The organism is Bradyrhizobium sp. B120 (assembly GCF_049075665.1).
Lineage (GTDB): Bacteria > Pseudomonadota > Alphaproteobacteria > Rhizobiales > Xanthobacteraceae > Bradyrhizobium.
The window spans coordinates 7,317,767-7,372,949 of sequence record NZ_CP185242.1; the positions used below are offsets into that span (position 1 = coordinate 7,317,767).

A 55,183-nucleotide genomic window follows, 5' to 3' on the forward strand; every position below is an offset into this window, starting at 1 on the left:
GCACCGGCTGCCTTCCATTGACCAGCCGGTCGAACGAGCGCGGCACTTCTGGCACCAGGCCCGGGAAGCGCTGCGCGAGCTCGGGCGGCGGCGTGCCGGCGGTGTCCTGCGCGCGCCAGACCACGACGCCGCCGGTCTCGTTGAACTTTGCGACCGACAGCCACGGCGTCCGCTGCGGCGCGGCGTCGAGCAAAAGATGCGGACGGCGCCCGTTCATCGCAATCAGGCTGGCGAGCTCGGGATCGCCGGCCACCGCGCGCAGGCGCTGGTTGGTGCGGCGTTCATAGCTGTCGTCGAAGAAGCGTCCCATCGCGGCTGCCGGCAGCGAGGTCGGCACCTCGGTGGTGCTGGTCCAGGGCAGGAACAGCGCCGCCGCCAGCGCGACCGCGGCGGGCGCAGCGACAGCGAAGGCCCACACCGAGCGCAACAGCCGCTGCCGCCTGAGATGGATCAGATCGCCGGTCGCGACCACGACCGCGAGCCCCGACATCAAGAGCGCCACGCCGGCGCCGCCGAAGGCGCGATCCAGATCGAACAGCCCGGCGACGAAGCTGCTCACGATCGCCGGCGCGAACGCGAAGAAATAAACGAAGTGCTGCGCCAGCGGACTGACCGGCGGGCGGTAGATGATCGGGGAATCCTCACGGTCGCGGGCGAACCAGCGCGAATTGAGGATCGCCAGCAGCACGATCGCACCCGTCGCCACGATCAGCCCGCCGAGCACGACGCCCCAGCGCAGCGCGCGCGTCTTGAGATCGGCAGCCGCGGGCAAGGCCGGCAGCGCCAGGACGTCGGCGCGGACCAGCCAGACCAGGTAGGGCAGCGCCAGCACGATGATGACCAGCAGCGCATAGAGCGGATCGACCGCGCGCAGAGTGCGGCGCCCGCGCTCGGTTGCGAGCGCAAAGCCGACCACGAGCAGGATCATGCCGAGCGCCGCCGGTGTCGTCAGCAGCAAGAGGCCGCAGTCGATCGACCAGGCGAACCAGGCGGCGCGCCGGTCCTGCCCGATCAATTGCCAGGAATGCAGCAGCAACAGCGCCCACAGCGGACGCGCCAGGATCAGCGGCCCGAGCTCGACGCTTGGCGAGGAGAACACCACGACCGTCATCGACAGCAGCACCGCCAGCACGCCCTGCGGACCGCCGACGATGGCGCGCGCCAATTGGTAGAAAGCGATGAAGGTGGCGATCTCGCAGACCTGCGCCAGCAGGTAGACGCCGAACACGTGATTGCCGGCGGCGCGGAAGGCGATGTCGGCGAGCCAGAACGACAGCGGCGGCCCCATGTCGGTGCCGACCTGATACTCACGGCCAAACGCGAGGACGGTGGCGAGATTGCCGGGTGGGCTGCCGTAGAAGATCAGCGGCAGGAACAGCCAGATCGCGGCCTGCACCAGCACCACGACCCATACCACGAGGCGCGGCCGGGCGCGGATCAGTTCGACAACCAGGGAGGTAAACCGCATGAAACGCCTGAAATGCCCCAGCCACCCGTCAGCGGCGCCATCTGATCCCTGAGGAGTTGATAACGGGCGGCGGCGGGAGAGGCAACCGGGGCCGATGAGTCTACCGTGCAAAGCCAAACACAGGTGTCATGCCCCGCCACCGGGTCGCGCGAACGCGCGCCCGATGACAGGCTCCGGCGGGGCATCCAGTACGCCGCGGCTTCTAGATCGAAAACGACTGTCGCTGGAATACTGGATCGCCCGGTCCCGTCTCCGCCGAGGCTTCGACGAGGCTGTGATCGTAGGCGCGCCGAAGCTTTAGCGGAGGCGGCGAGCCGGGCGATGACAGGGTTGGGTGAGTGGAGACGCGGTCGCGCTATGCCGCCGCCGATGCTGCGGCTTCGGTTTCCGCGTCCATCGTGAACAGATCGGGCTCGGCCGCGACCGGGAAATGCTTCAGCCGCGCGGCGACGACCGGCGCGAAGAAGCTGCGATGATGGGTGCTGGGGCCGAGCCGGTCCAGCGCCTCGAGGTGCTCGGGGACGCCATAGCCCTTGTGCTGCTCAAAGCCGTAGCCGGGGCAATCCAGCGCCAGCGCGCACATCAGGCGGTCGCGCGTCACCTTGGCGATGATCGAGGCCGCCGCGATCGAGGCCACGATGCCGTCGCCGCCGATCACCGCGTCGCAGTCGCAGGGCGTGGCGAGCTTGTCGCGGCCGTCGACGAAGACGTGCTTCGGCATTTCCGGCAGCGCATGGACGGCGCGCGCCAGCGCCCACAGCGAGGCGCGCAGAATATTGTCGCGGTCGATTCGCGCAGGCGAAGCCACCGCGACCGAGAACGCTGCGGTTGCGCAGATTTCCTCGAACAGTTCCTCGCGGCGCTCGGCGGTCAGCCGCTTGGAATCATCGAGACCCTTGGGAATGCGATTAGGATCCAGCACCACGGCGGCGGCGACCACGGGCCCGGCCAGCGGACCGCGCCCGGCCTCGTCGCACCCGGCAACCGGCCAGACGCCGCGCTTGATCAGTGCGCGCTCGCGCCGGAAGCTCGGCCGCGTCACGGCGATCACGCGCTTCTCCGGCTTGGCCGATTTGGCCAGCGCCTTCTTCGACGCACTCTTCGACGCGCTTTTGGACTTGTCCCGAATCATGCGGGGATGGTGGTCAAGCAAGGCCCGCGGTGCAACCGGGAACCCGGCGCCCTTCCCCGTTATTCAATTCGGCTCGCTCTAATCCGGGATGGACACCCGCCCGCTCTCAAGAACCTCGAAGCCCGGCGCGCGCACCACTTCCCAGGCGTGGCCGTCAGGATCGCCGAAATAGCCGCAATAACCGCCATAGCTCGTCGGCTGCGCGGCCTTGAGCAGTTTGGCGCCTTTCGACAGCGCGAACGCCATCACACGATCGACCTCGGAATCGTCGTTGCAGTTCCAGGCGATCGACACACCGTGGAATGCGGCCGGCCGCGGCTGATCGGGCAATCCGGCGTCGTCAGCGAGCAGATGCCACGGGAACAGCCCGAGCACGCTGCCGCCGGTGTCGAAGAAGGCAACCTCCTCGCCGGTCGCGCGCATCTTTCTGGCAAAGCCGAGCGATTCGTAGAAGGCGATGCTGGCGCGCATGTCGCTGACGCCGAGCGTGAGGACGGTGAAGCGGGCAGTCGGGGCGTTACTCATGTTTACCTTTCTCGTCATTGCGAGCGAAGCGAAGCAATCCATCGTACCGCATATACCGAAGCGTGGATTGCTTCGTCGCTTCGCCCCTCTCAATGACGGCTGTGGCGTCAGAACAAGCTCAACTGCTGCCCGCTGCGCTTCGGCTTGGCGAAGTGATCGGTGGTCAGCTTGGTGCGGCGCTTGTTGAGGCCGAGCTTTTCGCAGGCGATCTCGAAGCGGCGGCCGATCATCCAGGCCATCGGGCCGGTGCCCTTCATCCGTGTGCCCCATTGCGAATCGTAGTCGCGGCCGCCGCGCATGTCGCGGATCAGCGTGAACACATGACGGTAGCGGTCGGGATAGTTCGCCATCAGCCATTCGCGGAACAGGTCGCGCACCTCGAGCGGCAGCCGCAGCAGCACGTAGCTCGCCTCCCTGGCGCCGGCATGCACGGCGGCATCGAGGATGCGCTCGATCTCGGAATCGTTCAGTGCCGGGATCACGGGCGCGACCATCACCGTGGTCGGGATGCCGGCATCAGCCAGCCGCTTGATCGCCTCGAGCCGCTTCGACGGGGTCGAGGCGCGCGGCTCCATCGTGCGGGCGAGTTTCGGGTCCAGCGTCGTCACCGAGAGCGCGACCTTGGCGAGATTGCGCTTGGCCATCCGCGCCAGGATATCGATGTCGCGGGTCACCAGCGCCGACTTGGTGACGATGCCGACCGGATGGCCGGCGCGCTCCAGCACCTCGAGAATACCGCGCATGATTTTCCGTTCGCGCTCGATCGGCTGATAGGGATCGGTGTTGGTGCCGATCGCGATCATCCGCGCCTCGTAGTCGGGCGCTGCCAGCTCCTTTTCCAGCAGCGCGGGCGCGTCCGGCTTGGCGAACAGTTTCGATTCGAAGTCGAGCCCGGGCGACAGGCCGAGATAGGCGTGGGTCGGCCGCGCGAAGCAATAGACGCAGCCGTGCTCGCAGCCGCGATAGGGATTGATCGAGCGGTCGAAGCCGATATCGGGCGAGTCGTTGCGGGTGATCACCTTGCGCGAGGTGTCGAGCGCCACGCTGGTCGAAAACGGCGGCAGGTCGTCGAGGCTCTGCCAGCCGTCGTCGAAGGCAACCCGCGCCTCGGCCTCGTAGCGGCCGCTGGCATTGGACTGCGCGCCGCGGCCGCGCCGCCGCTCGCGCTCGATCGCGACCGCAAGCTCGGGAAAAGGGGCAGGAACAGGTGAAGGTGCACCCGCCGGGTTATCGGAGGGCGCCGTTACCGGCGGGTGCTTGAGGGCATGAGAGGATGCTCGGCTCATGTTTTGAAGCTAACACAGCCCGAGAACAAATCAAGAACAAGAGCTGAGAAAATCCACAAAGTGATGGCGTAAAAATCTGCAGGCGAAAAGGCTGCTTTGAATATGACAAGGTGATAACACGGCCGGAGTTTCTCCATTGTTTGAGCCAGCGAAGCCTCAAAATCATGCTGAGCGTGATCATCCCCACCGACGGAGTCGAGCGGACCGCCGTCGCAACGCTGGCGGCGCTGGTGCCGGGCGCGGCTGCCGGCGTCATCCGCGAGGTGCTGCTGGTCGACCGCACCAACAGCGACGTGATGGAGCGCGTTGCCGACATCGCCGGCTGTCACTTCCTGCGTTTCGAGGGCACGCGCGCCGCGGCACTCGCGGCAGGCGCCAGGCAGGCGCGTTCGCCCTGGCTGATGTTCCTGCATCCGGGCGCGGTGCTCGATGCCGGCTGGATCGAGGAGACCACCCAGTTCATCCAGATGGTGGCGGCAAGCGGCAAGGACCGCGCCGGCATCTTCCGCTACGCCCGCGCGCCCTATAGCGACCCCGGCCTGCGCGACGGCCTCAAATTCGTCGCCCGGATGATCACCGGCCCCTCGGCCGAACAGGGCCTTCTGATCGCGCGCGAGCATTACGAGCGGATCGGCGGCTACCGGCCGGACGCCCGCCGCTCCGAGGCGCGCCTGCTGCGCCGGCTCGGCCGCTCCTCCCGCACCATGCTGCGCAGCCGGATCATGGTGGCGTAAGGCGTAGTCAAGCGAAGCAGACACCGGTTCGCGCGAAGCAAACGCGTGGGAAAGGGCTTGCGAATTATTTGATTCCGTCAAATAATATGTTTGATGAAATCAAATTCCCATGACACCGCCCTCGAGAGCCAGGTCGCCGCGGTCCGCGGCTTCAGCCGGTTCTATACCCGCAAGCTCGGCATCATCGAGCCGAAGCTGCTGCATTCCCCGTTCACCCTGCAGGAAGCGCGGATCATCTACGAGCTCGCGCATCGCACGGATTGCACCGCGACCGATCTGGTGCGCGATCTCGACCTCGATGCCGGCTTCGTCAGCCGCACGCTGGCAGCACTGCAGCGCCGCCAGATCGTGACCCGCAAGCCGTCAAAGGCCGACAAACGCGTCAACGAGGTGGCCCTCACCGCCAAGGGCCGCACCGCTGCCGCCGATCTCGACCGCCGCTCGCGCAGCGAGGTCGGCGCGCTGCTGAAGCAGATGGACGGCGACCGCCGTGCAGCCGTGGTGCGCGCGATGGGCACGATCGAGCAGTCGCTGGAGCCGCCGGCCGAGAAGCCGACAGCCTTCCTGCTGCGCAGCCACCGCGTCGGCGACATCGGCTGGGTGATCTCGCAGCAGGGGCGCGCGTACGCGGAGGAATACGGCTGGGACATCAGCTACGAGGCATTGGTCGCCGAGATCTGTGCGCAGTTTCTGCGATCGTTCGATCCGGCCTGCGAGCATTGCTGGATCGCGGAGGCCGACGGCGAGCCGGTCGGCTCGGTCTTCCTGGTCAACGGCGGCAACGGGGTCGCCAAGCTGCGGCTGCTGGCGGTGGAGGAGAAGGCGCGCGGGCTCGGCGTCGGCCGCGCCTTGGTCGACCAGTGCGTCCGCTCCGCGCGCGAGATGGGCTACAGGAAGATGACGCTGTGGACCCAGAGCATCCTGCTCGCCGCGCGCGGCATCTATGCGCGTGCCGGCTTTCAGCGGGTCAAGGACGAGAAGCACCACAGTTTTGGCGTCGACCTGGTCGGGGAAACTTGGGAGCTGGAGCTTTAGGCGTCACCCCCTCACCGTCATTCCCCGATGCGCAATTGCGCATCTGAGGGCGCGCGAAACGCGAACCCGGAATCCATTGGGCCGCACGTCATGTGGTCCAATGGATTCCGGGCTCATCGCTGCGCGATGCCCCGGAATGACGAGGGAGGGTGTGACGGCTACGCGCTCGCGCCCTTCGCCTTGGCGCGGCGCAGATGTTCATCCAGCCGCGGCATGATCTCGACGAAATTGCAGGGTCGCGTGCGGTAGTCGAGCTGCGCGGCCAAAATGCCGTCCCAGCCGTCGCGGCAGGCGCCGGGCGAACCGGGCAGGCAGAAGATGAAGGTCGCGCCGGCAACGCCGGCGGTCGCGCGGCTCTGGATCGTCGACGCGCCGATCTTGGCATGGCTCAGCATGTGGAAGGCGATCGAAAAGCCGTCCATCCGCTTCTCGAACAGCGGCTCGACCGCCTCCGGCGTCACGTCGCGCCCGGTGAAGCCGGTGCCGCCAGTGGTGATGACGACATCGACGCCGGGGTCCGCGATCCAGCGCCGGATCACGGCGCGGATCGCCTCGACATCGTCGGTGACGATCTCACGCGCCGCGAGCTTGTGGCCGGCCGCAGTCAGACGGTCGGCCAGCGTGGTGCCCGACTTGTCATCCGCCAGCGTGCGGGTATCGGAAATCGTCAGCACCGCGATATTGAGCGGGATGAAGGTTTTGGATTCGTCGATCGAGGACATTCTATCTACCTCATGTCCTGGACGCGGTGCAGCGCGCTAGCGCTGCTCCGCAGAGCCGGGACCCATCTACCTGCGATCTCGCTCCACGATGGGCCCCGGACCAGCAGCGCATCACTTGTGCTGCGCTGCATCCGGGGCACGAGAGCCGTCGCTACCCGCCCCCGCCGAACGTGTTGCAGGCCTGCACCGTGCCCTGCTGGTAGCCGGTCATGAACCACTGCTTGCGCTGTGCGGCGGAGCCGTGGGTGAATGAATCAGGCACCACCCTGCCCGTCGCCTGCCGTTGCAGCGTGTCGTCGCCGATCGCGTTCGCCGTGGTCAGCGCGGCGTCGATGTCGCCGGCCTCGAGGAAGCCCGGCCGCTTTTTCTCCTCGCGGTTGACCCAGACGCCGGAGAGGCAATCGGCCTGCAACTCGACCTTGACCTGCAACGCGTTGGCCTCGGCCTTGCTGCCGGCCTGCTGCTGCAACCGGTTCACCCGCGGGATGATGCCGAGCAGGTTCTGGATGTGGTGGCCGGCCTCATGCGCGATGATATAGGCCGCGGTGAACTTGCAGGCGTTGCCCGAGCAGCCGCGGAAGCGCGTCTCGACCTCGCGGAAGAAACCGGTGTCGAGGAAGATGGTCTTGTCCGGCGGGCAGTAGAACGGTCCCATCGCCGACTGCGCCATGCCGCAGCGGCCGCCATTGGTGGCGTTGCGGAACAGCACGATCTTCGGACCGGTGTAGGTCTGGCCCGAGGCCTGGAAGATCTCGCTCCAGCGATCGTCAATCTCGCCGAGGATGCCGGCGATCATGCTGCCCATCTCGTCGGTCGGCGCGCCGCGCTTGGCCTGCCCGCCCGACGACTGCCGGTCGGTCTGATAGCTCGGCGCCTGGCCGCCGCCGGTGAGAATCTCGGCGCCGCCGATCAGGATGCGCGGATCGATGCCGAAGGCGTAGCCGAGCAGGCCGAGCACGATGACCGTGCCGATGCCGAGCCCGCCACCGCCGCCCATCGGAATGCCGAAGCCGCCACCACCACCGCCGCCCCCGCTGTCGTCGCGACGGTCTTCGACATCGTCGCTGCGGCGGAAATCATCATAGCGCATGGCGGTTTCCCTTCATTCCAGTCGGCGCCCCATTGCGGGACACACCAACCTAAAATTTCCATTCTGTTAATCAATATCCTGCCCGGCAAAAATTGCCTAGTCGTTAGACGCGCATCCTTCGGGCCGCGAACACTGCAAGCAGCGGCCAATTTACCGGCCGAATCGTGCCGGTTTGATGATCCGCAAAATTTTTCGTCGAACGCGCTGATGTTGCAGCACAACGCAAACGAGACTGCGCCATGTCGCGCAAAAGATGCTGCAATCTTTTGCATGAACATTTCCAATTAAGTCGATTTTTACTTTGCCGGGTCAATGTGACGCCAGTCGGTTGTTTAGTCCCGCGTCGCCGACAGCGTCGCCTGAGTCAGAGTTCTTGAGTCATGGTAGTGTCGCGTCGCGGGGCGTCTGCAAGGGCGCCCCGCACTAAATTTGAGAGTGCCCCGTCGAGCCACATCGTCATTGGCGATTGCGTGGCCGAGTTGTCGAAGCTTCAGGCCGGCTCGGTCGACCTGGTCTTCGCGGATCCTCCCTACAATCTGCAGCTCAAGGGCGATCTCAAACGCCCCGACGAATCGCATGTCGATGCCGTCAACGACGACTGGGACAAGTTCTCGTCGTTCGCTGCCTATGACGACTTCACCCGCGCCTGGCTGCTCGCCTGCCGCCGCGTGATGAAGCCGTCGGCAACGCTGTGGGTGATCGGCTCCTATCACAATATCTTCCGCGTCGGCGCGATCATGCAGGACCTCGGCTTCTGGCTCCTGAACGACATCGTGTGGCGCAAGTCCAATCCGATGCCGAATTTCCGCGGCCGCCGCTTCACCAACGCGCACGAGACCATGATCTGGGCCGCGCGCGACGAGAAAGCCAAGGGCTACACCTTCAATTACGAAGCGCTGAAGGCGTCCAATGAGGACGTGCAGGCGCGCTCCGACTGGCTGATCCCGCTGTGCACCGGCGAGGAACGCCTCAAGGGCGACGACGGCAAGAAGGTCCATCCGACGCAGAAGCCCGAGCAACTGCTCGCCCGCGTGCTGCTGTCGTCGTCGAAGCCCGGCGATCTCGTGATCGATCCGTTCAACGGCACCGGAACGACAGGCGCAGTCGCCAAAAGGCTCGGCCGCAATTATATCGGCTTCGAGCGCGACCGGACCTATGCCGCCGCCGCCGAAGCGCGAATCGCCGCGATCGAGCCGCTGCCGGCCGAGACCTTGGCCCCGTTCATGACCGCACGTGAGGCGCCGCGGGTGGCATTCTCCGAACTGATCGAACGCGGCATGATCGTGCCCGGCGCGAAACTGGTCGATGCTAAGAAGCGCCATGGCGCACTGGTGCGTGCCGACGGCGCCATCATGCTCGGCGACAAGGTCGGCTCGATCCACCGCATCGGCGCGGTCGCGCAGGGCTCCGGCGCCTGCAACGGCTGGACCTTCTGGCACGTCGAGACCAAGACCGGCCTGCGGCTGATCGACGAACTGCGCGCCGAGATCCGTTCCGGGATGGCGGTGGGCTGAGCGCCCACCGCGCGATCCGGCGCCGTCTCTCCCTCTTCGTCATTCCGGGGCGCCGCAAAGCGGCGAGCCCGGAATCCATTGCGCCACCTGCTATGCGGCCCGATGGATTCCGGGTTCTCGCTTCGCGAGCCCCGGAATGACGAGTGGAGAACGATGACGCCGTCTTGAACGCGGGCCGTCTTGTTGCACCGCCGCGGCGGGCCTACATTGACCTCCGTCACTTGCCGTTTCGATTGGTCGCCCGATGCGAAGACAATCCGAGACCTTGCTGCTGGTGCCGCTGTTGCCGGTCTTCCTGCTCGGCATGTTTCCGATGCTGCTGATCGGCCTGCTCGGATTCTTCGGCCTGATCATTTTCGGCATCCTGCTGGTCTGCGTCGGCCTCACGCTCGCCCTCGAGGCGCATGGTGAGTTCAATGAAGAGATCATCGTGCACGGCTATGCCCGCGGCTCCGAGCGCGCGACGCAGCTCTCCAACCTGCACGCCGCGACCCGTTCCGCCGCCGTGCTGGACGTCGCGGGCGCCGCGCTGATCGTCGCGGGTATCCTGGGCTTCTTCTGGGCCGGCTGACCAGCGCGGCACGCGACCCTGATTCACAAACTCGTCGCTTGCGCATTGCGGCGAAGTTTGCGCATGAGGGGCCGGTCTGCGGCCCTCGCCCGCCGCGTCCCGATCTCGCCGGTCACAAGAACCAAGGGAGTCACTTCATGATCAAATTCTATTTCAACGGCGCGCCGAACCCGATGAAGGTCGCGCTGTTTCTGGAAGAGTCCGGCCTGCCGTTCGAGGCGATCCCGGTCGACACCCGCAAGGGCGAGCAGTTCGCGCCCGACTTCCTCAAGGTCAATCCGAACGGCAAGGTGCCGGCGATCGACGACGACGGCATCTTCGTGTTCGACTCCAACGCGATCCTGCTCTACCTCGCCGAGGAGCACGGCAAGTTCCTGCCCGCCAACACCCCGGCCAACCGCGCCGCGACGCTGTCCTGGCTGATGTTCATCGCGACCGGCGTCGGCCCGTATTCCGGCCAGGCGGTGCATTTCAAGCACTTCGCGCCGAAGGATCTCGACTACGCCAACAACCGCTACCAGTACGAGGCGCATCGCCACTACAAGATCCTCAACGATCATCTAGCGAAGAGCCGCTACATGGTCGGCGACAGCTACACGATCGTCGACATGGCGTTCTGGGGCTGGGTGCGGATGGCAACCTTCATCCTCGGCGAGGAAGGCTTTGCCAAATACCCGAATGTGAAGCGGCTGCTCGACGAGATCTCGGCGCGGCCCGCGGCGGCCCGCGCCAACGCGCTGAAGGACAAGCACACCTTCAAGGCCGAAATGGACGACGCGGCCCGCGACATCATGTTCGGCCACCTCAAGTCCAAGGTGGCGTAAGCACTGCGCAGGGTGGGTAAGGGCGCACAGCGCCCTGCCCACCCTGCGTGCTGCGATCGCTTCGCTCTCACGGCGGCCAGTGCGGCCTGCCCTTGTCATACCGGCCGTGGTCGACGACATCGGCGCGGCAGATCCCGATATCCTGCAACTCGCGTTCGCTCGTGGCCGCAAGCTGCCGCCATGCGCGCCGGTTCTCACGCCACTGCCTGATCCAGGCGAGCGCCGCCGCGAGCCCGGCTACCAAGCACCTAACCCGCCGCGCGAACCGCGGCCGCCGGAAACGGACCAAGTGCCTTCTCGGTCAGCACCGAGTCGCAATATTCCCGGATTTCCTTGATCCGGCCGCCGTCGAAGCGAAACACCAGGCAATAATCGTTGTCGTAGCGCTGGCCTTCCTTGGTGAGGTTGTTGCCCTTGGCCTCGACCACGACGATATCGCCGTCGGCGATGAAGCGGTGGGCGATGGTGCGGCCGCGCTCCACCAGCCTGGAGCGGACGTGCCCGTGCAGGTCGTTCATGATCGATTGCTTGCCGGTAAAGGTGTGCGACCAGGAATATTGCCCGGTCACCGTCCAGATCGCGTCGTCGGCGAGATTGGCCACCAGCAGCGATTTCTCGCGCACCGCGGGATCGGGATCGCCCGCGATCGCGAATATTTCCTGCACCAGTTTCTTGTTGTCGGCTGCGCTCATGGCGCGTCTCCTTGTGATGGATTGGCTCTGATTTCAGGCATTTCCTCACGCGAAGCGCTGTTCGCTTCGCGTGAGAACGCCTTGCCCGCGGATCATGCGGCGCCGGCGCACATTCTTCCAATCGATAGGTGGTATGATATATATTCACCTGATGAATTTGAATTCGCTTGACCTCAACCTGCTGGTCGCGCTCGACGCCCTGCTGCGCGATGCCAATGTCAGCCGCGCCGCGATGCGGCTCAATCTGTCGCAGCCCGCGACCAGCCACGCGCTGCAGCGGCTGCGCGACCTGATCGGCGATCCGCTGCTGGTGCGCAACGGCGCCCGGATGGAGCTGACGCCGCGGGCGCAGGCGCTGCGTTCACCGCTGGCGCAGGCGCTCGACCAGGTGCGCACGCTGTTCGTCTCCGATGATTTCGACCCCGCGCGCAGCGAGCGGCATTTCCGCCTGATGATGCCCGACCTCGCGGTCGAGCTGTTGATGCCGCGGCTGATGGAGAAGGTGACGCAGCTGGCGCCGAACGTCACCATCGACGTGGTGCCGTGGCGGAGCTCCCCGATCTTCACGCCCGACTTTGCCCGCACCATCGATCTCGTGATCTCGATCGGCAATTCCTTCAAGGGATTTCACCGCCAACGGCTCTACACCGACATCGATGCGCTGGCGGTGCGGCGCGGCCATCCCGCCGGCGCCAAGCTCAGGAAGCGCGAGGCGTTCCTCGCAGCGCGCCATGTCGCGGTGATCATCCGTGGCCACAACGAGGACCTGATCGACACCTGGCTGCGCGCCAAGGGCATCCAGCGCCGGATCGCGCTGGTGGTGCCGGGCTATATCGAGGCGCTGCACGTCACCGCGCGCACCGACCTCGTCGCCTTCGTGCCGCGCCGGCTGATCTCTGCGCTGGCGAAGCAGTTATCGCTGGTGACGGTGACGCCGCCGCTCGATCCGGGGATCGACGAGCAGCATATGTTCTATCCGACACGGGCCCAGATGGATCCCGGTTCGATCTGGCTGCGCCGGCTGATGCTGGAAACCGGACGGGAGCTGGAGACGCGGAAGGTGTAGCGCGGCGCGCTCTCTCCACGCGTCGTCCCGGCGAAGGCCGGGACCCATAACCACCATTCTGAATCGTGGATGAAGGCTGCGGCCCCAGCGTCGTACCACAGGCGAGATTTGTGGTTATGGGTCCCGGGTCGCGCTGCGCTTGCCCGGGACGACACCGAATTTCTCGCGCCTACGCCCTCTGCTCGGCCAGCACCTTCTGCACCGCCGGCCGCTGCTCCATCGCGGCGCGATGCGCCTTCACCTTGGGCAGGGTCGCGATGTCGACGCCGTCGCCATCGAGCCAGAGGGCCAGCGTGTAGAGATAGGCGTCGCCGACCGTGTAGCTGTCGCCCATCACCCATGGGCCCTTCAGCATGTCGCGCTCGATCAGGTTGAAACAGGCGCCCATGGTCTTCGGCACCATCGACTTCATGTCGGCGAACGACGTCTCGTGGGTCGCCCAGCGCGCGCCGCGCATCTTGTGGGCGTGGCAGACATGCACCGTCGAGCAGAGATAGGAATTGAAGGCCTGCAGCTTCGCGAATGCGAAGGCGTCGTCGAGCGGCGCGAGCTTCGCCTGCGGATAGGTCTGCGCGATGTAGGCCAGCATCGCCGGTGTCTCGGTCAGCACGCCGAGGTCGGTCACCAGCGACGGCACGCGGCCCTTCGGATTGATCTTCAGATACTCCGGGCTGTTCTGCTGGTTGATCTTGAAATCGAGCCGCTCGATCGAATAGGGCGCGCCGGCCTCGGCCAGTGCGATATGGGACGCGAGGGCGCAGGTACCGGGGGCGGTATAGAGCTTGAGCATGTCGTTGTCCTCTGCGGGCCTTGTCGGTTCGTTGCGAACCCGGCCCTGGCTTTTTATGAGATGCGGCGGACGTTAGCGGCAGCCCCCCTTGCCGTCCACCCCGCGCGGCACCGCGGACCTTGCCCGCGGCCGGGCCGCCATGCGATGACGATGGCCGATCGAGAGGGCTTTTCATGACTGTGCTGATTGCAGGTGGCGGAATTGGCGGGCTGACGCTGGCGCTCAGCTTGCACCAGATCGGCGTGCCCTGCCGCGTCTTCGAAAGCGTGCCCGAATTGCGGCAGCTCGGCGTCGGCATCAACGTGCTGCCGCATGCGGTGCGCGAACTGATCGAGCTCGGCCTGCATGATGTGCTCGACGCATCAGCGGTGCGCACCCGCGAGCTCGCCTATTTCTCCAAGCACGGCAAGCCGATCTGGAGCGAACCGCGCGGGCTCGAGGCCGGCTATAAATGGCCGCAGTTCTCGATCCATCGCGGCCGGCTGCAGCAGCTGCTGCTCGACGCCGCGACCGAACGGCTGGGGCCAGAGAACATCCTGACCAGCCATCACCTCACCGGCTGGACCGAGACCGCCGACGGCGTTCGCGCCGACTTCATCGACAAGGCGACCGGCAAGCCCGCCGGCAGCTATGACGGCGCGGTGCTGATCGCCGCCGACGGCATCCATTCCGCGGTGCGCGAAAAACTCTATCCGCAGGAAGGGCCGCCGATCTGGAACGGCCGCATCCTGTGGCGCGGCATCACCCGCGGCAATGCCTTCCTGACCGGTCGCACCATGATCATGGCCGGCCACGAGACCCTGAAATTCGTCTGCTATCCGATCTCGAAGCAGGCCGGCGCCGACGGCAAGTTCGACATCAACTGGGTCGCCGAGCGGCATATGCCGCCGACCTATCAGTGGCGCCGCGAGGACTATAACCGCACCGCAAAGCTCGACGAGTTCCTGCCGTGGTTCGAGAGCTGGAATTTCGACTGGCTCGACGTGCCCGGCCTGATCCGCAACTGCCCGCATGCCTACGAATATCCGCTGGTCGATCGCGATCCGATCCCGCAATGGACCTTCGGCCGGGTCACGCTGATGGGCGACGCCGCGCACCCGATGTACCCGATCGGCTCCAACGGCGCCTCGCAGGCGATTTTGGATGCGCGCACGCTGACGCGTGAGATTTTGGCGCATGGTGCAACGCAGGCGGCGCTATTGGCCTATGAGGCCGAACGGCGCCCGGCGACGACCGACCTCGTGATGCTCAACCGCCGCAACGGCCCGGAGCAGGTGATGCAGCTGGTCGAGGAGCGCGCGCCCAATGGCTTTGGCGTCGTCACCGAGGTGCTGTCCCAGCAGGAGCTGGAAGACATCGCCGCCAACTACAAGCGCGTCGCCGGCTTCCAGGTCGAGGGGCTGAACGCCAAGCCGCCGATCGTGCAGCGGGCGGGTGCATAGGTAGGGCGAAAGCTGAAGCAACCTACTGTCCCCGTCACCCTGAGGAGCCGCAAAGCGGCGTCTCGAAGGGTGCACGGCCCGGCCGGTGGCTGTCGACCCTTCGAGACGGCCGCTACGCGGCCTCCTCAGGGTGACGGACCAAATTGCAGTGTGCGCGGCATCACCGCAGCGCCCGCGCTGCTTCCACCAGGCGGATGCTGCTGCTCGCCGTCGCAAGCAATGTGCCGTCAGCGGCGGTCAGCCGGCCCTCGACGAAGGCGATGGTCTTGCCGAGCTGCGTGACCGTCGCTTCGCCGGTGATCGGTCCGGGTTTCGCGGGTGCGAGGAAATTGACGGTCATCGTGATCGTCGTGGTGAACAGCCTGCCCTCGGTCATGATGAACACCGCCGGCCCCATCGTGTCGTCGAGCATCGCCGAGAGCATGCCGCCCTGGATGAAGCCGGCCGGATTGCAGAAATCCTGATTGCCGTCGAACACGATCCTGATCCAGCCGTCCTGCGGACGTGCGTCAGCCACGTGCCACCCCAGCAGCTTGGCGACTGGCGGCATCGGGATGCGGTCGAGCGCGGTTGCGATCATGGCGGCCTCCGTTTTGGACGTCGTAGCCGAGACCTGCTGCCAGCATGGTGTCAGCAGGTCGTCTCCCCCTAGAGATCCAGCCCGTGCGCGATGGCCTTGCGCATCACATTGGGAAACGCCTCGCCGTCCAGCGTCGCCACCGGCACCCAGCGCATGCCGTCCGGCGCACGCGTGCGCGGCGCAACACTCGCCGTATAGACCACGAGCTCGAGCGGAAAGTGCGTGAACACGTGGGTGACCACGCCGGTCTTGCGCTGCCAGCGCGTGACGCCCTTGAGCTCCGGCGCCTGCGCCAGCGCGGCGGCCTCCGGCTGATCCGCAAGCCATTGCGATCCCGGCACTTCGGTCATGCCGCCGAGCAGGCCTTTTGCCGGGCGCGAACGCACCAGGAGCTCGCTGCCGCGCGTCACCACGAAGGCGGCGCCGCGGCGCAGCGCGCCGCTCTTCTTCGGTGCCTTGCGCGGAAACGTCTCCTGGTCGCCGCGGACGCGGGCTGCGCAATCGTCATTCAGCGGACACAATGCGCAGGCCGGCTTCTTCGGCGTGCAGATGGTGGCGCCGAGGTCCATCAGGGCTTGAGCACTATCGCCGGCACGGGACGGGCCGAGCAACGTCGCCGCCATCTCCTTGATCAGCGGCTTGGCCTGCGGCAGCGCCTCCTCGATGGCGAAGAGCCGGCTGACCACGCGCTCGATATTGCCGTCGACCGGCATGGTGCGGCGGTCGAACGCGATCGCGGCAATCGCCGCCGCGGTATAGGGCCCGATGCCGGGCAGCGCGCGCAGCCCGTCCTCGGTGTCCGGAAAGGCCCCGCCATGCTCGCTCAGCACCGCAACCGCGCAGGCGTGCAGGTTGCGCGCCCGCGAATAATAGCCGAGCCCGGCCCACATCCTGAGGACGTCGTCGAGCGAGGCGCGGCCAAGCGCGGTCACGTCGGGCCAGCGCGACAGGAATTTCTCGAAATAAGGTCCGACCGCCCTGACCGTGGTCTGCTGCAGCATGATCTCGGACAGCCACACACGGTACGGATCGGCCCGCTCCCCCGCCTCCGCACGCCACGGCAGCCGCCGGCGATGCCGGTCATACCAGGCCAGCAGCCGCGCTGGGCGGTCGGCTTGCTGGTCGGTCGATTTGGTCTTGGCGGCCGCGCGAGAGCTCATGACGTCACTTTAGGGCAAATCTCGCCCCGTCATGCCCGGGCTTGACCCGGGCATCCACGTCTTTCTTTGTCCGAGGAAACAAAGGCGTGTATGGCCGGGACATAGGCGAGCGGAAGCGACGCCGTCCTTCGGACGGCTAAGCCCGGCCATGACGGCAGGAACGCTCCTCACGCGAATTGCGGGATGCTATAACCCTCCCATGCCCAGACCCGGCCCGATCAGCGCAAAGCCCCTGTCGATCCTGCTCAGCGACGTCTTCACCGACGCCTATGCCAAGCAGGGCTTTGCCGCGCGCGAGCTGGTGACGCGCTGGACCGAGATCGCCGGGGAGCGGATCGCGGCCTATTGCGAGCCGCTGAAGATCCAGTGGCCTCGGCCGGTGGAGGGGCAGCCGCAGGAGCCGGCCACGCTGGTGCTACGGGTCGAGGGGCCGATGGCGCTGGAGATCCAGCACTCCTCCGACGTCATCCTGGAACGGGTGAACCGCTTCTTCGGCTGGCACGCGGTCGGCCGCCTGACGATCCGGCAGGCGCCGCTTTCGCGCCGCGCCCCCCCGACCCGGCCGCGCCAGCCCGACGCCAAAGCCGTGGCCCGGGAGGCGGCAAATCTTGAAGCCGTCGAGGACGCCGATCTGCGCGCCGCGCTGGCCCGACTGGGTGCCTCGATCAAGCGAAATTGACGCTTTTCGCAGGCTCGGCCGCGAGACCCCGGCATTGCCACAATGGTCGTTTCAAGCTAGCGAAGGCTTCTTTTCGGGACCCCCTTCATTCTGGCGTGAATGCGCCAATCCGGGAGCTGACCTTGATCATCACGCGCCGCGCTTTCACCACCGCTCTCTCGCTGACCGGGCTTGCCGCCCTCGCCGGGCTGTCGCCGCTGCGCCTGATCACGGATGCGTTCGCGCAGACCGCCGCCGAGGTCGCCAAGCCGCAATCGCTGCCGGACATGGGCCTCGGCCCGCAGGACGCCAAGGTGACCATCATCGAATACGCCTCGATGACCTGCCCGCACTGCGCCAATTTCAACGAGACCGTGTTCCCGAAAATCAAGTCGACCTACATCGATAGCGGCAAGGTCCGCTACGTGTTCCGCGAATTCCCGCTCGACATCAAGGCCGCCGCCGGCTCGATGCTGGCGCGCTGCATCGCCAAGGACGACGCGCCGAAATTCTTCGCCGTGATCGACCTGCTGTTCCGCCAGCAGAACGACTGGGTGGTCAAGAACACCACCGAGACGCTGACGCGGATCGGCAAGCAGGCCGGCCTCAGCCAGCAGCAGGTCGAGGACTGCCTGAAGGATCAGACGCTGCTCGACAAGATCGCCGCCGACCAGAAATACGCCAACGACGTGCTGAAGGTGAACTCGACGCCGACCTTCTTCGTCAATGGCGAGATGCTGAAGGGCGAGACCTCGTTCGAGGAGTTCAGCAAGCACATCGATCCGCTGCTGAAGAGCTAATCAGGCGCCCGCGAATCCGACGTCATCGTGCCGCGTTCGAGTCGCGGCACGATAATTGTGGATGATTTGCGATCACGGCATGCGGCCGTCGCATAATTTGGTTGTTGAAAACCTGATTCGCACGATGCGAATCTCGGAGGACATGCAGGGGCCACAAAACCCCTGTAAATCCCCTGCAAATCCCTTGGGAAAAGCTTGGTCAAGCGGTTGCCCTGACGCACTCGCATCGCCATTGTCGCCGCTCATGAGAGCTGCACGCAGCTATTCACCCCAGACACCGACATTGCCATCCATGGTATTGTCACGGCAGGGAGATTCGCGCCCGGCCAAACGAGATTTGTGTACATGAAGCTCACGCGCCTCCGCCTGCACGGTTTCAAGTCGTTCGTTGAACCCACCGATTTCATGATCGAGCCGGGCCTGACCGGCGTCGTCGGACCGAACGGCTGCGGCAAATCCAATCTCGTCGAAGCGTTGCGCTGGGCGATGGGCGAGACCTCGCACAAATCGCTGCGCGCCGCCGACATGGATGCGGTGATCTTCGCCGGTTCCGGCAACCGTCCCGCGCGCAACCACGCCGAAGTCGTGATGACGATCGACAATTCCGATCGCTCGGCGCCGGCCGCGGTAAACGACAGCCAGCTGCTGGAGATCTCCCGCCGCATCGAGCGCGAAGCCGGCTCGGTCTACCGCATCAACGGTCGCGACGTGCGCGCCCGCGACGTGCAGATCCTGTTCGCCGACGCCGCCACCGGCGCGCGTTCGCCGGCATTGGTCCACCAGGGCAAGATCGGCGAAATCATCCAGGCCAAGCCCGAGCAGCGCCGCCGCGTGCTGGAAGACGCCGCCGGCGTTGCCGGCCTGCACGCCCGCCGTCATGAGGCGGAGCTGCGGCTGAAGGCGGCCGAAACCAACCTGACCCGCGTCGAGGACGTGATCGGCCAGCTCAGCGGCCAGATGGAAGGCCTGAAGAAGCAGGCCCGCCAGGCGATTCGCTACCGCGAGGTCGCCGCCAAGGTGCGCAAGTCCGAGGCCATGCTGTTCCATCTGCGCTGGATCGAGGCCAATGCCGACGTCAACGATGCCGCGCACACCCATGATATCTCCGTGCGCGAGATGGCCGAGCGCACCCGCGAGCAGGCCGAATCCGCCCGCATCCAGGCGATCCGCGCGGCCGAATTGCCGGCGCTGCGCGATGCCGAGGCGCGCGCCGCCGCCGGCCTGCAGCGCCTGACCAATGCGCGCGAGATGCTCGACCGCGAGGAGCAGCGCGCCAAGGAGCGGGTCGGCGAACTCGATCGCCGCCTGACCCAGTTCGCCCAGGACATCGCACGCGAGCAGCAGCAGACCTCCGATGCCGACATCGCGCTGCAGCGGCTCGACACCGAAGACGCCGAGCTCAAGGAAGAGATCAAGTCGCGGGTCGAGAAGCGCTCCGGCGTCGACGAGCGCGTCTCCGAGGCCGAGGAGATCCTGGCCGCGACCGAGCGCCAGTTCTCCGAGCTAACCACGCAGCTCGCCGACCTGACCGCCAAGCGCAACCAGCTCGAAGCCGGCGTACGCACGCATCGCGACCGCCTGGCGCGGCTCGATCAGGAGATCGCCAACGTCCAGGCCGAGGAGACCAAACTCGCGCAGGAGACCGGCAATCTCGGCGACATCGACGCGCTCGCCGCCGCCATGGAGATGGCGCAGCAGACGCTCGCCGAATCCGAGGCCGCCGTGCAGTCCAGCGAGGCGCATCACGCCGCCGTGCGGCAGACGCTGGAAGCCTCCCGCAATCCGCTCGCCGAGGCCGAGAAGCGCGTGCAGCGGCTCGAGACCGAAGCCCGCACCATCTCCAAGCTCGTCACCAGCGAGACCAAGAATCTGTGGCCGCCGATCATCGACGGCATCACGGTCGCCAAGGGCTATGAAAAGGCGATCGGCGCGGTACTCGGCGACGACCTCGACGCGCCGGTGGATTCGTCCGCGCCGATGCGCTGGACCAATGTCGGTGAAGCCGCGGGCGATCCCGCGCTGCCGGATGGCGTCGAACGGCTGGCCGATCACGTCCAGGCACCGCCGGAACTGGCGCGCCGTCTGGCCCAGATCGGCGTGGTGGCCAAGGAACGCGGCGCCGCGCTGGTGTCGCAGCTGAAGACCGGCCAGCGGCTGGTGTCGCTCGAAGGCGACGTCTGGCGCTGGGACGGCTTTGTCGCCGACGCCCATGCCCCGACCGGTGCGGCCCGCCGCCTCGCCGAACGCGCCCGCCTGGTCGATATCGAGCATGAGCTTGAACAGGCCCGCATCGATGCCGCCGCCAAGCGTCAGGCGCTGGAGACGGCTGAAGAAGAATTGCGCTCGGCATCTGCCGCCGAGGGTGCCTCGCGCGAAGCCGTGCGTGCCGCCCGCCGCGAGACCGACGCCGCGCGTGAGCGCCATGCCGCGACGGAACGCGAGATCAACCGCCACTCCGCACGCAAATCGGCGCTGACCGAGGCGCACAGCCGCGTCGCCGCCGACCGCGCCGAGGCCGAAGCCGCCCACGAGAACGCAGTTGCCGCGCTGTCCGAATTGCCGCCGGGTGTCGAGACCGAAGCCCAGCTCGCTGCGGTTCGCGCCGAGATCGACAACCAGCGCCGTGCCGCGGCGCAAGTCCGCGCCGAGGCGCAGGCGCTCGCCCGCGAGGCCGAACTCGCCGACCGCCGCGTGCAGGCCATCGTTGCCGAACGCAACGAGTGGCAGAGCCGCAAGACCAGCGCCGCCTCGCAGGTCGGGACCATCGAAGAGCGCATCGCCGAGGTGTCGGCCGAGCGCGAGGAACTCGCCAACGCGCCGGAAGTGTTCGCCGAGAAGCGCAGCGCGCTGATCACGGAGATCGAGCACGCCGAGGGCGATCGAAGGATCGCTGCGGACGCGCTGGCGACGGCGGAAGCCGCGATGGCGGAAACCGATCGCCTCGCCAAGACCTCGCTCGAAGCGCTGTCGTCCTCCCGCGAAGCCACCGCGCGCGCCGAAGAGCGCATGGAAGGCACCCGCCGCCGCCTCGCCGACATCGAGCGCGAGATCCACGACATGCTCGAGGTCGAGCCGAGCGCGGTCGTCGGCATGGCCGAGATCGAGCCCGGCGCGGAGCTGCCGCCGGTCGCGCAGGTCGAGGAAGAACTCGAAAAGCTGCGCCGCGACCGCGAGCGCCTGGGCGCCGTCAATCTGCGCGCCGAGGAAGAGTTGAAGGAAGTCGAGACCCAGCATACCGCGCTGACCACCGAACGCGACGACCTGGTCGAAGCGATCAAGCGGCTGCGGCAGGGCATCCAGAGCCTCAACCGCGAAGCGCGCGAGCGTCTGCTGACCTCGTTCGAGACCGTCAACAACCACTTCAAGCGCCTGTTCACCGAGCTGTTCGGCGGCGGCGAAGCCGCGCTGCATCTGATCGAGAGCGACGATCCGCTCGAGGCCGGCCTCGAAATCATCGCGAAGCCGCCCGGCAAGAAGCCGCAGACCCTGTCGCTGCTGTCAGGCGGCGAGCAGGCGCTGACGGCGCTCGCGCTGATCTTCGCGGTGTTCCTGACCAACCCGTCGCCGATCTGCGTGCTGGACGAAGTCGACGCGCCGCTCGACGACCACAACGTCGAACGGTTTTGCACCCTGCTGAACGAAATGACAGCGTCGACCGAGACGCGTTTCATCATCATCACGCACAATCCGATCACGATGGCGCGGATGAACCGGCTGTTCGGCGTCACCATGGCCGAGCGCGGCGTGTCGCAGCTGGTGTCGGTCGACCTGCAGGGCGCGGTCGATATCCTCGACCAGAACGTGGCGTAACGCTACGTCGAAGCACCTCGGACTTGAGGCGAGGCCTCTCGGCCCCGTCATTGCGAGGCGCGACAGCGACGAAGCAATCTACGCCTCCACAAGCGGCGCGATGGATTGCTTCGCTCCGCTCGCAATGACGTGCGATAGTATAGCGGATGACCTCACCCGATCTCCCCGCTGAACTGCGTGCCGCCCTCAACGCCAGGCTCGAAGGCCTGTCGCGCAATGATGCGGCCGGTCGCGCGGTGATCATCTCACAGACCTACCGCGAGGGCGGCGGCTCCGGGACGATCCGGACCGAGACCGATGCGCTGGCCTATGCGCTGGCACGGATGCCCGCAACCTATGCGGCCGTGGTGGCTAGCCTCAATGCGCTGACCGAGATCAGGCCGGACTTCGCACCAATGAGCCTGCTCGATGTCGGCGCCGGCCCCGGGACCGCGACCTGGGCGGCCTCCGAGACGTTCACGTCGCTGCAGGGCTTCACCCTGCTCGACGCCAATGGCGCGTTGAGAACGCTGGCCGAGGGGCTGTTTCAACGCACCGCACGCCTGCACGACACCAGCTACCAACTCGGTCAGGCCCGCGCCTTGCTGGACAAGGCCGACCCCGCCGACCTCGTCGTCGCCAGTTACATGATCGGCGAGCTCGGCGAGGCCGAGCGCGCGGCACTGGCCGATGCGCTGTGGTCCAAAACCGGCGATACGCTATTGGTCGTCGAACCCGGCACGCCCGCGGGCTATGCGCGGATCATCGCACTCCGCGCACGCTTGATCACGGCGGGCGCCCACGTCGTCGCGCCCTGCCCGCATGACGGCAGCTGCCCGCTGGTCGCGCCCGATTGGTGCCATTTCTCGCAGCGCCTGCAGCGCTCGCGCGCGCACAAGCAGGTCAAGGGCGCCGATGCCCCGTTCGAGGACGAACGCTTCGCCTATGTCGCGCTGAGCCACGCGCGCGTTGAGAACCGGCTATCGCGGGTGCTGGCGCAACCGGATGTCGGCAAGGTCGAGGTCGCGGCCAAGCTCTGCACGCCCGAGGGCGTTGCCGTCGCCAGAGTGCCCCGCCGCGCCAAGGCCGATTACGCCAACGCCCGGCGCTGGCGCTGGGGTGATGCGGTGTAGCTACTTGCGTCGTCCCGGCCTAGTGCGCAATCGCGCACGGAGGCCAGGACCCATAACCACCGAACCCGGTTGTGAAGCGAAGCCGACGCCGCTTGTGCCTTTTCCCGGGCCGCGGCGTATGGGTCCCGGCCCCCGTGCGCAATCGCGCACTAGGCCGGGACGACGTAGAATTAGCGGGACGACGACATCGACCTCACCGGAACGATGTTGAACCAATTCGTATCCATCCCCGACCAATCCCTGCCCACCTTTTCGCGGCGGGCTGCCCTGCGCCCCAATCCTGGGCTACGGTGCCGCCGTCTCGTCCATCAGGAGCTGCCCTGTCATGTCGACCAGCTGGATCGTTATCGGCGTCATCGTCCTCCTCGTGCTGTTTGCGTTCGGCGCCTACAACCGCCTCGTCGCGCTCGGCCAGCGGGTCAGCCAGGCCTTTGCCGATATCGATGTGCAGCTCAAGCAGCGCCACGACCTGATCCCGAACCTGGTCGAGACCGTGAAGGGCTATGCCGCACATGAGCGCGGCACACTCGACGACGTCATCAAGGCACGCAACTCGGCGATCTCTGCTCAGGGACCGGCCCAGGTCTCTGCGGCGGAAAACCAACTCTCCGGCGCGCTCGGCCGGCTGATTGCGCTGTCCGAGGCCTATCCGGACCTCAAGGCCAACGCCAATTTCCAGCAGCTCGCATCGGAGCTTTCCGATCTCGAGAACAAGATCGCCGCCAGCCGCCGTTTCTTCAACAACGCGGTCCAGGAATACAACACCGGCATCCAGCAGATGCCGGCCGCACTGTTCGCCGGCATGTTCGGCTTCACCCCCAAGGATTTCTTCGACCTCGGCGCCAGCCGTACGGAGGTCGAGGCGGCACCGAGCGTGAAGTTCTGAGGCGCAACGCGCGCCGGCGAGAGGCCGCTCCGTCATGGCCGCCTATGGTCTCTACACGCACATCGCATCGAACAAGTTTCGTTCGATGCTGCTGCTTTGCGGCCTGTTCCTGCTGATCTACGTGCTGGTCTATGCCGGCGCGCTGGTCGCGGAGGTGATGATCGATAGCGGCCGCACGGCCGATTACTACCTGACCCATGCCTCGCGCGATCTGGTCTCGGCCTTCCCATGGGCGACGATCGCGGCGGTGGCGTGGATCGTGATCGCCTATTTCTTCCACCAGAAAATGATCGACGCCGTCACCGGCGGCGAGAGCGTGACGCGGCAGCAGCAGCCGCGGCTCTACAATCTCTTGGAAAACCTCTGCATCTCGCGCGGCATCCCGATGCCGAAGCTGAAGGTGATGGACAGCCCGGCGCTGAACGCGTTCGCGACCGGACTGAACCCGCGGCAATATTCCATCACGGTCACCACGGGCTTGTTGAGGGCACTGAACGACCAGGAGATCGAGGCCGTGCTCGGCCACGAGCTCACCCATATCAAGAACGGCGACGTGCAGCTGATGGTGGTCGCCGTGATCATCGCCGGCGTGGTCGGCTTCTTCGGCGAGCTGTTCTTCCGCCTGTTCACAAATCTGTCGTGGAGCGGCGGCAGCGGAGGTGGCTGGTCGTCATCGTCATCCTCCCGATCGTCATCATCCTCGTCGGACCGCGACAGCAAGGACTCGGGCGGCGGCGCGATCATCGTCATCATCATCGCGGTCGCATTGATCATGCTGGCCTGGCTGCTGTCGCAGGTGGTCAAGCTCGCGCTGTCGCGATCGCGCGAATTCCTCGCCGATGCCGGATCGGTCGAGCTGACCAAGAATCCCGATGCGATGATCTCGGCGCTGCGCAAGATCGAGAACCGCGGCGAGCTACCGGGCGCCACCTCGGCGGTGATGGAACTCTGCGTCGACAATCCGCGCGAGGGTTTTGCCGACCTGTTTGCCACCCATCCGTCGGTGAAATCCCGGGTCGATGCCTTGGTGAAATCTGCCGGCGGCCACGACCCCGGACCGCTGGCGCTGCCGGATGAGACGTCGGACGCGACGGGAACGCAGGACCAGCCGTCCGCGGCGGGCGACCAGCCTCCACCTGTCACCCATGGCCCGCCCCACGGCCCCTGGGGTGACACGCCGCCAGCACAACCGAACAATCCGCCGCCGCTGCCGGGCACCAGCCCTGCACAGGGACCATTGGGACCGCTGGGTCCTTTGCAGGGCCCGCTCCAGGGCCCACTTCAAGGCCCCTGGGGCCGGCGCCGCTGATCGTGCCCTAGGCCACTCAGTCCATTAAGGAAATCCCTACCAAACCCAATGTGGGCACCTTAAGGAATTGAATTCTCCCTCGTTTCTGCCATGTTCGCGCCCAAAGCAGTGTGGGGACTTGCCGATCGCCATCGCGGTCGGGAGCGCGCTTTAAGGGACTTCCATGGCAAAGCCGGTTGTGATCGTGGTGGGCGCTGACAAGGGCGGGGTCGGCAAGACCACCGTCTCGCGGACGCTCCTGGACTATTTCAGTGCCAACAACGTGCAAACCCGGGCGTTCGACACCGAGTCGCCGCGCGGCACGCTGAAGCGCTTCCACCCCGACATCACCGAGATCGTCGACATGACGACGACCGCGGACCAGATGAAGATCTTCGATACGCTGAACGCCGGTTCCTCGGTCACCGTGATCGACGTCCGCGCCGGCCTCTTGTCACCCGCGCTGGCCTCGCTGCGCGACATCGGATTCCTCGACGCGGCGCGCTCCGGCCAGATCACCTTCGCCGTTTTCCACATCCTCGGCCCGTCGATCGCCTCGCTGGACGAAATCGCCGAGACCGCCAACTTCATGAGCGGCGCGAAGTATTTCCTGGTTAAGAACTTCATCAACGACACCCAGTTCTTCCAGTGGGACCAGGCGACCTACAATTCGTACTTCCACCGCATCAAGGATGCCGTGGACCTCACCATCCCGAAGCTCAACGAAATGGCCTACGAGCAGGTCGAGGTCTCCTCGGTTCCGTTCCTGAAATTCGTTGCCAACAAGGGCATCAACGACGACGCCGCGAACTACTCCTTCGTGCTGCGTGGCTATGTCCGGCACTGGCTCGCCAATGTCTGGAGCGAGTTCGACCGGATCAAGCTGACCGACCTGGTCGGCGCCAAGTCGGCCAAGGGCGAAAAATAGTCGCGCGCAAGGCGGCGAAAAAGTCGCGCGCCGGGCAACGGAAAGTCCCGCCCAAGGCAGCGAAAAATCGCGCCGGGGGCAGCGAAAAAAGTCGCGTTCGGGGCGGCGATGGGGCTGGATTAGGCGAAAATTTGGCCTGATATAGCGGGCGATGTCGTCCACGCCCGTTTACATCATCTGCTCGCCCCGCCCGCAGGTCGGCAAGACGCTGATCGCGCGGCTGCTCGGCGAATTCCTGCTGCTCAAGAACGGCGACGTCGTCTGCTACGACATCAATCTGAAGGAGCCGTCGCTGCTCGACTATCTGCCGCGGATCACCGAAACCGCCGACGTGATCGACACCTACGGCAAAATGCAGCTGATGGACCGCGTCATCGTAAATGACGGCATCGGCAAGGTGATCGACCTCGGCTACCACGCCTTCGACGAATTCTTCAAAATGGTCGACCAGATCGGGCTGATGAAGGAGGCGATGCGCCGCCGCGTCTCGCCGGTCATCCTGTATGTCGCCGATACCGACCGCGCCTCGGTGCACGGTTACCAGACGCTGCAGGGCATGATCCCGCCGAACGCACTCATCGTCATCGACAATGAATTCGTGGTGCGCGGCGAGCTGCCGCCGGTCATGACCGCCAGCCGGGTGCTGCGCTTCCGCGCGCTGCCGGTGTTCCTGAAGACCTATATCGACCGGCTGACCTTCTCCTTCACCGGCTATCTGCGCCACGAGAGGGACTCATCGACCGAGCTGCATCAGTGGATCCGGAAGAACTACACCACGTTCCGCGATCTCGAGCTGAGCATGCTGTTGCAGCGGGGATGACTGTCGTCCCGGCGAAAGCCGGGACCCCTCCGCCGGTGGCTCCCGCACCCGCCTAACACACTCGATGTCGTCCCTGCGAAAGCAGGGACCCATAACCACCGCTTTGCGTTTTGCGACGGCTGCGGCTGCAGCGGTCTTCATAACCACTATTGGTGGTAATGGGTCCCGGCCTTCGCCGGGACGACGTTGTGGATGGGTTTGCGCTAGTGCCCTTCGAACGCCATCAGCGTGCGCACCGGAACGTCCATCGCGCGCAGCTTGGCGGCGCCGCCGAGATCGGGCAGGTCGATGATGAAGCAGGCCGCGACCACATTGGCGCCGATCTGGCGCAGCAGCTTCACCGCACCCTCCGCGGTGCCGCCGGTCGCGATCAGATCGTCGACCAGGATCACGCGCTCGCCGGGCTGCACGGCATCGGCATGCATCTCCATCTCGTCGATGCCGTATTCCAGCGAGTAGGCGATCCGCACCGTGGTGTGCGGCAGCTTGCCCTTCTTGCGGATCGGCACGAAGCCGGCCGAGAGCTGATGCGCCACCGCGCCGCCGAGGATGAAGCCGCGCGCCTCGATGCCCGCGACCTTGTCGACCTTCGCCCCCGCCCAGGGATGCACCAGTTCGTCGACCGCACGGCGGAAGGCGCGGGCATCGGCGAGCAGCGTCGTGATGTCGCGGAACAGGATGCCCTTCTTCGGGTAGTCCGTGATGGTGCGAACGGTCGCCTTGATGTCGTGGTCGAAGGTCATTGATCTCGCTCTGGCTGTCATTCCGGGGCGATGCGAAGCATCGAACCCGGAATCTCGAGATTCCGGGTCTGGTGCTAGCGCACCATCCCGGAATGACGATGGTTAAACTTTGCCTTCACTTGGTACTCACATTAAGCCGGAATGCATTCTCGACGATGCGCAGGCCCACCTCGTTGCCGAGCGACATCAGCGATTCCGGATGGAATTGCACGCCGCCGACCGGCAGGGTCTTGTGCTCGATCACCATCGCGACGCCGTCTTCGGTGGTCGCGGTCACCGCCAGCACCTCGGGCACGCTGTCGCGCTCGACATAGAGCGAATGATAGCGGCCGATCACGATCTCATTCGGCAAATTGTGCATCAGCCTGCCGCCGCGGACCTGGACGCGCGACGGACGGCCATGCGCGGGCTGGCCGAGTTGGCCGAGCTGGCCGCCGAAATACTCGCCGATCGCCTGCACGCCGAGGCAGACGCCGAAGATCGGCAGCTTCTTTTCCAGCGCGGTGTCGATGGTCTTCGCGATGCCGAAATCCTCCGGGCGACCCGGCCCGGGCGACAGCACCAGCAAATCCCATCCGCGCTGCTTCAGCATGTCCTGGGCATGAATGTGCCGGACCACGGTGACGTTGGCGCCGACCTGGCGGAAGTAATCGGCCAGCATATGCACGAAGCTGTCGTCGTGATCGATCAGGAGTACGTTCTTGCCCGAGCCGGTGGCGTCAGGCGCGAAATCCGACAGCGGCTTCGGCGGATCGCCGCGCAGCGCCTGGAACAGCGCGGCCGCCTTGACCTGGCACTCGCGGTCCTCGGCGGCCGGATCGGAATCAAACAGGCAGGTCGCGCCGACCCGCACCTCGGCGAGGCCGTCCTTCATGCGGATGGTGCGGATGGTGAGGCCGGTGTTGATGCTGCCGTCGAAATTGACGCAGCCGATCGCGCCGGCGTACCAACGACGCGGCGACCGCTCGTGATCCTCGACGAACTGCATCGCCCACAATTTCGGCGCGCCGGTCACGGTGACCGCCCAGGCATGGGTCAGGAAGGCGTCGAGCGAATCGAAGCCCGGCCGCAGCATGCCCTCGACGTGGTCGACGGTGTGAAACAGTTTTGAGTAGGTCTCGATCTGACGCCGCGCCAGCACCTTGATGGTGCCGGGCACGCAGACCCGCGCCTTGTCGTTGCGATCGACGTCGGTGCACATGTTGAGCTCGAACTCGTCCTTCTCCGAGTTCAACAGCTTGCGGATCTGCTCGGCATCGCCGATCGAGTCCGAGCCGCGCGCGATGGTGCCCGAGATCGGACAGGTCTCGACCCGGCGGCCGTCAGAGCGCACGAACATCTCGGGCGATGCAGAGACCAGGAATTCGCCGTCGCCGAGATTCATCAGCGCGCCATAGGGCGACGGGTTGATGCGACAGAGCCGCTGGAACACTTCCGCCGGCGAACGCTCGCAGGGCTCGGCAAACAGCTGCCCGGGCACCGCCTCGAACAGATCGCCGCGGGCGAACGCCGCGCGGGCGACTTCGACGGTCGCCTGGTATTCGCCCGGCGCGTGATCGGCAAAACCCTGCCGCCCGGTCATGGCGTAGAGGCTCGGCGCCGTCTCGTGCGACTGGCCGGCGGTGGATTTGCCCTTCCAGGAGAACTCGTAATTCAGCGCCACGCCGCGGCCGGTGGCGCGGTCATACGCCAGCAGCCGGTCCGGCACGTAGAGCACGATGTCGCGCTGGTCGGCCTCGCGGGCGCGCTTCTGCACGATGTCCTCGATCTGGAACACGAGGTCATAGGCGAAGGCACCGAACAGGCCGAGCAGCGGATCGGCATTGGAGGTGAACGCCGCCACCATGTCGCGCACCAGCGACATCACGCTGGCGCGACGGGTGCGCTGGTCTTCCTCGACCGGCGCAGCGCCGCGGATGATATGGCCGGCCAGCCGCGTGGCACTGCGCTCGGAGATCACGACGCAGGGCTCGCGCAGCACGTCGCCGAGGAAGGCGATCAGCACCTCGCCGCGCGGGTTCAGCGCCTGCAACGAGAAATCGGTGCCTGACGTTTCCAGCACCAGCGGCGGATCGGCAAAGCCGAGGTCAAAGCTCTCATAGCGGCCCGGCACGGTGGTGCCCGAGGACAAGACCACGCCGCGGCGGCGGTCCAGCAGCGCGATCAAATCGTCGAGGCGGTTGGCGCCGCCGGTGAACTGCTCGACCACGCGCGCAACCGCAAGGCCGCCATTGGTGAGGTATTCGCTCTTGGCCGGCAGGGAGAAGACTGTCCTGTTCATGTGATCCTCTTACGAGACTTGGGAAGAGAGCGCCACACAGGACAAACGAAGGGACCGTCGCACTGCGATGGCGACCTTCGACGTTTTTGGGAAATGAAAACGCACCGGCCACCTATGAGAAGGTGGGCCACCAACGACGGGATGGACTGGCAACGGTGCTCATGGCCGCTACTCACCACCCGGCGCGGGCCGTGTCAAGGGATCGCCCGACACCCCTGCCCCAACCTTGGAAGCCCCTTGGACGCCCTGTTGGACGGCATTTTCGGGGTTTGAAGCGACCGGAAACCGCGTAGGATTTATCGAAATGGCGGCCGGTCAGCCGCCCAAAAAACAGACAGATGGTGGAGGCGCAGATGGCGATTTTGGGTCTCGGATATGCCGGCTTCGGCTCCGACGCACTCGACGACTGGCGGCAGTTCGGCACCGGCCTGGTCGGGCTGCAGGCGATCGAGCGAGGCAACGCGTTGCTCGCCTTCCGGATGGACGACCGCAAGCAACGCATCGTGATCGACCGCGCCCAGGGCGAAGGGACGCGGTTCTTCGGCTGGGAGGTCGCGGATGCCACCGCCCTCGACGCGCTGGCGTCGCGGCTGGAGCGCGCCGGTGTCTCCGTGACCGCCGAGCCGCAGGTGCTCGCAGATAGCAGGCGGGTCCGCGGACTGATCTCATTCCAGGACCCGGCCGGCAACCGTCTGGAGGCGTTTCATGGCCCTGAGATCGACGACACGCCGTTCAAGCCGGGACGATCCATTTCCGGCTTCCGCACCGGCGCGCTCGGGCTCGGTCACGCGGTGCTGACCGTCGAGAACATCGCACCCGTCATGAGCTTCTATGTCGACGTGCTCGGCTTCGGCCTCAGCGACTACATCGAAAAGCCGTTCCGCGCCTATTTCTTCCACGTCAATGCGCGCCATCACTCGCTGGCGCTGATCGAGACCGGCGCGAACGGCATGCATCATCTGATGGTGGAGTTGTTCTCGCTCGACGATGTCGGTCAGGCCTACGACATCGCGATGAAGGAAGACCGGGTCAACGTCACGCTCGGCCGTCACACCAACGACCTGATGACGTCGTTCTACGCCAAGTCGCCGTCAGCCTTCATGGTCGAGTGCGGCTGGGGCGGCCGCGAGATCGATCCTAAGAACTGGACGCCGTTCGAGATGCATGACGGCCCGAGCCTGTGGGGCCACGAGCGCGTCTGGCTGTCGCCGGAGGACCGCGCCGTCGCGCGCGAGATGCGCATGCGCGCCGCCGCCGAGGGCAAGCGCGCACCGGTGCAGGTGCTGGAAGGCAATTTCAAGCTGATGTCGGGCACCTGCCCGTGGTGGGACGAGGTGAAGGCGGAGAACTAGTTCTCCGTCGTCCCTGCGAAGGCAGGGACCCATAACCACAGGGTGTGGTTGCTTGGCGAGATGACTGCCAGCGTGCCCATTGCCGCGGCCGCGGCGTATGGGTCCCTGCTTTCGCAGGGACGACAGCTCGCTTGGGGACGCAATCAGCCCAGATGCTTCCTGAAGTAGTCCGTCGCCCGGTCCCAGGCCAGTTCGGCACACTGCCGGTCGTGCACCGACAGGCGCTGCTCGTTGCCGAAGCCGTGGTCGGCGTCATAGCGGTACAGCTCCAGCGATTTGCCGGCGGCCCTCATCGCCTTCTCAAAACCATCGACCAGCGCCGGCGTGCACCAATCGTCCTTGGTGGCAAAATGCCCCTGCAATGGAATTCTGACGTCCGCCGGCTTGGCCGCCTGCTCCGGCGGAATGCCGTAGAACACCACACCGGCGGTGAGCTCCGGGATCTTGGTGGCGCCGATGATGGTCACCGCGCCGCCGAGGCAGAAGCCGGTCAGGCCGACCTTGGCGCCGTTCTTGCCGAGATATTGCGCGGCGCCGCGCACCGTCTGCGTGGTGGCGTCCATGAAGTCGAGCGAGTTCATCTCTTTGCCGGCCGCGTCGGTGTCGTGATACGGCACCACCTTGCCCTTGTAGAGATCGGGCGCCAGCGCATCGAAGCCGGCCCGCGCGAAGCGGTCGCACATTCCCTTGATCTGGTCCTGCAGCCCCCACCATTCCTGGATCACGACGACCCCGGGCGCGTTGCCGCGCGCGGCGTTGGCGAGATAGCCTGACGCTTCCTTGCCGTCCGGACGCTTGAAGTTGATGCTGGTACCCATGAGTTCCTCCGCAATGTTGGCCGGCTGATTGGCCGGCATTTTGTCCGTACTCGGCGACGGACGCAATTGCCCTGCGGCCCCCTCGCGCACTCGTCATGATCGCAGAAGCACAAACGCCTTTCTCGCGAACCAGGGTTTGAACACGCACAAAACAAAAAGCCCCCGAAGGGGCTTTTTCAAACGCGCGATACCATACCTGGGGTCAGTGGGCGTCGGCCCAGACCTTGCGCTTGGTGAAGTACATCAGGATGGCGAAGATCACGAGGAAGAAGAACACCTGCATGCCGATCCGCTTGCGCTCTTCCATGCGCGGCTCGGCCGCCCACATCAGGAACGTGGTGACGTCGTGCGCGTATTGCTTGACCGTCGCCGGCGAACCGTCGTCGAAGGTCACCTGACCGTCGGACAGCGGCTTCGGCATCTTGATGGCGTGGCCAGGGAAGTACTTGTTGTAGTACGAGCCTTCCGGGATCGTGACGCCGGCCGGGGCCTTGTCCTCGAAGCCCTGCAGAACGGCGTCGACATAGTCCGGGCCCTGCTCCTGGTACTGGGTGAAGAAGTCGATCACGAACTGCGGGAAGCCGCGCTTGTAGGACCGCGCCTTGGTGATCAGCGAGAGGTCGGGCGGTGCCGCACCGCCATTGGCCACGCGCGCGGCCTGCTCGTTCGGGAACGGCGCCGGGAAGTAATCCGCCGGGCGGCCCGGGCGCTCGAACATCTCGCCCTGGTCGTTCGGGCCATCCTTGATCTTGTACTCGGACGCCAACGCAGCCGCCTGCGCCTCCGAATAGCCGGGGCCGCCGGCATCGGCGAGGTTGCGGAACGCGATGTAGTTCAGGCTGTGGCAGGCCGAGCAGACTTCCTTGTAGACCTTCAGGCCACGCTGCAGCGAGCCGCGGTCATACTTGCCGAAAGGGCCGGAGAACGACCAGCTTTGGGCCGGCGGGGCGTCGCCGCCCTCCTCGGCCTTGGCGTTCTGGGTGCTGCCGGCGAACAGGCCGCCAGCCACCACCAGCGCAAGCATGACAGAGGCTGCGGTCGCGGCCCTGCCCTTGCTCTTCGCCAGCACGTCGTCGGCGATCGAGTTCGGCACCGGGCGCGGCGTCTCGATGCGGGCGAGCAGCGGCAGCACGATCAGGAAGTAGGCGAAGTAGCACACCGTCAGGATGCGGCCGGCGATCACATAGATGCCTTCCGGCGGCTGCGAGCCGAGATAGCCGAGCAGGATGCAGACCACCACGAAGATCCAGAAGAACTGCTTGGCCAGTGGACGATACTTCGACGAACGGGTCCGCGCGTTGTCGAGCCAGGGCAGGAATGCCAAGACGATGATCGCACCGAACATGCACGCGACACCGGCGAGCTTGTTCGGGATCGAACGCAGGATCGCGTAGAACGGCAGGTAGTACCATTCAGGCACGATGTGCGCCGGGGTCACGCCGGGATTCGCCGGGATGTAGTTGTCGGCGTCGCCGAGGTAGTTCGGCATGTAGAAGATGAACCAGGCAAAGAAGATCAGGAAGCACGACACACCGAACGCGTCCTTGATCGTCGCATACGGGGTGAACGGCACGGTGTCCTTCTCGGTCTTGGCCTCGACGCCGGCCGGGTTGTTCTGACCCGCGACATGCAGCGCCCAGATGTGCAGCACGACCACGCCGGCGATCACGAACGGCAGCAGGTAATGCAGCGAGAAGAAGCGGTTCAGCGTCGGATTGCCGACCGAATAGCCGCCCCACAGCAGGGTCACGATGCTCTCGCCGAAATACGGTACCGCCGAGAACAGATTGGTGATGACGGTGGCGCCCCAGAAGCTCATCTGGCCCCACGGCAGCACGTAGCCCATGAAGCCGGTCGCCATCATCAACAGGTAGATGATGACGCCGAGGATCCACAGCACCTCGCGCGGCTCCTTGTACGACCCGTAATAGAGACCGCGGAACATGTGGATGTAGACCGCGAAGAAGAACATCGACGCGCCGCAGGCATGCATGTTGCGCAGCAGCCAGCCGTAATTGACGTCGCGGACGATCAGCTCGACCGACTTGAAGGCGAGATCGGCGTGCGGCGTGTAGTGCATCGCCAGGATCACGCCGGTCAGGATCTGCAGCGCCAGCATCAGCGAAAGGATGGCGCCGAAGGTCCACCAGTAGTTCAGGTTGCGTGGCGTCGGATAGGCCACGAACGAGGAGTGGACGAGGCCGAAGATCGGAAGGCGCCGTTCGATCCACTTCAAAGCGGGGTTGCTCGGTTGAAAATCAGATGGTCCGCTCATTGATGCGATCCTGAAGAAGAAAAACGACGCGATGGGTCCAAGGGGAAGCCGAAATCCCGGAGGGTCCGGGACTTAGCCGATCTGGATTTTGGTGTCGGTAAGGAAGGCGTAGGGCGGCACCGGCAGGTTGGCGGGCGCCGGCCCCTGGCGAATACGACCGGAGGAGTCGTACTGCGAGCCGTGGCAGGGGCAGAAGAAGCCGTCGTAATTGCCCTCATGGGCGATCGGGATGCAGCCGAGATGGGTGCAGATGCCGATCACGACCAGCCACTGGTCATGGCCTGCCTTGACGCGGGCCGAGTCGGGCTGCGGATCGGGCAGGCTCGAGAGCGCCACGCTCTGGGCCTCCTGGATCTGCTTCTTGGTGCGATGGCTGATGTAGATCGGCTTGCCACGCCAGAAGACCTTGATGTCCTGGCCCTCGGCGATCGGCGTCAGATCGACCTGGATCGGCGCGCCGGCCGCGATCGTCGCGGCATCCGGGTTCATCTGGGCAACCAGCGGCCAGACGGTCGCGGCTGCGCCGACGACGGCGGCAGCTCCGGTTGCAACAAAGAGAAAATCACGGCGTGTCGGATGGTCCGCCGAAGACGCTGTCGTCACGATTCCTAGCCCTTTCTTTTCTGCAGCCGGTGGAACCGCCCCGGAGACGCAGAACGCGCCCCAAGAAAGGCTGCCGGCGCCCGCGGCCCCCGCGGCGGCAGAAAACCACTATTCCCCACCCCAAATGGCGGAACAGCAGTCCAGAATCGTTCTATTGGCACCCTTGCCGGACGAGCGCAAGCCCGCTATCGGCTCGCACACGTGCAATGCACGAAATCCGCGCCGAGCGATGTTTTATTGAGACAATTTCATCCGGATTTCACAGGTCGCCCGCACCATGCAGATCGCGCTGTTCCAGCCCGACATCCCCCAGAATACCGGGACGATTCTGCGCCTCTGCGCCTGCCTGGACGTGGCAGCCCATATCATCGAACCGGCAGGGTTCGACACCTCGGACCGGAATTTCCGCCGGGCGGGTATGGACTATCTCGACCATGTGCGGTTGAAGCGTCACGACTCATGGTCGAAATTCGAGGAATGGCGGGCCGAGGCCGGATGCCGGCTGATCCTGTTCACGACCAAGGCGGCGAAACCCTATCTTGATTTCGCGTATACGGCCTCCGATGTCCTGCTTTTCGGGCGCGAAACGGCAGGGGTGACCGAGGCGGTCGTGGCCGCCGCGGATGCGCGGCTGCTGATTCCGATCAAGCCGTCCCTGCGCTCGCTCAATGTGGCGGTCACCGCGGCCATGGCAGTTGGAGAGGCGCTGCGGCAGACGGGTTCAGCGCTTGCGGGTTCAGGATTTGCCGGCTCAGGAACTGCCGGTTCGGTAACTTAAGGGATTTTTGGTGAGCTACGCGGTCAAGGAGATCTTTCTCACCCTGCAGGGCGAAGGCGCCCATGCGGGCCGGGCCTCCGTGTTCTGCCGCTTCGCCGGCTGCAACCTCTGGAGCGGCCGCGAGCAGGACCGCGCCGGGGCAGTCTGCCGGTTCTGCGACACCGATTTCGTCGGCACCGACGGCACGCTCGGCGGCCGCTATGCCGATGCGGCCGAGCTTGCCGGCACCGTTGCCGCGCAATGGACCGGGGGCGAAGCCGACCGCTACGTGGTGCTGACCGGCGGCGAGCCGCTGCTGCAGGTCGACACTGCCCTGATCGAGGCCCTGCACGGCCACGGCTTTGCGATCGCGATCGAGACCAACGGCACCATCGCGCCGCCCGACGGGCTCGACTGGGTCTGCGTCAGCCCCAAGGCGGCATCCGAGCTCGTGGTGCGCAAGGGGCACGAGCTCAAGCTGGTCTATCCGCAGCCGGAGAACGCGCCGGAGGATTTTGCGGGCCTCGCCTTCGAGCGCTTCTCGCTGCAGCCGATGGACGGGCCCGAGGTGATCGAGAATACCGAGCGGGCGATCGCATACTGCCTGAAGCACCCGCAATGGCGCCTCAGCGTGCAGACGCACAAGGCGCTCGGCATCAGATGAACTCTACTTTGTCAGAACTGGGTTGTTGAACGAGATGTGGGAATTGACGAAAGCGTTTCGGTTCGAAGCTGCGCATGCGCTGTCCGGAACGACCTTTGGCACTGCCAGCGAGGAGATTCACGGTCACTCGTTTCGAGCCGAGGTTACCGTCCGCGGCACGCCCGATCCGAAAACCGGCATGGTGGTCGATCTCGGCCTGCTCGAGCGCGCCATGGCCGAGGTGCAGAAGACGCTCGACCACAAGTTCCTCAACAAGATCGAGGCGATCGGCGTGCCGACGCTGGAGAATCTCTCACGCTTCATCTGGGAGCGGCTGCAACACGCGGGCAGGCTGACCCGCGTCAGCGTCCATCGCGACAGCTGCAACGAGAGCTGCAGCTATTTCGGCCCACAGGGTTAGCCATGCTGCCAACAGACCCCGCCATCATCGAAGACCGCAAGACGCGTGCGCGCGGCTGGTTCGAGGCGCTGCGCAACGACATCTGCGCGGCCTTCGAGACGCTCGAGGACGATGCCCCCGCAGCGCTCTATCCCGGCAATGCCGGCCGGTTCGTGCGCACCCCCTGGGATCGCACCGACCACACCGGCAAGCCCGGCGGCGGCGGCGTGATGTCGATCATGAAGGGCCGGCTGTTCGAGAAGGTCGGCGTGCACTGCTCGACCGTGCATGGCGAGTTCGCTCCCGAATTCCGCGCGCAGATTCCCGGCGCCGCCGACGATCCAAGGTTCTGGGCCTCGGGCATTTCGCTGATCGCACACTTGCGCAATCCGAACGTGCCCGCCGTGCACATGAACACCCGCTTCGTCGTCACCACCAAGGCGTGGTTCGGCGGCGGCGCCGATTTGACGCCGGTGCTGAACCGGCGGCGCACCCAGGATGACCCCGATACGGTCGCCTTCCATGCCGCGATGAAAGAGGCCTGCAACGGACCGAACGGCGTCGCCGACTACGACAAGTACAAGAAATGGTGCGACGACTATTTCTATCTGCCACACCGCAAGGAAGCCCGCGGCGTCGGCGGCATCTTCTATGACTGGCACGACAGCGGCGACTGGGAAGCCGATCTCGCCTTCACCCGGGACGTCGGGCGCAGCTTCCTGAAGGTCTATCCCGACCTGGTGCGGCGCAATTTCGAGGCCGACTGGAGCGCGGAGGATCGCGACGAGCAGCTGATCCGCCGCGGGCGCTATGTCGAGTTCAACCTGCTCTACGATCGCGGCACCATCTTCGGCCTGAAGACCGGTGGCAATGTCGATTCGATCCTGTCGTCGCTGCCGCCGGAGGTGAAATGGCCGTGACCAAGCTGCCGCGCGCGATGCTGATCGACATGGATGACACCATCCTGTCGGCCTATGGACGTCCCGAGATCGCCTGGAACACGATCACCACCGAGTTCGCCGCGGAGCTCGCGCCCCTGCCCCCGGACATGGTCGCGACGGCGCTGTTGGCCTCTGCACGGCAATTCTGGTCGAGCGCCGAGCCGATCTGGCGGATCAAGCTCGGCGAGGCGCGGCGGCTGACCGTGAAGGGCGGCTTCGCTCAGCTTGCGGCGGCCGGCCATCGTGCGCTGCCGGACGATCTCGCGGATCGCATCGCCGATCGCTTCACCGCCTATCGCGAGGAGGAGATGTTCATCTTCCCCGGCGCGCATGAAGCGATCGATGCGTTCAAGGCGCTCGGCATCAAGCTCGCGCTGGTCACCAACGGCGCCGCCGACATGCAGCGCGCCAAGGTCGAGCGCTTCGCGCTCGGCCATCGCTTCGATCACATCCAGATCGAGGGCGAGCACGGTTTCGGCAAGCCGGAGGAGCGCGCCTATCTGCACGCGATGCAGGCGCTCGGCGTCACCGCACCGGATACCTGGATGATCGGCGACAATCTGGAGTGGGAAGTCGTGGCGCCGCAGCGGCTTGGCATCTACGCGATCTGGATGGACGTGCACGGCGTCGGGCTGCCGCCGGGATCGACGATCAAGCCCGACCGCATCATCCGCTCGCTGACCGAACTAGTTCCGGCCGCGCGCAAATAACGCGGCTTCTGTTTTCACAGCAAATCCACCGCGCCAGGCGCCGGCCGTGATCGGACTGTCATCACCGGTCGCTAGCTTGCCGTCCGCGTCATCCAGCGCGGAGGGAGAATCATGGAACTGAAACCAGGCGATGTCGTCATGCTGAAATCCGGCGGCCATCCGATCACGGTGGTGGAGGTCGACGAGGACAAGGTCGAATGCCTGTGGATGGGCACGGACGGCGACCTGTTTCGCGAAACCCTGCCGCTCGTCGCACTCGAGTCGGCCGAAATCGATCCGGAAGATGACGAAGAGGAAGACGACGAAGAGGACGACGAGGAAGAAGAGGACGACGAAGACGAGGACGACGACGGCGACCGCAAGAAGAAGCGTAAGGCGGCTTGAGATCTGTTGGCGCGATGCTGCCTGGCACATGCCGGCGGCATCGTCTCCACACGACGTTCAATCGTCGTTCAGCCAATCGTCACCGTGCCGCCGATGATCACGGCGGCATCGAGATGCCGGCAAGAAAATCCGGCGAGAAAATCTAGAAAGAAAATCTAGAGCCGATGGTCACGGGTGAAACGGGAAACGGTCTGGTCGGCGATGCCAGACAACACCTGCGGATCGAGCGGGAAATCCGCAGCTAGCCAAGCATCCTCGGCCAAGGTCAGTACATGCCCGAGCGCAGGTCCCTCGGCAATCCCGCGCGCGATGAAATCCGACGCCCGCAACGGAAAGTGAGGCGCGCGCCAGCGCTGCGGCAGCGTGGCGAGCGCGCGCCATTGATCGACATCGCGGTCCGCGCCGGTTCGCGCCCAGGCGAGCAGCAGCCGGTCGCGATAGGGCTCCTCGTCGAGCCGATAGAGCCTGCGCTTGGCACGCGCCTCGTCCATGCCGGGCAAGCGCCACCAGCGGTGGCCCATCGAGTCGAGCGCCTTGGCTTCGGCGTTGGAGAGCCGCAGCCGGCTTGCGATCCGCCGTGCGTCCTCGGTCACGGCGACCGTCAGCGCGGCCAGCCTGCGCGTCGCGCTCGGCCTAAGCGCCATCAACTGCTCGATCTCGATCATCGCCGCGAACGGCCCGGTATAGGCGACGCCGCCGAACAGCGGCAACAGCAACCCGCCATCGCCCATCGCGACCACCGCGCCGGCGGCGCCGTTCGCGACCACGAGCTTGAGCATCTCCATGCGGATGCGCTCGGCCGAGAGGCCGGCAAGTCCCGCGCGCCCGCTGATGCAGGCGAGATAGCCGGCGCGATCGACCTCGCCTGCGCCATAGGCTGCGTGGAAACGGAAGAAGCGCAGGATGCGCAAGTAATCCTCGGCGATCCGCTGCGCGGGATCACCGATGAAACGCACCTGCCTCGCTTCGATGTCGGCGAGACCGCCGACGTGGTCATGCACGACGCCGGAGGCGTCGACCGACAGGCCGTTGATGGTGAAGTCGCGCCGCTCGGCGTCGCGCACCCAGTCGCGCCCGAACGCCACCTTGGCCTTGCGGCCATAGGTCTCGGTGTCCTCGCGCAGCGTCGTCACCTCGAAGGGCTGGCCGTCGACGACCAGGGTCACCGTGCCATGCTCGATGCCGGTCGGCACGCTCTTGATGGCCGCCCGCTTGGCACGGCGGATCACCTCCTCCGGCAATGCCGTGGTGGCGATGTCGATGTCGGCGAGCGGAATCCGCATCAGCGCGTTGCGCACGGCACCGCCGATCACCCGCGCTTCCTCGCCGTCGGCATTGAGCAGGCCGAGCACGCGCGCCGCGGGCCCCGAAGCGAGCCACGGCGCGTCGGACAACAGGCGCACCTCGCTCATTTCTCAGCTCCCGGCACCAGCCTGCCGTTCTCGATATGGGCGGGAACGTAGGTCGAGTTCGGCGGCGCGCCGGTCAATTCGGCCAGCAACACGAAGCTCACGATGACCAGCACCAGCGCTGCCAGCGTCAGCTTCGCGATCATGTCGAGCGGCCATGATGCCGGCAGCGTCACGCCGGACCGCGTCGCGAAGAGGAAGATGGCATAGACCGCGAAAGGGATCAGGAAGATTCCGACCTCGGTCAACACCGTGCGGATCATGACAGGTAGATCCGCTCATACAGCACCCGCAGGATGCCGGCGGTCGCGCCCCAGATGTAGCGCTCGGCGAACGGCATCGCGTAGTAGGACCGGTCCATGCCGCGGAATTCCTTGGTGTGGATCTGATGATTCTCGGGGTTCATCAGGAAAGCGAGCGGCACCTCGAACGCATCGACGACCTCGGCCTCGTTGATCTCCAGGGTAAATCCCGGCTTCACCCTGGCGACCGTCGGCAGGATGCGGAAGCCGAACGCGGTGCCATAGAGATCGAGATAGCCGACAGGGTCGATGAATTCCCGCTTCAGCCCGACTTCTTCACAGGCTTCGCGCAGCGCCGCATCGAGCGGCGAGGCATCGGTGGCGTCGATCTTGCCGCCGGGAAACGAGATCTGGCCGGCGTGGCTCGACAGATTGGGCGAGCGCTGCGTCAACAGCACGGTCGGCTCGGGATGATCGACCACCGGGATCAGCACCGCGGCCGGCCGCACCGGCTGCTCCTGGGCTACGATCTCGAGCATGCGATCGTTGCCGGAATCTCCGGTGCGCGGAATGATATGCGGATCGACCAGGCCCGGCGGCACTTCGAAATCGAGCCGCGTGCGGGCTCGCGCGAAGAATTCCGTCGAGCTGATCGTCGCCGGCTTCACCTTCAGCAACGGCTCGTTCAAAGTGCGCCCCTCACCTGGCTGGCATCGGCCATCGCGAAAAACTCGCCGCCGGACTCGATGCCGAACATCTCCTGACCATCGACCATCCGCTCCTCGCCCATGTCAACCAGATCGTAGTAGAGCGCGCGGGTGACCTTGGCCCAGAGGTCGGCGCGAACGTGCAGATAGGGCGTCAATCCGCCGTCTTCGGCGGCCTCGAATCTGAGCCCATGGCCCTTCTCGCAATCGACCCAGTCGTCGACATTGGTGCGGAACCTGAGCAAACGGCCGCGCGCGTCTTCTTCCGTCTGCATTTCCACGGCAAGGAACGGCGCGTCGTCGACGCGGATGCCGACCTTCTCCACCGGTGTCACGAGAAAGTGCTTGCCGTCCTCGCGCTTCAGGATCGTAGAGAACAGCCGCACCAGCGCAGGGCGTCCGATCGGCGTTCCCATGTAGAACCAGGTGCCGTCGGGCGCGATTCGCATGTCGAGATCGCCGCAGAACGGCGGATTCCATAGATGAACCGGCGGCAGGCCCTCGCGTCCGGCCGGACCCGATGTCGCGGCTTGATTGGCGGCGGTGGTCAGCCCTTCGAGGCCCTTGCCTCCGAGCGCCTTCGCTCCGAGCCCCGTAGTTTCACTGCCGGAATCGCTCTGCCCTTGCTTCGCCATTGTTTGCCCTGAAGTTTCCAACCCTCAATCTGGCACATTTGGTGCACGTATCCTGAGATGTGGTCGGGATGTCATTCTCGCCACATCGTGATGCCGTTCATACCCTGAAATACCGATAAGGTGGGGATAGTTTAATTCAACGAATACATGGCCTTCGCATAGGTTTAGCATGCGGCCCATGTGGTGACGACGCGAGAATCGAGCGCATCGTCAAGAAGGAGCGGATCGAATGGCCGGTGCAGACAGCGTCGAAAAACTGGAAGATGTGATCGTCCGCTCGGCCGAGCAGGTCGCCGGCCAGATCAAGGCTGCCAAGGACGCGGTCGCCACCGTCATCTTCGGCCAGGACCAGGTGATCGAAAACACCCTGGTGACGATCCTGTCCGGCGGCCACGCGCTGTTGATCGGCGTCCCCGGCCTCGCCAAGACCAAGCTGGTCGAGACGCTCGGCGTCACGCTCGGCCTCGACGCCAAGCGCATCCAGTTCACGCCCGATCTGATGCCGTCGGATATTCTCGGCGCCGAAGTGCTCGACGAGAGCTCCGCCGGCAAGCGTTCGTTCCGCTTCATCTCGGGTCCGGTGTTCGCGCAGCTCCTGATGGCCGACGAGATCAACCGCGCCAGCCCGCGCACGCAGTCGGCGTTGCTGCAAGCCATGCAGGAGCAGCACATCACCATTGCCGGCGCGCGGCACGATTTGCCGAAACCGTTCCACGTGCTCGCGACGCAGAATCCGCTCGAGCAGGAAGGCACCTACCCGCTGCCCGAGGCGCAGCTCGACCGTTTCCTGATGGAAATCGACGTCGACTATCCCGATCGCGACGCCGAGCGGCGCATCCTGTTCGAAACCACCGGTGCCGATGAGACGCTCGCCAAGGCGGCGATGGACGCCGAGACGCTGATCACGGCGCAACGCCTGGTGCGGCGCCTGCCGGTCGGCGATTCCGTGGTCGAGGCGATCCTGACGCTGGTGCGCGCCGCGCGCCCCGGCCCCGAGGGCGGCGAAGCCGGCAAGCTGATCGCATGGGGACCCGGTCCCCGCGCCAGCCAGTCGCTGATGCTCGCGGTCCGCGCCCGCGCGCTGCTCGACGGAAGGCTCGCGCCGTCGATCGACGACGTGCTCGATCTGGCCGAACCCGTGCTCAAGCACCGCATGGCGCTGACCTTCTCGGCGCGCGCCGAGGGCCGCACCATTCCTGACGTGATCAAGCAGTTGAAGACGCGGATCGGTTGATGGCGGCAGACAACAGGCACCAGAACGAGGAGATCCTGGCGGTTCGACGTGCCGATGGCGAAAGCCGAACGCTCGCCGCATCGCTGCCGCGTCTGGTGCTTGAGGCCCGCCGTGTCGCCGCCAACGTCATCCATGGCCTGCACGGCCGCCGCCGCGCTGGCTCGGGCGAGAATTTCTGGCAATACCGCCGCTTCGTCTCCGGCGAGCCGTCGCAACGCGTCGACTGGCGCCGCTCGGCACGCGATGACCATCTCTATGTCCGCGAGCAGGAGTGGGAGGCCGCGCACACGGTGTGGATCTGGCCCGACCGCTCGCCCTCGATGGCCTTTGCCTCGCGCGAAGCCCGCGACTCTAAGCTGGAGCGCGGACTGATCGTCGCCTTCGCGCTTGCCGAGCTGCTCGTTGCCGGCGGAGAGCGCGTCGGCATTCCCGGCCTGCTGAACCCGACCGCAAGCCTCAACGTGATCGACAAGATGGCGGAAGCGATGTTGCACGACGAGAAGACGCGCGCGAGCCTGCCGCCGTCCTTCGTGCCGTCGTCGCTGGCCGAAGTCGTCGTGCTGTCGGATTTCTGGTCGCCGATCGCGGAGATCACGACGATGCTGGCCGGGCTTGCCTCCTCGGGCGCGCACGGCACGATGATCCAGGTCGTCGATCCCGCCGAAGAGACTTTCCCCTATTCCGGCCGCGTCGAATTCGTCGAGCCGGAGGCCGGCAGCGTCATCACCGCGGGCCGCGCCGAGAGCTGGGCGAGCGACTATGTCGCGCGCGTCGCACTGCATCGCGACCAGATCCGCGCCGAGACCAACCGGCTCGACTGGCTGTTCTCGACCCACACCACCAGCCGCTCCGCGGCCGAACTGCTGCTGTTCCTGCATGCCGGCATGATGGTGAGCAAGGGCGGCGGCCGCTCAACCGTCAAGGCGGGACGCAGCGCATGATCGCAGGCCTCCCGCTCTCCTTCGCCGAACCATTGCTGCTATTGGGGCTGGTCAGCCTGCCGGTGCTGTGGTGGCTGTTGCGCGTGATGCCGCCGCGGCCGCGCCGGATCGAATTCCCGCCGACGCGGCTGCTGTTCGACATCGCGCCCAAGGAGGAGACGCCGTCGCGCACGCCGTGGTGGCTGACGCTGCTGCGGCTCGCCGCCGCCGCGCTGGTCATCTTCGCCGCCGCCGGACCGATCTGGAATCCGCAGACCGGCGTTGCCGCCGGCAAGCAGCCGCTGGTGATCCTGCTCGACGACGGCTGGAGCGCGGCCTCGAGCTGGGATGCGCGGATCAAGGCCGCTGACGAGCTGGTCACCAATGCCGACAGCGACCGCCGCGGCGTCGCGCTGGTGCCGCTGTCCGAGCCGACGCGCGACATCACGCTGATGCCGGCCGGCGCCGCGCGCGTCGCGCTGCGCCAGCTTGCGCCAAAGCCCTACTCGATCGATCGCGTCGAAACCCTGGCGACGCTGGAACGTTTCCTCAAATCGACCGGCGACTGCGACATCGCCTGGCTGTCCGACGGCGTCGACACCGGCCGCGGCAGCGAATTCACCGAAGGTCTCGGCAAGGTGATCGAGAGCCGCAATCTGACGATCTATGCCGGCGGCGCGCAATCCGCGCAGGCGCTGGTCGCGGCCGAGAACGCCGCCGCCAAGATGACCGTGAAGGTGCTCCGCACCGAAAGCGGCATCGCGGCGGGAACGGTGCGCGCGGTCGACGCCAAGGGCTCGCCGATCGGCGAGGCCCGCTACGCATTCGGCCCGCAGGAGCGCGAGACCGAAGCCGCCTTCGATCTTCCGGTCGAATTGCGCAACGACATCGCGCGGCTCGAAATCTCCGGCGAGCATTCGGCCGGCGCCGTGCAGCTGCTCGACCGGCGCTGGCGCCGCCGCGCCATCGGCGTGGTCTCGGGTGCGAGCAACGACACCGCGCAGCCGCTGCTGGCCTCGACCTTCTATCTCTCCCGCGCGCTGTCGCCCTTCGCCGACGTCAGGCTCGGCGATCGCGGCGCGCCGCAGCAGGTGATCGGACAATTCCTCGACCAGCGGCTGCCGATGATCGTGATGGCCGACGTCGGCACGCTGTCGCCGGAGATCCGCGACCGCCTCAATGCCTGGATCGAGCAAGGCGGCGTGCTGGTGCGCTTCGCAGGCCCTCGCCTCGCGCAGGCCGATGACGACCTCGTTCCCGTCAAGCTGCGCCGCGGCGGACGCACGCTCGGCGGCAGCCTGACCTGGGAGAAGCCGCAGCACATGGCCTCGTTCGCCGCCGACGGCCCGTTCACGGGCCTCACCGTGCCGAAGGACATCACCGTCAGCCGCCAGGTGCTGGCCGAGCCCGACGCCGTGCTCGCGACCAAGAGCTGGGCCTCGCTGGAGGACGGCACGCCGCTCGTCACCGGCGAGCATCGCGGCAAGGGCGTGGTCAGCCTGTTCCATGTCGGCGCCGACATGCGCTGGTCCGATCTGCCGATGTCCGGCACCTTCGTCGAGATGCTGCGCCGGCTGATCGACATGTCCGGTTACACCTCGAAGCCCGGCCCCGGCGTCGCCAGCGATCCCAACGCCGAGACCGTGGCGCCGCTGCGTACGCTCGACGGCTTCGGCGCCTTCGGCCCGCCGCCGTCGACCGCCAAGCCGATGTCGGCGGACTATCGCGACCGCGGCACCGCGGACCATCCGCCCGGCTTCTACGGCACCGCCGAGAGCCCGATCGCGGTCAACACGCTGGCCTCCGCCGACCGCATCGCCCCGCTCGACACCTCCGGCCTGCGCGCCAAGCATGCGACCTACACCAACGCCGAGCCGCGTGACCTGCGCGGGATCATGCTGTCGGCGGCGCTGGCGCTGTTCCTGCTCGATGCGATCGTGGTGGCGATGCTCGGCGGCGGCCTTGCCGCGCTGATCCGGCGGCGCGCCGCGCCTGCGGTGCTTGCCTTGGCCTTCATCCTTGCGACCATGATGGTGCCGTCGCCGACGCGCGCCCAGAACGCCAGCAGCGACGACTTCGCCATCAAGGCGGTGTCGCAGACGCGGCTGGCCTATGTCGTGACCGGCAATGCCGACGTCGACTCCATCGTCAAGGCCGGGATGTCCGGACTGACGCTGTTCCTCGGCCAGCGCACCGCGCTGGAAGCCGGCGATCCCGTCGGCATCGATCCGGCGCGCGACGAGCTCGCATTCTTCCCGCTGATCTACTGGCCGATCGTGCCCGGCGCGCCGAAGCCGGCGCAGGACGCCATCAACAAGATCGACGCCTATATGAAGCAGGGCGGCACCGTGATCTTCGACACCCGCGACGCCGTCGAGGCGCCGCCGGGCGACAATGGTGCGTCGCAGACGCCCGGCATGCAGACGCTGCGCGAATTGCTGTCGACCCTCGACGTGCCCGAGCTCGAGCCGGTGCCGCGCGAGCACGTGCTGACCAAGACGTTCTATCTGCTGCGCGACTTCCCCGGCCGCTTCAACACGGGCCAGACCTGGGTCGAGGCGCTACCGCGCGAGGACGACGAGGAAGCCGCACAGCGCCCGGCACGCGGCGGCGACGGCGTCTCGCCGATCATCATCACGTCGAACGATCTCGCCGGCGCCTGGGCGATCCGTCCCGACGGGCAGCCGATGCTGCCGCTGACGCCAGGCGAGCCGCGTCAGCGCGAATTCGCCTTCCGCGCCGGCGTCAACATCGTGATGTACACGCTGACCGGCAACTACAAGGCCGACCAGGTGCACGCGCCTGCCCTGATCGAGCGGCTGGGACAATAGAGATGCGAGTGATGTGTTCAGCTGCCAACACCGTCATTCCGGGATGGTCCGAAGGACCAGACCCGGAATCTCGAGATTCTGGGTTCGATGCTTTCGCATCGCCCCGGAATGACGGGGTGATGACATGAACTACGGTATCGCGTTCACACCGCTGGTTCCCTCGATCGTGCTGTGGATCGCGCTCGGCGCGATCGTCGTCATCGCGGTGCTGCTGTTGCTGTCGCGCGCGCGCGGCGCCGCGGTGCGTGTCGCCGCGCTGGCGCTGATCCTGCTTGCGCTGGCCAATCCCTCCTTCACCCGCGAGGACCGCGAGCCGCTGACCTCGGTCGCGGCCGTGGTGATCGACAAGAGCCCGAGCCAGAATTTCGGCACCCGCAACCAGGAGACCGACAAGGCGCGGCAGTCGCTGGTCGACAGCCTGAAGCAGATCAAGGGCCTCGAAGTCCGCGTCGTCGAGGCCGGCCAGGCCGACGGCGAAACCGACGGCACCAAATTGTTCGGCGCGCTGACGTCGGCGCTGTCGGACGTTCCGGTCGAGCGCGTCGCCGGCGCGTTCATGATCACCGACGGCCGCGTGCACGACATTCCCGCCAACGCGCAGGCGCTCGGCTTCCAGGCACCGCTGCACGCCTTGATCACCGGCCGCAAGGACGAGCGCGATCGCCGCATCGCGATCACGGCCGCGCCGCGCTTCGGCATCGTCGGCCAGACCCAGACCATCACCTACCGGCTCGACGACCAGGGCGTCACCGGCGAGCGCGCCAAGGTCACGATCCGCCGCGACGGCGAGGTGATCAACGAGCGCACGCTGACCAGCGGCCAGACCTCCAGCGTCGACATCGACATCAAGCATGCCGGTCCGAACATCGTCGAGATCGAGGCCTCGCCGCTCGAGAACGAGCTGACGCCGGTCAACAACCGCGCCGTGGTGGCGATCGACGGCGTGCGCGACAAGCTGCGCGTGCTGCTGGTGTCCGGCGAACCGCATGCCGGCGAGCGCACCTGGCGCAATCTCTTGAAGTCCGACCCCAGCGTCGATCTCGTGCACTTCACCATCCTGCGTCCGCCGGAGAAGCAGGACGGCACGCCAATCAACGAGCTGTCGCTGATCGCGTTTCCGACCCGCGAGCTGTTCCAGCAGAAGATCAACGAATTCCAGCTGATCATCTTCGACCGCTACGCCCGCCAGGGCGTGCTGCCGATCGCCTATTTCGACAACATCGCGCGCTATGTCCGCTCCGGCGGCGCGGTGCTGGTCTCGGCCGGTCCCGACTACGCCTCGACCACCAGCATCTGGCGCACGCCGCTTGATTCCGTGCTGCCGGCCGAGCCGGTCGGCGTGACCGAGAAGCCGTTCTACGCGCATTTGAGCGATGCCGGGAAGCGCCATCCGGTGACGCGCGGGCTGGAAGGCTCGAATGCCGAGCCGCCGCATTGGAGCCGGTTCTTCCGCACCGTCGACACCCGCAACGCGATCAATCCGCCGGTCATGACCGGCGCCGACGGCAAGCCGCTGCTGCTGCTGTCGCGGTTCGGCGAAGGCCGCGTCGCGCTGCTGCTCTCCGACCAGATCTGGCTGTGGGCGCGCGGCTATGAAGGCGGCGGACCGCATCTCGATCTGTTGCGGCGGGTGTCGCACTGGCTGATGAAGCAGCCCGACCTCGACGAAGAGGCGCTGCGCATGCAGGTGCAGGGCAAGGATCTCATGGTGGTGCGGCAGACCATGGCCGACACCGTCGCGCCGGTCACCGTGACGTCGCCGAGCGGCGCCACGCATGAACTGACCTTGACCGCCGGCGATCCCGGCGAGTGGCGCGCCACGTTGCCCGCGAGCGAGCTCGGCCTGTGGCAGGCCACCGACGGCACGCTGAAGGCGCTGATCAATGTCGGCCCGACCAACCCGAAGGAATTCTCCGAAGTCACCTCGACCACCGACATGCTGAAGCCGCTGGCGCAGGCGACCGGCGGCGACGCACGGCGCATCGTCGACGGCTCGAGCCTCGACATGCCGCGCATCGTGCCGGTGCGCGCGTCGACGATCTTCCGCGGCGACGGCTGGCTCGGCGTCAAGATGCGCGACGCCAGCGTGGTCAAAGGCGTCGGCGTGCTGCCGATGTTCGCCGGCCTGGTCGGCCTGCTGCTGCTGCTCGGCGCATTCGCGGCAACCTGGCTGCGTGAGGGACGCTGAGACCAACAGCGCTCAATGTCCAACCGGCCCCGTTGCTTCAATCACACACCAGCAACGGATCGACACAGTGTGTCTGAACCACCGTTGACATCACGGCCGCCCTCCGATGTTATAATGTAACATCGGGCGGCCGTGGAATGAGCGCCGTCCCGATGGGTGGGGCTCAATCGGCATGAAGTGGTTCCGAAGACGCATCAAGACTGGCTCGCGGCTTGCGCTGTTCGCACTCGCCGTCCAGTTCGTGCTGTCGTTCGGGCACTTCCACCCCATTGCGGCCGTGCAAGCGGCGCCCGCGGTCCAGACCGGCCTGTCGCTGCTCGATCTCGCCTATATCGGGACCTCGGCGACGCCGGACCTCGCGGTCCAGGTGACCGGGACCGAGCCGCCCACGAGGCACGACAACGACCGGCATCCGGCCGACAATTGCGCGATCTGCACCGTCATCTCGCTCGCGAGCAGCATGCTGTTCTCGGCGCCGCCGGTGCTGTTGCTGCCGGAAGCCATCGAGCTTCTGTTCCGCACCACCAATGCCGAATTCATCCATCTGAAATCGGCGACCGCGGCCTTCCGCTCCCGCGCACCTCCCCTGTCCTGAACATCGACTGATTGCTGCACGCCCTGAGCGGACGGCCGCGTCACAGTTGCGGCCTGCTCCGCCAAGGCAAATCGGGATCGATCCGTCATTTCGACGGCCCTGGATCAGGACTTGGATCGGGACAATGACACTTCAGAAGAAACGAGCACTCCACATTGGAGGCGCGAGCTGGCTGCTGCTCGGCGCAATGCATAGCGGCGCGCTGGCCGATGACCCGCCGACGCAACTCCCTGACATCACGGTGACGGCGCCGAGCCCGATCCAGCGGCATCGCACTGCGCCGACACGCGCGCCGGTTCACGTCGTCCGGGCTGCACCTAGCCGCAACCGCGAACGCGCCGCAGCAGACCAACCGGCGCAAGCAGCACCGGCGCCGGCACCGCAGCAGGGCGTGCTGCCCGTCGTCACCGACCAGTTCGCAACCGTCACCGTGGTGCCGAATGAGGAACTGCGGCGCTCCGGCGGCGCCACGCTCGGCGATCTCCTGTTCTCCAAGCCCGGCATCACCGGTTCGAGCTTCGCGCCCGGCGCGTCGAGCCGGCCGATCATCCGCGGCCTCGACGTCAACCGCGTCGGCATTGTCGAGAATGGCCTCGGCGGCGGCGGCGTCTCGGACCTCGGCGAAGATCATTTCGTGCCGATCGATCCGTTCTCGACCAACCAGATCGAGGTGGTGCGGGGACCTGCCGCGTTGCGTTACGGCTCGACCTCGATCGGCGGCGTCGTCAGCGCCACCAACAACCGGATTCCCGACGCGATGCCGGCCTGCGCGGCGGCACCGTTCCAGAGCTACGGATTGCCGGTGAAGGCGCCGCTGGCCGACACAGGCGCGCCCGGTTGCCTCAATGTCGAGACCCGCACGTCGGTGAGCTCGGTCAATCGCGGCGTCGAGGGCGGCATGCTGCTGGACGCCGGCGGCAACAATGTCGCCGTGCATGCCGATGTCTATGGCCGCTCTACCGGCGACTACAGCATCCCGAGCTATCCGTATCTGTTCGATCAGACCCGGCCGGTGAACGGCCGCCAGCCGAATTCCGCGACGCAGTCGGACGGCGCCTCGGTCGGTGCGTCCTATTTCTTCCAGGGCGGCTATATCGGCGCGGCGATCACCCAGAACGACTCGCTCTATCATATTCCGGGAATCGACGGCGCTGATCACCGGACCCGGATCGACGCGCACCAGACCAAGATCGCGGTCAAGGGCGAGTACCGGCCCGATGCGGCCGCGATCGACGCCGTGCGGTTCTGGGTCGGCGCGACCGACTATCGGCACAACGAGCTTGGCCTCGCCGATCCGGCCGACCTGTTCAGCGACGGCGTGCGGCAGACCTTCACCAGCAAGGAGCAGGAGGCCCGCGTCGAGGTGCAGATGATGCCGTTCAACGCGCGCTTCGCGACAGTGACCACGGCGTTCGGCCTGCAGGGCGGGCACCAGGAGTTGACCGCGCCGAGCCCGGACAACCCAGGCGCGCTGTTCAACGGACTGTGGAGTCCGAACAACAACGACCGGATCGCGGGGTACGTGTTCAACGAGTTCAAGTTCACGGACCAGACCAAGGCGCAGGTCGCCGGCCGCATCGAGCATGTCGAGCTGCACGGATCGACACCGGATTTCCCGGCGGACTTCCTGCCGGACGGCGCGCCGCAAAGCTCGGTTTCACGCAATCCGTCCTACACGCCGGTCAGCGGCAGCGTCGGGCTGATCCAGAACCTGCCCGGCGACCTCGTCGGCAGCATCACGGCGCAATATGTCGAGCGCGCGCCGAAGCCCGCGGAGCTGTTCTCGCGCGGCGCGCATGATGCGACCGCGACCTTCGACATCGGCAATCCGAACCTGACCATCGAGACCGCGAAATCGGTCGAGGTCGGCCTGCGCAAGGCGACCGGTCCGTTCCGCTTCGAGGCCACCGCCTATTACACCCGCTTCAGCAATTTCATCTATCGCCGCCTGACCGGGGTGATGTGCGGCAGCGATTTCGATTCCTGCGGCAATGGCGATCCCGGCAACGAGGGCCGGCAGGCGGTCTATTCGCAGCGCGATGCCATCTTCCGCGGCGCCGAATTCCAGAGCCAGCTCGACATCGGCGCGCTCAACGGCGGCATCTGGGGCATCGAGAACCAGTTCGACGTGGTGCGCGCCACCTTCACCGACGGCAGCAACGTGCCGCGGATTCCGCCGGTGCGGCTCGGCGGCGGCGTCTACTGGCGCGACAGCAATTGGTTCACCCGCATCAACCTGGTGCACGCCTTCGCGCAGAGCGACATCGCTGTGATCGGCGAGACGCCGACCGCGGGCTACAACCTGCTGAACGCGGAGATCACCTACAACACCAAGCTCAGTCAGTCGTGGATCGGTGCGCGCGAGATGACGCTTGGCCTGGTTGGAAACAATCTGCTCAACCAGAACATCCGCAACTCGGTGTCCTACACCAAGGACGAGGTGCTGATGCCGGGCCTCGGCGTGCGGGCCTTCGCCAATCTGAAGTTCTGAGACGAGCATATCCCTCTGCCGCTTGCGGCAGAGGGATCATGCTCTACGTCCGCGCCGTTCAGTGGCCGACGACGACTTCGCTGATCTGGATCACCGGCTGAAGATCGGTGTAATTCGGAATGTCGCCCATGATCTCCTGGGCGTGCTTGCCCATGCCGGCCGCGAAGGCCTCAACCGAGTCGCAGAAGATGTGGCACATCCCGACATAGGTTGCGGGCGTCCCCGGCGCGCCGCCGGCGAGACCCTTGTCGACGGTGTAGTATTTGCAGGCGTCGCCGAGGCGCGCCTTCACCAGCGGCATGTGCTTGTCGCGATAATACTCGTGATCAAAGCGTGCGCCTGGATTGTTCGGATACATCACACTGACCTTGATCATGGCGCGCACTCTCCCTGTTGATATGACATGCGCCGGTCTTGTCCCGGCGCTTGCCTCAACTGTGCTTCAGTTTCCGAGAGCGCGCAACCGTTCCGGGCAACGCTCGCGGGAACGTCAGATCGCCTTGCTCCAGTCCGGCTGGATCGGCCCGGATACGCCCTCGGCAGCGCCGTCGACCAGTTCCATGACAAGCAGGCGACTGTAGTCGACGGGGCCGGGCATCGTCATCCGTCCCTTCGGGACCGGCTTGAAGCCGACCCGCGAATAATACGGCGCGTCACCGACCAGCACGATCAGCCGATGGCCCTTGGCGCGGGCGTCGCTGATCGCACGCTCGAGCAGTGCGCGGCCGACGCCGCGGCTGCGGAACGGCGGCTCGACCGTCAACGGCCCGAGCATCAGGGCCGGCGTATCGCCGATCGTGACCGGGAGTTGCCGCACCGAACCGACCAGCAGCGTGCCGATCCGCGCCGTGAAGGAAACATCGAGCAGATGATCGACGTGCTCGCGCAGGCGGTAGGCGCTGAGCGCGAAGCGGCCGGGCCCGAAGGTGCGCTCGTGCAGGCGCTCGATCGCCTGGGCGTCTTTCGGGGTCTCGGGCAGGATGGTCAGGGACAGTTCAGTCATTGTGGGGCGCGGGATAGCATCTGGCGCGGGCGCGGTCCATCACCGCCATGTCGCCGGCGGCGGCTTGCCCTCGAGCACCTCCGCGACCCGCAGCCGCGTACCGGGGGTGGTGTCGTCAGGCAGATCAGCCGGATCGAAAAAGCCGCAGGCCACGATCTCGCGATTCGGCTCCGGCAGCCGGTCCTGCCGGTAGTTCCTGACCACGTAGACCGCGACATGATCGCGCGGCGAGACGTGGCTGTTGTGGAAGATGCCGTGCAGCACCGGCTCGCCCACGAGCTCGATCCGCCCCTCCTCCTCCAGCTCGCGCCGCAATGCTTCGATAAAACTTTCACCAACCTCGACCCCGCCGCCGGGCAGGTACCAGCCATGGACGTAACTGTGCTTGACCAGGAACACCTTGTTGTCGGCGTCGAGCACCACGGCGCGGACCCCGAGCGTCATGCTGCGGGCCAGCCGCCAGTAGAAATGAAACACCCACCTGATCTGCGGTTCGTAGCGCTTGCGTAAATCGAGCAGGACCGTCACTGAACCCTCGACATCATGGTGCTTGATCCGTGCTTTGATCCTTGCGCGCCTGCGCAGCTCTTGCCAATACAGGGCAGGACGTTCGGGATAGCACGACATGACCGGCTGCCGGCCACTTTTCACCGACAATCCGAAGGGAATCGCGTGATGGCGGTGTTCCGTCTCGCGCATCTGTCGGATCCGCATCTGCCGCCGCTGCCGGCCGCGCGGCTGCGCGATCTCGCCGGCAAGCGCGCCTTCGGCTACCTGAACTGGACGCGCAACCGTCACAAATATCATCGCCGCGACGTGCTCGACACGCTGGTGTCGGACATGCAGGCACAGCAGCCCGACCATGTCGCCGTAACGGGCGATCTCGTCAATCTGGCGCTGGATGCCGAGTTCAATCCGGCGCGGCAATGGCTCGAGGGTGTCGGCGGCGCCGCCGACGTCACCGTGGTCCCCGGCAATCACGACGCCTATGTGCGCGCGACCCGACATCGCTTCGTCAGTCACTTCGGCGATTATCTGCGCGGCGACGCCGATGGTGCGGCGTCGCATTTTCCGTTCGTGCGCCGGCGCGGCCCGGTGGCGCTGATCGGCGTCTCCTCCGCAGTGCCGACGCCGCCGCTGATGGCGACCGGCTGGCTCGGCCATGCCCAGCTCACTGCACTCGATTCGATCCTCGCGCAGCTGTCGCGGGAGGAGGCCTTCCGCGTCCTGCTGGTGCATCACCCGCTGCACTCCGACGGGCGCGCCAAGCGGCTGACCGATTCGCATCAGCTGCTGGCGCTGCTCAAGCGGCACGGCGTCGAGCTGGTGCTGCATGGCCATGACCACATCCATTCGACGATGTGGTTCGACGGCCCCGAGCGGAAGATCCCGGCGATCGGCGTGCCATCGGCATCGGCGCTGGCGCGCAAGCACTATCCGGCGGCGGCCTACAATCTGTTCTCGATCGAGCGCGACGGCGATGGCTGGCGCTGCGAGCAGACCGTGCGCGGGCTCGGCGCTCATGACGGCATTCGCGAGCTGAAGCAAGTGCGGCTGTCCTAATCACCGCCCCCGCCGCCACAACCACCGCCGCAGCCTCCTCCGCCATCTCCGCCGCCGCCTCCATCACCGCCGCCGTGGCCACCTCCGTCGCCACCATGGCCGCCATCGCCGCCGTGGCTTCCATCACTGCCGGCATCGCCAAAACCCGCCGACGATCCATCGATCGACGAGTCGGAGAAATCGCCGCCGCAATACGGACTGCTGCCGCCGATGCCGCTGCGGCGCAGCGCCTCGCAGTCGGTGTGATAGATGAAGCCGTTCGCAATGTTCAGCTTGGCGTCGAGCGCGAACAACAGCGGCAGCCGCGTCGGCCTGACCGGATCGATGCTCTCGTATTTGCAGCAATACCACCAGACCCGCCGCAGCCCCTCATTGCTCCGACGCCGCTCCTTCACCAGCACGACCGCGGGCGTGTGATGCAGGAAGCTGCCGAAGGCGCGGCGGCAGAACGCGTCGTACTCGCGGGTGTAGAGAATGAATTCGTGCCAGAGGTCGTCGGCCGCCTGCGACGGCATCGAGACGTAG

General features: G+C 66.2%; 53 protein-coding genes (2 of these 53 cut by a window edge). 29 read left to right on the forward strand and 24 right to left on the reverse strand.

What is annotated here, in order from left to right:
* The 4 genes from ACOIX3_RS34015 to ACOIX3_RS34030 form a co-directional block, all read right to left on the reverse strand.
* A protein-coding gene (locus ACOIX3_RS34015; RefSeq protein WP_420966418.1) for a glycosyltransferase family 39 protein crosses the window boundary here: on the reverse strand, positions 1–1,468 show its 5' portion. Its footprint begins 38 nt before the window's first position; only the first 1,468 of its 1,506 coding nucleotides appear in the window; the start codon lies at positions 1,466–1,468; its stop codon lies beyond the left edge, outside the window.
* 355 nt (positions 1,469–1,823) lie between these two features.
* Positions 1,824–2,600 (reverse strand): ribonuclease HII, encoded by a 777-nt coding sequence (locus ACOIX3_RS34020; RefSeq protein ID WP_420966419.1) that lies wholly within the window; start codon positions 2,598–2,600, stop codon positions 1,824–1,826.
* 78 nt (positions 2,601–2,678) lie between these two features.
* Positions 2,679–3,125 (reverse strand): VOC family protein, encoded by a 447-nt coding sequence (locus ACOIX3_RS34025; RefSeq protein ID WP_420966420.1) that lies wholly within the window; start codon positions 3,123–3,125, stop codon positions 2,679–2,681.
* 107 nt (positions 3,126–3,232) lie between these two features.
* Positions 3,233–4,411: a PA0069 family radical SAM protein gene (locus tag ACOIX3_RS34030; RefSeq protein ID WP_420966421.1), complete on the reverse strand. Its 1,179-nt coding sequence runs from the start codon at positions 4,409–4,411 to the stop codon at positions 3,233–3,235.
* 164 nt (positions 4,412–4,575) lie between these two features.
* Here ACOIX3_RS34030 and ACOIX3_RS34035 point away from each other — a divergent pair, with 164 nt between their 5' ends.
* On the forward strand, positions 4,576–5,145 hold the full coding sequence (locus ACOIX3_RS34035) for a glycosyl transferase (protein WP_420966423.1): 570 nt from the start codon (positions 4,576–4,578) through the stop codon (positions 5,143–5,145).
* A 93-nt stretch (positions 5,146–5,238) separates the two neighbouring features.
* Positions 5,239–6,180 carry a bifunctional helix-turn-helix transcriptional regulator/GNAT family N-acetyltransferase gene (locus ACOIX3_RS34040; RefSeq protein WP_420966425.1) on the forward strand — a complete coding sequence of 314 codons (942 nt, stop codon included), beginning with the start codon at positions 5,239–5,241 and terminating at the stop codon, positions 6,178–6,180.
* A gap of 158 nt (positions 6,181–6,338) precedes the next feature.
* Here ACOIX3_RS34040 and moaB read toward each other — a convergent pair whose 3' ends face one another.
* Together moaB and ACOIX3_RS34050 are read right to left on the reverse strand one after the other, a co-directional pair.
* On the reverse strand, positions 6,339–6,902 hold the full coding sequence (gene moaB / locus ACOIX3_RS34045; RefSeq protein ID WP_420966427.1) for a molybdenum cofactor biosynthesis protein B: 564 nt from the start codon (positions 6,900–6,902) through the stop codon (positions 6,339–6,341).
* A 151-nt stretch (positions 6,903–7,053) separates the two neighbouring features.
* Positions 7,054–7,992: a neutral zinc metallopeptidase gene (locus ACOIX3_RS34050; protein WP_420966429.1), complete on the reverse strand. Its 939-nt coding sequence runs from the start codon at positions 7,990–7,992 to the stop codon at positions 7,054–7,056.
* Between the two features lie 380 nt (positions 7,993–8,372).
* On the opposite strand from ACOIX3_RS34050, the gene ACOIX3_RS34055 reads away from it, so the two are divergent.
* The 3 genes from ACOIX3_RS34055 (at position 8,373) to ACOIX3_RS34065 (ending at position 10,901) form a co-directional block, all read left to right on the forward strand.
* Positions 8,373–9,506 carry a site-specific DNA-methyltransferase gene (locus tag ACOIX3_RS34055; protein WP_097672884.1) on the forward strand — a complete coding sequence of 378 codons (1,134 nt, stop codon included), beginning with the start codon at positions 8,373–8,375 and terminating at the stop codon, positions 9,504–9,506.
* 244 nt (positions 9,507–9,750) lie between these two features.
* Positions 9,751–10,077, forward strand: a complete 327-nt coding sequence (locus ACOIX3_RS34060) for a hypothetical protein (protein ID WP_420966431.1) — start codon at positions 9,751–9,753, stop codon at positions 10,075–10,077.
* A gap of 137 nt (positions 10,078–10,214) precedes the next feature.
* On the forward strand, positions 10,215–10,901 hold the full coding sequence (locus ACOIX3_RS34065; RefSeq protein WP_420966433.1) for a glutathione S-transferase family protein: 687 nt from the start codon (positions 10,215–10,217) through the stop codon (positions 10,899–10,901).
* A gap of 67 nt (positions 10,902–10,968) precedes the next feature.
* Here ACOIX3_RS34065 and ACOIX3_RS34070 read toward each other — a convergent pair whose 3' ends face one another.
* Positions 10,969–11,145, reverse strand: a complete 177-nt coding sequence (locus ACOIX3_RS34070; RefSeq protein WP_420966435.1) for a DUF1127 domain-containing protein — start codon at positions 11,143–11,145, stop codon at positions 10,969–10,971.
* A 4-nt stretch (positions 11,146–11,149) separates the two neighbouring features.
* Positions 11,150–11,593 carry a nuclear transport factor 2 family protein gene (locus ACOIX3_RS34075; protein ID WP_420966437.1) on the reverse strand — a complete coding sequence of 148 codons (444 nt, stop codon included), beginning with the start codon at positions 11,591–11,593 and terminating at the stop codon, positions 11,150–11,152.
* A 151-nt stretch (positions 11,594–11,744) separates the two neighbouring features.
* Here ACOIX3_RS34075 and ACOIX3_RS34080 point away from each other — a divergent pair, with 151 nt between their 5' ends.
* The gene (locus tag ACOIX3_RS34080; RefSeq protein WP_420971855.1) at positions 11,745–12,659 is read left to right on the forward strand and encodes a LysR family transcriptional regulator; all 915 of its coding nucleotides are present in this window, start codon (positions 11,745–11,747) and stop codon (positions 12,657–12,659) included.
* Positions 12,660–12,828: 169 nt separating this feature from the next.
* Here ACOIX3_RS34080 and ACOIX3_RS34085 read toward each other — a convergent pair whose 3' ends face one another.
* Positions 12,829–13,449: a glutathione S-transferase family protein gene (locus ACOIX3_RS34085; RefSeq protein WP_420966439.1), complete on the reverse strand. Its 621-nt coding sequence runs from the start codon at positions 13,447–13,449 to the stop codon at positions 12,829–12,831.
* Positions 13,450–13,622: 173 nt separating this feature from the next.
* On the opposite strand from ACOIX3_RS34085, the gene ACOIX3_RS34090 reads away from it, so the two are divergent.
* Positions 13,623–14,891 carry a flavin-dependent oxidoreductase gene (locus ACOIX3_RS34090; RefSeq protein WP_420966441.1) on the forward strand — a complete coding sequence of 423 codons (1,269 nt, stop codon included), beginning with the start codon at positions 13,623–13,625 and terminating at the stop codon, positions 14,889–14,891.
* Between the two features lie 160 nt (positions 14,892–15,051).
* Here ACOIX3_RS34090 and ACOIX3_RS34095 read toward each other — a convergent pair whose 3' ends face one another.
* Both ACOIX3_RS34095 and mutY read right to left on the reverse strand, forming a co-directional pair.
* Entirely contained in the window at positions 15,052–15,471 is a 420-nt protein-coding gene (locus tag ACOIX3_RS34095) for a PaaI family thioesterase (protein WP_420966442.1), read from the reverse strand.
* Positions 15,472–15,539: 68 nt separating this feature from the next.
* Positions 15,540–16,631, reverse strand: a complete 1,092-nt coding sequence (gene mutY, locus ACOIX3_RS34100) for an A/G-specific adenine glycosylase (protein WP_420966444.1) — start codon at positions 16,629–16,631, stop codon at positions 15,540–15,542.
* A gap of 199 nt (positions 16,632–16,830) precedes the next feature.
* Between mutY and ACOIX3_RS34105 the strand changes: the two genes are divergently transcribed.
* The 8 genes from ACOIX3_RS34105 (at position 16,831) to ACOIX3_RS34140 (ending at position 26,933) form a co-directional block, all read left to right on the forward strand.
* Positions 16,831–17,310 carry a DUF721 domain-containing protein gene (locus ACOIX3_RS34105; protein WP_420966446.1) on the forward strand — a complete coding sequence of 160 codons (480 nt, stop codon included), beginning with the start codon at positions 16,831–16,833 and terminating at the stop codon, positions 17,308–17,310.
* Between the two features lie 122 nt (positions 17,311–17,432).
* A complete protein-coding gene (locus ACOIX3_RS34110) occupies positions 17,433–18,089 on the forward strand; it encodes a DsbA family protein (RefSeq protein ID WP_050403998.1) in 657 nt (218 codons plus the stop codon).
* Between the two features lie 345 nt (positions 18,090–18,434).
* Positions 18,435–21,899, forward strand: a complete 3,465-nt coding sequence (gene smc, locus ACOIX3_RS34115) for a chromosome segregation protein SMC (protein ID WP_420966448.1) — start codon at positions 18,435–18,437, stop codon at positions 21,897–21,899.
* 146 nt (positions 21,900–22,045) lie between these two features.
* Positions 22,046–23,011, forward strand: coding sequence for a small ribosomal subunit Rsm22 family protein (locus ACOIX3_RS34120; protein ID WP_420966449.1), 966 nt, complete (start codon positions 22,046–22,048; stop codon positions 23,009–23,011).
* 325 nt (positions 23,012–23,336) lie between these two features.
* On the forward strand, positions 23,337–23,897 hold the full coding sequence (locus ACOIX3_RS34125) for a LemA family protein (protein WP_420966450.1): 561 nt from the start codon (positions 23,337–23,339) through the stop codon (positions 23,895–23,897).
* 34 nt (positions 23,898–23,931) lie between these two features.
* Positions 23,932–25,206, forward strand: a complete 1,275-nt coding sequence (locus tag ACOIX3_RS34130; protein WP_420966451.1) for a M48 family metallopeptidase — start codon at positions 23,932–23,934, stop codon at positions 25,204–25,206.
* A gap of 163 nt (positions 25,207–25,369) precedes the next feature.
* On the forward strand, positions 25,370–26,113 hold the full coding sequence (locus ACOIX3_RS34135) for a hypothetical protein (RefSeq protein ID WP_166214394.1): 744 nt from the start codon (positions 25,370–25,372) through the stop codon (positions 26,111–26,113).
* A 151-nt stretch (positions 26,114–26,264) separates the two neighbouring features.
* Positions 26,265–26,933 (forward strand): hypothetical protein, encoded by a 669-nt coding sequence (locus ACOIX3_RS34140; RefSeq protein ID WP_420966452.1) that lies wholly within the window; start codon positions 26,265–26,267, stop codon positions 26,931–26,933.
* A gap of 203 nt (positions 26,934–27,136) precedes the next feature.
* Here the strand turns inward: ACOIX3_RS34140 and ACOIX3_RS34145 are convergent, their stop codons facing one another.
* A complete protein-coding gene (locus ACOIX3_RS34145; protein WP_092124551.1) occupies positions 27,137–27,676 on the reverse strand; it encodes an adenine phosphoribosyltransferase in 540 nt (179 codons plus the stop codon).
* Between the two features lie 115 nt (positions 27,677–27,791).
* Entirely contained in the window at positions 27,792–29,957 is a 2,166-nt protein-coding gene (locus ACOIX3_RS34150; RefSeq protein WP_420966454.1) for an anthranilate synthase component I, read from the reverse strand.
* Positions 29,958–30,310: 353 nt separating this feature from the next.
* Here ACOIX3_RS34150 and ACOIX3_RS34155 point away from each other — a divergent pair, with 353 nt between their 5' ends.
* The gene (locus ACOIX3_RS34155) at positions 30,311–31,309 is read left to right on the forward strand and encodes a VOC family protein (protein ID WP_420966455.1); all 999 of its coding nucleotides are present in this window, start codon (positions 30,311–30,313) and stop codon (positions 31,307–31,309) included.
* Between the two features lie 143 nt (positions 31,310–31,452).
* Here the strand turns inward: ACOIX3_RS34155 and ACOIX3_RS34160 are convergent, their stop codons facing one another.
* The 3 genes from ACOIX3_RS34160 to petA all read right to left on the reverse strand — a co-directional run bounded on the left by ACOIX3_RS34160 (position 31,453) and on the right by petA (position 35,005).
* A complete protein-coding gene (locus ACOIX3_RS34160) occupies positions 31,453–32,127 on the reverse strand; it encodes a dienelactone hydrolase family protein (RefSeq protein ID WP_420966456.1) in 675 nt (224 codons plus the stop codon).
* Positions 32,128–32,329: 202 nt separating this feature from the next.
* Complete coding sequence (locus tag ACOIX3_RS34165; RefSeq protein WP_420966458.1) at positions 32,330–34,402, reverse strand: cytochrome c1; 2,073 nt, start codon at positions 34,400–34,402, stop codon at positions 32,330–32,332.
* A 72-nt stretch (positions 34,403–34,474) separates the two neighbouring features.
* The gene (petA, locus tag ACOIX3_RS34170; RefSeq protein WP_173641229.1) at positions 34,475–35,005 is read right to left on the reverse strand and encodes a ubiquinol-cytochrome c reductase iron-sulfur subunit; all 531 of its coding nucleotides are present in this window, start codon (positions 35,003–35,005) and stop codon (positions 34,475–34,477) included.
* Between the two features lie 277 nt (positions 35,006–35,282).
* Here petA and ACOIX3_RS34175 point away from each other — a divergent pair, with 277 nt between their 5' ends.
* From ACOIX3_RS34175 to ACOIX3_RS34200, 6 genes are all read left to right on the forward strand, one after another.
* Complete coding sequence (locus tag ACOIX3_RS34175; protein WP_420966461.1) at positions 35,283–35,783, forward strand: tRNA (cytidine(34)-2'-O)-methyltransferase; 501 nt, start codon at positions 35,283–35,285, stop codon at positions 35,781–35,783.
* A 10-nt stretch (positions 35,784–35,793) separates the two neighbouring features.
* A complete protein-coding gene (gene queE, locus ACOIX3_RS34180; RefSeq protein ID WP_420966462.1) occupies positions 35,794–36,426 on the forward strand; it encodes a 7-carboxy-7-deazaguanine synthase in 633 nt (210 codons plus the stop codon).
* Positions 36,427–36,460: 34 nt separating this feature from the next.
* Complete coding sequence (locus tag ACOIX3_RS34185) at positions 36,461–36,826, forward strand: 6-pyruvoyl trahydropterin synthase family protein (protein ID WP_420971856.1); 366 nt, start codon at positions 36,461–36,463, stop codon at positions 36,824–36,826.
* A gap of 2 nt (positions 36,827–36,828) precedes the next feature.
* Positions 36,829–37,725 (forward strand): oxygen-dependent coproporphyrinogen oxidase, encoded by an 897-nt coding sequence (gene hemF, locus ACOIX3_RS34190; protein ID WP_420966464.1) that lies wholly within the window; start codon positions 36,829–36,831, stop codon positions 37,723–37,725.
* Positions 37,716–38,456: an HAD family hydrolase gene (locus tag ACOIX3_RS34195; RefSeq protein WP_420966466.1), complete on the forward strand. Its 741-nt coding sequence runs from the start codon at positions 37,716–37,718 to the stop codon at positions 38,454–38,456. The genes hemF and ACOIX3_RS34195 overlap by 10 nt, the downstream gene beginning before the upstream one ends.
* 138 nt (positions 38,457–38,594) lie before the next feature.
* Positions 38,595–38,840: a DUF2158 domain-containing protein gene (locus ACOIX3_RS34200; protein WP_420966468.1), complete on the forward strand. Its 246-nt coding sequence runs from the start codon at positions 38,595–38,597 to the stop codon at positions 38,838–38,840.
* Between the two features lie 155 nt (positions 38,841–38,995).
* Here the strand turns inward: ACOIX3_RS34200 and ACOIX3_RS34205 are convergent, their stop codons facing one another.
* From ACOIX3_RS34205 to ACOIX3_RS34220, 4 genes are read right to left on the reverse strand one after another with little or no spacing between them, the layout of a single operon-like run.
* The gene (locus tag ACOIX3_RS34205; RefSeq protein ID WP_420966470.1) at positions 38,996–40,252 is read right to left on the reverse strand and encodes a CCA tRNA nucleotidyltransferase; all 1,257 of its coding nucleotides are present in this window, start codon (positions 40,250–40,252) and stop codon (positions 38,996–38,998) included.
* Entirely contained in the window at positions 40,249–40,512 is a 264-nt protein-coding gene (locus tag ACOIX3_RS34210) for a DUF6111 family protein (RefSeq protein WP_420966472.1), read from the reverse strand. Before ACOIX3_RS34210 ends, ACOIX3_RS34205 begins: the two co-directional genes overlap by 4 nt.
* Complete coding sequence (locus ACOIX3_RS34215) at positions 40,509–41,144, reverse strand: CoA pyrophosphatase (protein WP_420971857.1); 636 nt, start codon at positions 41,142–41,144, stop codon at positions 40,509–40,511. The genes ACOIX3_RS34210 and ACOIX3_RS34215 overlap by 4 nt, the downstream gene beginning before the upstream one ends.
* A 32-nt stretch (positions 41,145–41,176) precedes the next feature.
* A complete protein-coding gene (locus tag ACOIX3_RS34220; RefSeq protein ID WP_420966474.1) occupies positions 41,177–41,833 on the reverse strand; it encodes a DUF1285 domain-containing protein in 657 nt (218 codons plus the stop codon).
* Positions 41,834–42,062: 229 nt separating this feature from the next.
* Here ACOIX3_RS34220 and ACOIX3_RS34225 point away from each other — a divergent pair, with 229 nt between their 5' ends.
* The 6 genes from ACOIX3_RS34225 to ACOIX3_RS34250 all read left to right on the forward strand — a co-directional run bounded on the left by ACOIX3_RS34225 (position 42,063) and on the right by ACOIX3_RS34250 (position 52,092).
* Complete coding sequence (locus ACOIX3_RS34225; RefSeq protein ID WP_420966476.1) at positions 42,063–43,067, forward strand: AAA family ATPase; 1,005 nt, start codon at positions 42,063–42,065, stop codon at positions 43,065–43,067.
* A complete protein-coding gene (locus ACOIX3_RS34230; protein ID WP_420966477.1) occupies positions 43,067–44,008 on the forward strand; it encodes a DUF58 domain-containing protein in 942 nt (313 codons plus the stop codon). Before ACOIX3_RS34225 ends, ACOIX3_RS34230 begins: the two co-directional genes overlap by 1 nt.
* Positions 44,008–46,818, forward strand: coding sequence for a DUF4159 domain-containing protein (locus ACOIX3_RS34235; protein ID WP_420971858.1), 2,811 nt, complete (start codon positions 44,008–44,010; stop codon positions 46,816–46,818). Before ACOIX3_RS34230 ends, ACOIX3_RS34235 begins: the two co-directional genes overlap by 1 nt.
* Before the next feature lie 124 nt (positions 46,819–46,942).
* On the forward strand, positions 46,943–49,006 hold the full coding sequence (locus tag ACOIX3_RS34240) for a hypothetical protein (protein WP_420966478.1): 2,064 nt from the start codon (positions 46,943–46,945) through the stop codon (positions 49,004–49,006).
* A gap of 172 nt (positions 49,007–49,178) precedes the next feature.
* A complete protein-coding gene (locus tag ACOIX3_RS34245) occupies positions 49,179–49,601 on the forward strand; it encodes a DUF2946 family protein (RefSeq protein WP_420966480.1) in 423 nt (140 codons plus the stop codon).
* A 124-nt stretch (positions 49,602–49,725) separates the two neighbouring features.
* On the forward strand, positions 49,726–52,092 hold the full coding sequence (locus ACOIX3_RS34250; RefSeq protein WP_420966481.1) for a TonB-dependent receptor: 2,367 nt from the start codon (positions 49,726–49,728) through the stop codon (positions 52,090–52,092).
* Between the two features lie 58 nt (positions 52,093–52,150).
* Here the strand turns inward: ACOIX3_RS34250 and ACOIX3_RS34255 are convergent, their stop codons facing one another.
* The 3 genes from ACOIX3_RS34255 to ACOIX3_RS34265 all read right to left on the reverse strand — a co-directional run bounded on the left by ACOIX3_RS34255 (position 52,151) and on the right by ACOIX3_RS34265 (position 53,623).
* On the reverse strand, positions 52,151–52,468 hold the full coding sequence (locus tag ACOIX3_RS34255; RefSeq protein ID WP_092124536.1) for an EthD family reductase: 318 nt from the start codon (positions 52,466–52,468) through the stop codon (positions 52,151–52,153).
* Between the two features lie 114 nt (positions 52,469–52,582).
* A complete protein-coding gene (locus ACOIX3_RS34260; protein WP_420966484.1) occupies positions 52,583–53,095 on the reverse strand; it encodes a GNAT family N-acetyltransferase in 513 nt (170 codons plus the stop codon).
* 39 nt (positions 53,096–53,134) lie between these two features.
* Complete coding sequence (locus ACOIX3_RS34265) at positions 53,135–53,623, reverse strand: NUDIX domain-containing protein (protein WP_420971859.1); 489 nt, start codon at positions 53,621–53,623, stop codon at positions 53,135–53,137.
* A 147-nt stretch (positions 53,624–53,770) separates the two neighbouring features.
* Between ACOIX3_RS34265 and ACOIX3_RS34270 the strand changes: the two genes are divergently transcribed.
* A complete protein-coding gene (locus ACOIX3_RS34270; RefSeq protein ID WP_420966486.1) occupies positions 53,771–54,658 on the forward strand; it encodes a metallophosphoesterase family protein in 888 nt (295 codons plus the stop codon).
* Here ACOIX3_RS34270 and ACOIX3_RS34275 read toward each other — a convergent pair.
* Positions 54,655–55,183, reverse strand: partial view of a glycine-rich domain-containing protein gene (locus tag ACOIX3_RS34275; protein WP_420966487.1) — the 3' portion only. Its footprint extends 245 nt past the window's final position; the window shows 529 of its 774 coding nt (coding positions 246–774); its start codon lies beyond the right edge, outside the window; it ends in the stop codon at positions 54,655–54,657. The genes ACOIX3_RS34270 and ACOIX3_RS34275 overlap by 4 nt on opposite strands.

What these genes read in the sequence shown, in the direction of transcription:
- ACOIX3_RS34035 (WP_420966423.1), top strand. Translation starts at nt 4,576, where the DNA reads ATGCTGAGCGTGATCATCCCCACCGACGGAGTCGAGCGGACCGCCGTC.
- ACOIX3_RS34245 (WP_420966480.1), top strand. Translation starts at nt 49,179, where the DNA reads ATGAAGTGGTTCCGAAGACGCATCAAGACTGGCTCGCGGCTTGCGCTG.
- ACOIX3_RS34135 (WP_166214394.1), top strand. Translation starts at nt 25,370, where the DNA reads ATGGCAAAGCCGGTTGTGATCGTGGTGGGCGCTGACAAGGGCGGGGTC.
- ACOIX3_RS34130 (WP_420966451.1), top strand. Translation starts at nt 23,932, where the DNA reads ATGGCCGCCTATGGTCTCTACACGCACATCGCATCGAACAAGTTTCGT.
- ACOIX3_RS34210 (WP_420966472.1), bottom strand. Translation starts at nt 40,512, where the DNA reads ATGATCCGCACGGTGTTGACCGAGGTCGGAATCTTCCTGATCCCTTTC.
- ACOIX3_RS34120 (WP_420966449.1), top strand. Translation starts at nt 22,046, where the DNA reads ATGACCTCACCCGATCTCCCCGCTGAACTGCGTGCCGCCCTCAACGCC.
- ACOIX3_RS34185 (WP_420971856.1), top strand. Translation starts at nt 36,461, where the DNA reads ATGTGGGAATTGACGAAAGCGTTTCGGTTCGAAGCTGCGCATGCGCTG.
- ACOIX3_RS34065 (WP_420966433.1), top strand. Translation starts at nt 10,215, where the DNA reads ATGATCAAATTCTATTTCAACGGCGCGCCGAACCCGATGAAGGTCGCG.
- ACOIX3_RS34175 (WP_420966461.1), top strand. Translation starts at nt 35,283, where the DNA reads ATGCAGATCGCGCTGTTCCAGCCCGACATCCCCCAGAATACCGGGACG.
- ACOIX3_RS34085 (WP_420966439.1), bottom strand. Translation starts at nt 13,449, where the DNA reads ATGCTCAAGCTCTATACCGCCCCCGGTACCTGCGCCCTCGCGTCCCAT.
- ACOIX3_RS34025 (WP_420966420.1), bottom strand. Translation starts at nt 3,125, where the DNA reads ATGAGTAACGCCCCGACTGCCCGCTTCACCGTCCTCACGCTCGGCGTC.
- ACOIX3_RS34225 (WP_420966476.1), top strand. Translation starts at nt 42,063, where the DNA reads ATGGCCGGTGCAGACAGCGTCGAAAAACTGGAAGATGTGATCGTCCGC.
- smc (WP_420966448.1), top strand. Translation starts at nt 18,435, where the DNA reads ATGAAGCTCACGCGCCTCCGCCTGCACGGTTTCAAGTCGTTCGTTGAA.
- ACOIX3_RS34260 (WP_420966484.1), bottom strand. Translation starts at nt 53,095, where the DNA reads ATGACTGAACTGTCCCTGACCATCCTGCCCGAGACCCCGAAAGACGCC.
- ACOIX3_RS34255 (WP_092124536.1), bottom strand. Translation starts at nt 52,468, where the DNA reads ATGATCAAGGTCAGTGTGATGTATCCGAACAATCCAGGCGCACGCTTT.
- ACOIX3_RS34040 (WP_420966425.1), top strand. Translation starts at nt 5,239, where the DNA reads ATGAAATCAAATTCCCATGACACCGCCCTCGAGAGCCAGGTCGCCGCG.
- ACOIX3_RS34125 (WP_420966450.1), top strand. Translation starts at nt 23,337, where the DNA reads ATGTCGACCAGCTGGATCGTTATCGGCGTCATCGTCCTCCTCGTGCTG.
- ACOIX3_RS34020 (WP_420966419.1), bottom strand. Translation starts at nt 2,600, where the DNA reads ATGATTCGGGACAAGTCCAAAAGCGCGTCGAAGAGTGCGTCGAAGAAG.
- ACOIX3_RS34270 (WP_420966486.1), top strand. Translation starts at nt 53,771, where the DNA reads ATGGCGGTGTTCCGTCTCGCGCATCTGTCGGATCCGCATCTGCCGCCG.
- hemF (WP_420966464.1), top strand. Translation starts at nt 36,829, where the DNA reads ATGCTGCCAACAGACCCCGCCATCATCGAAGACCGCAAGACGCGTGCG.
- ACOIX3_RS34030 (WP_420966421.1), bottom strand. Translation starts at nt 4,411, where the DNA reads ATGAGCCGAGCATCCTCTCATGCCCTCAAGCACCCGCCGGTAACGGCG.
- ACOIX3_RS34205 (WP_420966470.1), bottom strand. Translation starts at nt 40,252, where the DNA reads ATGAGCGAGGTGCGCCTGTTGTCCGACGCGCCGTGGCTCGCTTCGGGG.
- ACOIX3_RS34200 (WP_420966468.1), top strand. Translation starts at nt 38,595, where the DNA reads ATGCTGAAATCCGGCGGCCATCCGATCACGGTGGTGGAGGTCGACGAG.
- ACOIX3_RS34050 (WP_420966429.1), bottom strand. Translation starts at nt 7,992, where the DNA reads ATGCGCTATGATGATTTCCGCCGCAGCGACGATGTCGAAGACCGTCGC.
- ACOIX3_RS34155 (WP_420966455.1), top strand. Translation starts at nt 30,311, where the DNA reads ATGGCGATTTTGGGTCTCGGATATGCCGGCTTCGGCTCCGACGCACTC.
- ACOIX3_RS34250 (WP_420966481.1), top strand. Translation starts at nt 49,726, where the DNA reads ATGACACTTCAGAAGAAACGAGCACTCCACATTGGAGGCGCGAGCTGG.
- ACOIX3_RS34075 (WP_420966437.1), bottom strand. Translation starts at nt 11,593, where the DNA reads ATGAGCGCAGCCGACAACAAGAAACTGGTGCAGGAAATATTCGCGATC.
- moaB (WP_420966427.1), bottom strand. Translation starts at nt 6,902, where the DNA reads ATGTCCTCGATCGACGAATCCAAAACCTTCATCCCGCTCAATATCGCG.
- ACOIX3_RS34090 (WP_420966441.1), top strand. Translation starts at nt 13,623, where the DNA reads ATGACTGTGCTGATTGCAGGTGGCGGAATTGGCGGGCTGACGCTGGCG.
- ACOIX3_RS34230 (WP_420966477.1), top strand. Translation starts at nt 43,067, where the DNA reads ATGGCGGCAGACAACAGGCACCAGAACGAGGAGATCCTGGCGGTTCGA.
- ACOIX3_RS34195 (WP_420966466.1), top strand. Translation starts at nt 37,716, where the DNA reads ATGGCCGTGACCAAGCTGCCGCGCGCGATGCTGATCGACATGGATGAC.
- ACOIX3_RS34150 (WP_420966454.1), bottom strand. Translation starts at nt 29,957, where the DNA reads ATGAACAGGACAGTCTTCTCCCTGCCGGCCAAGAGCGAATACCTCACC.
- ACOIX3_RS34145 (WP_092124551.1), bottom strand. Translation starts at nt 27,676, where the DNA reads ATGACCTTCGACCACGACATCAAGGCGACCGTTCGCACCATCACGGAC.
- mutY (WP_420966444.1), bottom strand. Translation starts at nt 16,631, where the DNA reads ATGAGCTCTCGCGCGGCCGCCAAGACCAAATCGACCGACCAGCAAGCC.
- ACOIX3_RS34220 (WP_420966474.1), bottom strand. Translation starts at nt 41,833, where the DNA reads ATGGCGAAGCAAGGGCAGAGCGATTCCGGCAGTGAAACTACGGGGCTC.
- ACOIX3_RS34080 (WP_420971855.1), top strand. Translation starts at nt 11,745, where the DNA reads ATGAATTTGAATTCGCTTGACCTCAACCTGCTGGTCGCGCTCGACGCC.
- ACOIX3_RS34140 (WP_420966452.1), top strand. Translation starts at nt 26,265, where the DNA reads ATGTCGTCCACGCCCGTTTACATCATCTGCTCGCCCCGCCCGCAGGTC.
- ACOIX3_RS34165 (WP_420966458.1), bottom strand. Translation starts at nt 34,402, where the DNA reads ATGAGCGGACCATCTGATTTTCAACCGAGCAACCCCGCTTTGAAGTGG.
- ACOIX3_RS34105 (WP_420966446.1), top strand. Translation starts at nt 16,831, where the DNA reads ATGCCCAGACCCGGCCCGATCAGCGCAAAGCCCCTGTCGATCCTGCTC.
- ACOIX3_RS34240 (WP_420966478.1), top strand. Translation starts at nt 46,943, where the DNA reads ATGAACTACGGTATCGCGTTCACACCGCTGGTTCCCTCGATCGTGCTG.
- ACOIX3_RS34055 (WP_097672884.1), top strand. Translation starts at nt 8,373, where the DNA reads ATGGTAGTGTCGCGTCGCGGGGCGTCTGCAAGGGCGCCCCGCACTAAA.
- ACOIX3_RS34160 (WP_420966456.1), bottom strand. Translation starts at nt 32,127, where the DNA reads ATGGGTACCAGCATCAACTTCAAGCGTCCGGACGGCAAGGAAGCGTCA.
- ACOIX3_RS34095 (WP_420966442.1), bottom strand. Translation starts at nt 15,471, where the DNA reads ATGATCGCAACCGCGCTCGACCGCATCCCGATGCCGCCAGTCGCCAAG.
- ACOIX3_RS34060 (WP_420966431.1), top strand. Translation starts at nt 9,751, where the DNA reads ATGCGAAGACAATCCGAGACCTTGCTGCTGGTGCCGCTGTTGCCGGTC.